The 56,302-nt window shown below is 69.3% G+C and carries 56 protein-coding genes and 1 tRNA gene (1 of these 57 cut by a window edge); 22 read left to right on the top strand and 35 right to left on the bottom strand.

Annotation, left to right across the window (positions count from 1 at the left end; translation table 11 throughout):
• The 9 genes from VF632_RS20190 to VF632_RS20150 all read right to left on the bottom strand — a co-directional run.
• Positions 1-267, bottom strand: partial view of a superoxide dismutase gene (locus VF632_RS20190; RefSeq protein WP_331024718.1) — the 5' portion only. The gene continues 348 nt to the left of window position 1, outside the view; only the first 267 of its 615 coding nucleotides appear in the window; it begins with the start codon at positions 265-267; its stop codon lies beyond the left edge, outside the window.
• Between the two features lie 151 nt (positions 268-418).
• Positions 419-652, bottom strand: coding sequence for a DUF433 domain-containing protein (locus VF632_RS20185; RefSeq protein ID WP_331024717.1), 234 nt, complete (start codon positions 650-652; stop codon positions 419-421).
• Between the two features lie 3 nt (positions 653-655).
• The gene (locus VF632_RS20180; RefSeq protein ID WP_331024716.1) at positions 656-865 is read right to left on the bottom strand and encodes a hypothetical protein; all 210 of its coding nucleotides are present in this window, start codon (positions 863-865) and stop codon (positions 656-658) included.
• The gene (locus tag VF632_RS20175) at positions 865-1,992 is read right to left on the bottom strand and encodes an AAA family ATPase (RefSeq protein ID WP_331024715.1); all 1,128 of its coding nucleotides are present in this window, start codon (positions 1,990-1,992) and stop codon (positions 865-867) included. Before VF632_RS20175 ends, VF632_RS20180 begins: the two co-directional genes overlap by 1 nt.
• A gap of 81 nt (positions 1,993-2,073) precedes the next feature.
• Positions 2,074-2,298 carry a hypothetical protein gene (locus VF632_RS20170; RefSeq protein WP_331024714.1) on the bottom strand — a complete coding sequence of 75 codons (225 nt, stop codon included), beginning with the start codon at positions 2,296-2,298 and terminating at the stop codon, positions 2,074-2,076.
• 607 nt (positions 2,299-2,905) lie between these two features.
• Entirely contained in the window at positions 2,906-3,232 is a 327-nt protein-coding gene (locus VF632_RS20165; protein ID WP_331024713.1) for an Ig-like domain-containing protein, read from the bottom strand.
• A gap of 9 nt (positions 3,233-3,241) precedes the next feature.
• Complete coding sequence (locus VF632_RS20160; RefSeq protein WP_331024712.1) at positions 3,242-3,982, bottom strand: hypothetical protein; 741 nt, start codon at positions 3,980-3,982, stop codon at positions 3,242-3,244.
• Positions 3,983-4,088: 106 nt separating this feature from the next.
• On the bottom strand, positions 4,089-5,045 hold the full coding sequence (locus VF632_RS20155) for a zinc-dependent alcohol dehydrogenase family protein (protein ID WP_331024711.1): 957 nt from the start codon (positions 5,043-5,045) through the stop codon (positions 4,089-4,091).
• 60 nt (positions 5,046-5,105) lie between these two features.
• Positions 5,106-5,480 carry a hypothetical protein gene (locus VF632_RS20150; RefSeq protein ID WP_331024710.1) on the bottom strand — a complete coding sequence of 125 codons (375 nt, stop codon included), beginning with the start codon at positions 5,478-5,480 and terminating at the stop codon, positions 5,106-5,108.
• Positions 5,481-5,663: 183 nt separating this feature from the next.
• Between VF632_RS20150 and VF632_RS28300 the strand changes: the two genes are divergently transcribed.
• Positions 5,664-5,903, top strand: a complete 240-nt coding sequence (locus tag VF632_RS28300) for a hypothetical protein (protein ID WP_331024709.1) — start codon at positions 5,664-5,666, stop codon at positions 5,901-5,903.
• An 8-nt stretch (positions 5,904-5,911) separates the two neighbouring features.
• Here the strand turns inward: VF632_RS28300 and VF632_RS20140 are convergent, their stop codons facing one another.
• Complete coding sequence (locus tag VF632_RS20140; RefSeq protein WP_331024708.1) at positions 5,912-6,157, bottom strand: DUF433 domain-containing protein; 246 nt, start codon at positions 6,155-6,157, stop codon at positions 5,912-5,914.
• Positions 6,158-6,271: 114 nt separating this feature from the next.
• Positions 6,272-7,171 (bottom strand): hypothetical protein, encoded by a 900-nt coding sequence (locus VF632_RS20135; RefSeq protein ID WP_331024707.1) that lies wholly within the window; start codon positions 7,169-7,171, stop codon positions 6,272-6,274.
• A gap of 77 nt (positions 7,172-7,248) precedes the next feature.
• On the opposite strand from VF632_RS20135, the gene VF632_RS20130 reads away from it, so the two are divergent.
• Both VF632_RS20130 and VF632_RS20125 read left to right on the top strand, forming a co-directional pair.
• A tRNA-OTHER gene (locus tag VF632_RS20130) sits at positions 7,249-7,353 on the top strand.
• Between the two features lie 100 nt (positions 7,354-7,453).
• A complete protein-coding gene (locus VF632_RS20125; RefSeq protein WP_331024741.1) occupies positions 7,454-7,843 on the top strand; it encodes a lysozyme inhibitor LprI family protein in 390 nt (129 codons plus the stop codon).
• Positions 7,844-7,872: 29 nt separating this feature from the next.
• Here VF632_RS20125 and VF632_RS20120 read toward each other — a convergent pair whose 3' ends face one another.
• The 13 genes from VF632_RS20120 to VF632_RS20060 all read right to left on the bottom strand — a co-directional run bounded on the left by VF632_RS20120 (position 7,873) and on the right by VF632_RS20060 (position 18,399).
• Complete coding sequence (locus VF632_RS20120) at positions 7,873-9,726, bottom strand: protein kinase domain-containing protein (RefSeq protein WP_331024706.1); 1,854 nt, start codon at positions 9,724-9,726, stop codon at positions 7,873-7,875.
• 209 nt (positions 9,727-9,935) lie between these two features.
• Positions 9,936-10,118 carry a hypothetical protein gene (locus VF632_RS20115; RefSeq protein ID WP_331024705.1) on the bottom strand — a complete coding sequence of 61 codons (183 nt, stop codon included), beginning with the start codon at positions 10,116-10,118 and terminating at the stop codon, positions 9,936-9,938.
• A 90-nt stretch (positions 10,119-10,208) separates the two neighbouring features.
• A complete protein-coding gene (locus tag VF632_RS20110) occupies positions 10,209-10,499 on the bottom strand; it encodes a CcmD family protein (protein ID WP_331024704.1) in 291 nt (96 codons plus the stop codon).
• Positions 10,500-10,522: 23 nt separating this feature from the next.
• The gene (ccsA, locus tag VF632_RS20105; protein WP_331024703.1) at positions 10,523-11,251 is read right to left on the bottom strand and encodes a cytochrome c biogenesis protein CcsA; all 729 of its coding nucleotides are present in this window, start codon (positions 11,249-11,251) and stop codon (positions 10,523-10,525) included.
• Positions 11,252-11,257: 6 nt separating this feature from the next.
• A complete protein-coding gene (locus VF632_RS20100) occupies positions 11,258-11,935 on the bottom strand; it encodes a heme exporter protein CcmB (RefSeq protein WP_331024702.1) in 678 nt (225 codons plus the stop codon).
• A gap of 2 nt (positions 11,936-11,937) precedes the next feature.
• On the bottom strand, positions 11,938-12,675 hold the full coding sequence (locus VF632_RS20095; protein ID WP_331024701.1) for an ABC transporter ATP-binding protein: 738 nt from the start codon (positions 12,673-12,675) through the stop codon (positions 11,938-11,940).
• Positions 12,672-13,073, bottom strand: a complete 402-nt coding sequence (locus tag VF632_RS20090; RefSeq protein WP_331024700.1) for a zinc ribbon domain-containing protein — start codon at positions 13,071-13,073, stop codon at positions 12,672-12,674. The genes VF632_RS20095 and VF632_RS20090 overlap by 4 nt, the downstream gene beginning before the upstream one ends.
• A complete protein-coding gene (locus tag VF632_RS20085) occupies positions 13,070-13,558 on the bottom strand; it encodes a cytochrome c-type biogenesis protein (RefSeq protein ID WP_331024699.1) in 489 nt (162 codons plus the stop codon). Before VF632_RS20085 ends, VF632_RS20090 begins: the two co-directional genes overlap by 4 nt.
• Complete coding sequence (locus tag VF632_RS20080) at positions 13,555-15,615, bottom strand: heme lyase CcmF/NrfE family subunit (RefSeq protein ID WP_331024698.1); 2,061 nt, start codon at positions 15,613-15,615, stop codon at positions 13,555-13,557. Before VF632_RS20080 ends, VF632_RS20085 begins: the two co-directional genes overlap by 4 nt.
• Positions 15,612-16,034 carry a cytochrome c maturation protein CcmE gene (locus VF632_RS20075; RefSeq protein WP_331024697.1) on the bottom strand — a complete coding sequence of 141 codons (423 nt, stop codon included), beginning with the start codon at positions 16,032-16,034 and terminating at the stop codon, positions 15,612-15,614. Before VF632_RS20075 ends, VF632_RS20080 begins: the two co-directional genes overlap by 4 nt.
• 612 nt (positions 16,035-16,646) lie before the next feature.
• Entirely contained in the window at positions 16,647-17,048 is a 402-nt protein-coding gene (locus tag VF632_RS20070) for a hypothetical protein (protein ID WP_331024696.1), read from the bottom strand.
• Between the two features lie 6 nt (positions 17,049-17,054).
• On the bottom strand, positions 17,055-17,384 hold the full coding sequence (locus tag VF632_RS20065) for a DUF2279 domain-containing protein (protein ID WP_331024695.1): 330 nt from the start codon (positions 17,382-17,384) through the stop codon (positions 17,055-17,057).
• Positions 17,385-17,406: 22 nt separating this feature from the next.
• Positions 17,407-18,399, bottom strand: coding sequence for a YpdA family putative bacillithiol disulfide reductase (locus VF632_RS20060; RefSeq protein WP_331024694.1), 993 nt, complete (start codon positions 18,397-18,399; stop codon positions 17,407-17,409).
• 339 nt (positions 18,400-18,738) lie between these two features.
• Here VF632_RS20060 and VF632_RS28295 point away from each other — a divergent pair, with 339 nt between their 5' ends.
• Positions 18,739-19,122 carry a DUF4288 domain-containing protein gene (locus VF632_RS28295; protein WP_414682907.1) on the top strand — a complete coding sequence of 128 codons (384 nt, stop codon included), beginning with the start codon at positions 18,739-18,741 and terminating at the stop codon, positions 19,120-19,122.
• Positions 19,123-19,380: 258 nt separating this feature from the next.
• On the top strand, positions 19,381-19,899 hold the full coding sequence (locus VF632_RS20055; protein WP_331024693.1) for a hypothetical protein: 519 nt from the start codon (positions 19,381-19,383) through the stop codon (positions 19,897-19,899).
• 31 nt (positions 19,900-19,930) lie between these two features.
• On the opposite strand, the gene VF632_RS20050 is transcribed toward VF632_RS20055, so the two are convergent.
• The 9 genes from VF632_RS20050 to argF all read right to left on the bottom strand — a co-directional run bounded on the left by VF632_RS20050 (position 19,931) and on the right by argF (position 28,332).
• Complete coding sequence (locus tag VF632_RS20050; RefSeq protein ID WP_331024692.1) at positions 19,931-21,460, bottom strand: FAD-dependent oxidoreductase; 1,530 nt, start codon at positions 21,458-21,460, stop codon at positions 19,931-19,933.
• Between the two features lie 18 nt (positions 21,461-21,478).
• Positions 21,479-21,664, bottom strand: coding sequence for a hypothetical protein (locus VF632_RS20045; protein ID WP_331024691.1), 186 nt, complete (start codon positions 21,662-21,664; stop codon positions 21,479-21,481).
• A 13-nt stretch (positions 21,665-21,677) separates the two neighbouring features.
• Positions 21,678-23,171, bottom strand: coding sequence for a polyamine aminopropyltransferase (locus tag VF632_RS20040; RefSeq protein ID WP_331024690.1), 1,494 nt, complete (start codon positions 23,169-23,171; stop codon positions 21,678-21,680).
• A gap of 31 nt (positions 23,172-23,202) precedes the next feature.
• Positions 23,203-23,412, bottom strand: coding sequence for a DUF350 domain-containing protein (locus tag VF632_RS20035; RefSeq protein WP_331024689.1), 210 nt, complete (start codon positions 23,410-23,412; stop codon positions 23,203-23,205).
• A 15-nt stretch (positions 23,413-23,427) separates the two neighbouring features.
• Positions 23,428-23,622, bottom strand: a complete 195-nt coding sequence (locus tag VF632_RS20030; RefSeq protein WP_331024688.1) for a hypothetical protein — start codon at positions 23,620-23,622, stop codon at positions 23,428-23,430.
• Complete coding sequence (locus tag VF632_RS20025; protein WP_331024687.1) at positions 23,619-25,532, bottom strand: DUF4178 domain-containing protein; 1,914 nt, start codon at positions 25,530-25,532, stop codon at positions 23,619-23,621. Before VF632_RS20025 ends, VF632_RS20030 begins: the two co-directional genes overlap by 4 nt.
• A complete protein-coding gene (speD, locus tag VF632_RS20020; RefSeq protein WP_331024686.1) occupies positions 25,529-25,894 on the bottom strand; it encodes an S-adenosylmethionine decarboxylase in 366 nt (121 codons plus the stop codon). The genes VF632_RS20025 and speD overlap by 4 nt, the downstream gene beginning before the upstream one ends.
• Before the next feature lie 1,011 nt (positions 25,895-26,905).
• Positions 26,906-27,424 carry a DinB family protein gene (locus VF632_RS20015; protein ID WP_331024685.1) on the bottom strand — a complete coding sequence of 173 codons (519 nt, stop codon included), beginning with the start codon at positions 27,422-27,424 and terminating at the stop codon, positions 26,906-26,908.
• Positions 27,421-28,332 (bottom strand): ornithine carbamoyltransferase, encoded by a 912-nt coding sequence (argF, locus tag VF632_RS20010; RefSeq protein ID WP_331024684.1) that lies wholly within the window; start codon positions 28,330-28,332, stop codon positions 27,421-27,423. Before argF ends, VF632_RS20015 begins: the two co-directional genes overlap by 4 nt.
• 407 nt (positions 28,333-28,739) lie before the next feature.
• On the opposite strand from argF, the gene VF632_RS20005 reads away from it, so the two are divergent.
• From VF632_RS20005 to VF632_RS19990, 4 genes are all read left to right on the top strand, one after another.
• Entirely contained in the window at positions 28,740-29,684 is a 945-nt protein-coding gene (locus VF632_RS20005) for a hypothetical protein (protein ID WP_331024683.1), read from the top strand.
• A 3-nt stretch (positions 29,685-29,687) separates the two neighbouring features.
• Complete coding sequence (locus VF632_RS20000; protein ID WP_331024682.1) at positions 29,688-30,683, top strand: hypothetical protein; 996 nt, start codon at positions 29,688-29,690, stop codon at positions 30,681-30,683.
• Positions 30,684-31,143: 460 nt separating this feature from the next.
• A complete protein-coding gene (locus VF632_RS19995) occupies positions 31,144-33,102 on the top strand; it encodes a hypothetical protein (RefSeq protein WP_331024681.1) in 1,959 nt (652 codons plus the stop codon).
• 126 nt (positions 33,103-33,228) lie between these two features.
• A complete protein-coding gene (locus VF632_RS19990; protein ID WP_331024680.1) occupies positions 33,229-35,169 on the top strand; it encodes an Ig-like domain-containing protein in 1,941 nt (646 codons plus the stop codon).
• Between the two features lie 80 nt (positions 35,170-35,249).
• Here VF632_RS19990 and VF632_RS19985 read toward each other — a convergent pair whose 3' ends face one another.
• Entirely contained in the window at positions 35,250-36,257 is a 1,008-nt protein-coding gene (locus VF632_RS19985) for an LLM class flavin-dependent oxidoreductase (protein WP_331024679.1), read from the bottom strand.
• 127 nt (positions 36,258-36,384) lie between these two features.
• Entirely contained in the window at positions 36,385-37,449 is a 1,065-nt protein-coding gene (locus VF632_RS19980) for a DUF4349 domain-containing protein (RefSeq protein WP_331024678.1), read from the bottom strand.
• Positions 37,450-37,758: 309 nt separating this feature from the next.
• Between VF632_RS19980 and VF632_RS19975 the strand changes: the two genes are divergently transcribed.
• From VF632_RS19975 to VF632_RS19915, 13 genes are all read left to right on the top strand, one after another.
• Positions 37,759-39,006 carry a serine hydrolase domain-containing protein gene (locus VF632_RS19975; RefSeq protein WP_331024677.1) on the top strand — a complete coding sequence of 416 codons (1,248 nt, stop codon included), beginning with the start codon at positions 37,759-37,761 and terminating at the stop codon, positions 39,004-39,006.
• A 212-nt stretch (positions 39,007-39,218) separates the two neighbouring features.
• Complete coding sequence (locus tag VF632_RS19970; protein ID WP_331024676.1) at positions 39,219-39,608, top strand: endonuclease domain-containing protein; 390 nt, start codon at positions 39,219-39,221, stop codon at positions 39,606-39,608.
• Positions 39,609-39,947: 339 nt separating this feature from the next.
• Positions 39,948-41,942, top strand: a complete 1,995-nt coding sequence (nagB, locus tag VF632_RS19965; RefSeq protein ID WP_331024675.1) for a glucosamine-6-phosphate deaminase — start codon at positions 39,948-39,950, stop codon at positions 41,940-41,942.
• A 3-nt stretch (positions 41,943-41,945) separates the two neighbouring features.
• Positions 41,946-42,863 (top strand): BadF/BadG/BcrA/BcrD ATPase family protein, encoded by a 918-nt coding sequence (locus VF632_RS19960; protein WP_331024674.1) that lies wholly within the window; start codon positions 41,946-41,948, stop codon positions 42,861-42,863.
• A 384-nt stretch (positions 42,864-43,247) separates the two neighbouring features.
• A complete protein-coding gene (locus VF632_RS19955; RefSeq protein ID WP_331024673.1) occupies positions 43,248-44,030 on the top strand; it encodes a L,D-transpeptidase in 783 nt (260 codons plus the stop codon).
• Between the two features lie 156 nt (positions 44,031-44,186).
• Positions 44,187-44,810, top strand: coding sequence for a hypothetical protein (locus VF632_RS19950; protein ID WP_331024672.1), 624 nt, complete (start codon positions 44,187-44,189; stop codon positions 44,808-44,810).
• Positions 44,811-44,954: 144 nt separating this feature from the next.
• Positions 44,955-45,749, top strand: coding sequence for a response regulator transcription factor (locus VF632_RS19945; protein WP_331024671.1), 795 nt, complete (start codon positions 44,955-44,957; stop codon positions 45,747-45,749).
• A gap of 794 nt (positions 45,750-46,543) precedes the next feature.
• Entirely contained in the window at positions 46,544-48,319 is a 1,776-nt protein-coding gene (locus VF632_RS19940; protein WP_331024670.1) for a sensor histidine kinase, read from the top strand.
• Between the two features lie 112 nt (positions 48,320-48,431).
• Positions 48,432-49,505 (top strand): porin, encoded by a 1,074-nt coding sequence (locus VF632_RS19935; RefSeq protein WP_331024669.1) that lies wholly within the window; start codon positions 48,432-48,434, stop codon positions 49,503-49,505.
• Positions 49,506-49,857: 352 nt separating this feature from the next.
• Entirely contained in the window at positions 49,858-50,058 is a 201-nt protein-coding gene (locus VF632_RS19930; RefSeq protein WP_331024668.1) for a hypothetical protein, read from the top strand.
• 361 nt (positions 50,059-50,419) lie between these two features.
• Positions 50,420-51,538, top strand: coding sequence for a 6-bladed beta-propeller (locus VF632_RS19925; protein ID WP_331024667.1), 1,119 nt, complete (start codon positions 50,420-50,422; stop codon positions 51,536-51,538).
• 210 nt (positions 51,539-51,748) lie between these two features.
• The gene (locus VF632_RS19920) at positions 51,749-54,556 is read left to right on the top strand and encodes a TonB-dependent receptor (RefSeq protein WP_331024666.1); all 2,808 of its coding nucleotides are present in this window, start codon (positions 51,749-51,751) and stop codon (positions 54,554-54,556) included.
• Positions 54,557-54,597: 41 nt separating this feature from the next.
• Positions 54,598-56,148 carry a hypothetical protein gene (locus VF632_RS19915; RefSeq protein WP_331024665.1) on the top strand — a complete coding sequence of 517 codons (1,551 nt, stop codon included), beginning with the start codon at positions 54,598-54,600 and terminating at the stop codon, positions 56,146-56,148.
• Positions 56,149-56,302 lie beyond the last annotated feature (154 nt).

The raw sequence follows: 56,302 nt of genomic DNA, 5'->3' as shown, positions 1-56,302 counted from the left end.
CACCTTCCAGAACAGGCTGTGGTTGGCGTGCCCGCCGCCGTTGTTGCGCACGGCGCCCTTGATGTCCGCGGGCACCTCGTCCAGCCGGCGCATCAGCGCGTCGATGTCGTCGCCGGCGTTGAAGTCGGGGTGCTTGGCGAGCGCCGCGTTCAGGTTGTCGACGTAGGTCTTGTGGTGCTTGCCATGATGGATCTGCATCGTTTCCGCATCGATGTGCGGCACCAGCGCCTCGTGCGCGTACGGCAGCTCGGGCAGTGTAAACGCCATTCCTCCACCTCCCTCAGGGTTGATCAACGGGTCTGGTCCAATCCGCCGCGGGGCTCCGCACTCCCGCCCCGCCGAAGCAGGGTCAATGTAGGTCGCAACGTTTGTTCCGCCACCCGGGACGGAGCATCATGCAGACGGAGAGCCTGCTCGATCAGCTCGGCGGCTGCGCGTGGAGGTGGATGATCTCGCCGGGACCAATCCGCTCGAGAGCCGCAGTCGCCTGCTCGCGACTGACCGTTGGGAACGAGCGGAGAAAGTCGTCGAGACTGTCGCCCGCCGACAGATAGTCGATCAGGTTCTGAAGAGGCACGCGCGTGCCGACGAAGACCGCTGTGCCCCCCAGGATGTCCGGATCACAGTGTATGACGGATGTGATTTCGGTCATGGGTTACACGTAGTCACGTTGAAGGTCGCGCAACGCCTTGCCGAAATCGCGAAAGCCGCCCCGGAACACCTGGTCAGGGCGGCGGCGGTCGCGCCTCGTCGTGACGCAACGCGCGGCAGCCACGACCCCGTAATCGGCCAGATGCGGCGCGAGCACCTGGTATACGAATGCCTCTTCCGTCTGACCCTCCGCCAGGACGTTCAGACGCACCATCAGTGCGGCCTTCCGCCCAGCACGTTCTTGTCCCACAGGTCGGAAAGCGTGAATTCCTCCAGCCAGGATTCCAGCTTGTAGCGGTCCAGGCGCCGGAACACGGATTCGGACCCCTCGCGCTCTCCCACGATCACTTGCTCGGGTTCGAAGTGGTCGAGGAGAACTGATGACTGCGTAGCGACGATCACCTGCCGGTGCAGCGAAGCCGCTTGCAGCAGGCCCGCCAGCACGGCGATGGCGCGTGGATGAAGCCCAAGCTCCGGCTCGTCGAGGATGATGATGGACGGCATCTCGGCCGTGGGCTGCATGAGCAATGCGATAAGAGCCATTGCCCGGAGCGTCCCGTCGGAAGCTTGGTGTGGCCCGAATACGATGTCGCTCCCGATTTCCCGCCACCGCAGAAGCACGCTATCGCCTTCTGGCTCGAGCACGAAGTCGGCGAAGTAGGACGCAATCTGCCGAAGCGTGCTCGTGATTCGCTGGTAGTGCGGCGGATGCTGTTGCAGGATTCGGAGCAGGAAGGGCGCTAGGTTGGCCCCATCCTCTTTCAGCGACCGGTTGTCTGTTACGCTCCAACGCTGGCGGATCCGCGCCGTTTCAGATGTATTGTGGAACTGGTAAACCAAGCAATCTGCGAAGAATCCCTGTAGGCCCTCCGTCATGTGCCGGATATCGATGTCATTGGCATAGATTAGGTGCGATTCGCGATGACCTGAGCCCATCGAGAGTCGGCTGTCGTCGCATCCTCGTTCGTGCTCGTGGCTACGAGTGATTTGCTCTTGAGCGAAGATCAGCGTGTCCTGAGCCGCGTACGAGAGGCGGAAGCCATACTCCCGCCATCCAAGAGGGGCAGCGAATACAAGATCGCTGCAGATGTCTTGAGTGAAAGCCGAACCGTTGTGAAGCAGCGTACTCGCTCCTCCAGCCTTAGCCACGAACAACTGGAGATTGCCGGGCGGCGTCGCCATGCGATTGAGCAGGCGGAAGAAGGAGATCAGGTTCGACTTGCCTGCTCCATTCGGCCCGATTAGCAGGTTCATCATTCCCAATTCCAATGCGTCCAATCGCCGGACCGTCTTGAAGCCGGAGAGGGACAGCCGCTGAAGCATCGGGGTGGGATCGCTCATCGCATCCAGTAGTTACAGTGATGCCTCGCCGAGATGCAGGCGAAAGCACATACGGAGTCTTGTCATTGTAGCTGACGCAGCCTACCGCATCACGCGCTCCAAGGTTTCGGCAAGTGCGTGCAACTCGGCGCCGCGCTCACGTGCCAAGCGGAGCACGACGGCCTGCCAATTCGCGGGTGGCGTTCGGTATCCACGCGCCTCAGGGGCCATCCGCATCTGACGAATGGTCTGCGGCTCAAGGCCAAACTCCTCCGCCAGCCTGGCGGCGGGGACGCCAAGGATGTCCGTCGCGGTCTTGAAGTCCAAGTGTAAACCTGAGGTTGACAAACCGCCTGCTTGTAAGTATCTTGTTTACAGCAGGGCAAAAAAAGCAAGGCTGACCGTACTCCCGCGAAGAAGACCGGCCAGCCTTGTTCCACGTAACGACCCGAGGCCGCCTCGCTCACCGAAGCTAGCCCTGCGGCGAGCCGAGGGTCAAGAGGATCGGAGGCAGAATGAGTCCGACGCTAAGCGCTGAGAGAAAGGTCCGCGTTCCGGAGACGAAGGGTGGATTTGTGATCGAGAAGCGGGACAGGTTTTGGGCGGTGATCGATCCGGCGGGCGAGCTGGTGTGCATCGCGGTGTATCGCCGCGGAGCCCGAGAGGTCGTCCGGCGCCTGATCGGGTGAACAGACCAAGAGCCGCCTCGAAATCGGGGCGGCTCTTCGCATTCCGGTCGAGGGGCATGGTTCAGCCAGCGGCTCGTGAACAGGGGCAGCAGAACCAGCAGCAGCGCATTAGCAGCTCTTCAGGGCGCGAGCGGATCACCCGTCCAAAGAGCTGGAGCGCCCACCGAATACCGCACCAGCTTGCCAGCCGGTAGATGCGGAACAACCACGCCGCGCGCAGGAATCGCAGGTCGATGCGGAAGAACTCAGGGGAGCGCGGCCGTGAAAGCCACCGGCTCGCGCGTCCCGTTCACCACGCGCGCCTGCGCCTCCTGCGCCCCGGCGGGGCCGAGCGTCCAAGCAGCGCGCGCGAGGCCATCGGCGTCCGTCACCATCGTCACGCGATCGGCGTTCGCGGTGAGAGTGCCGCCGCCTCGGGTGACGGAGAACTCCACGGCGACGCCGCTCATCGGGCGATCGTGTTCGTCGGCGACGTGGACGATGAGGGGATCGGTGAGGCGTGCGCCCGGTGCACCTTGCTGGCCGTCACCCGCGTGCTTGTGGATGGGCACGGGGAGGCGGACGGATCGCACGATGACCGTCTAGGTGCCGCATGGGTAGTCGCCGCCGCACTCCTGCTTTTCGATCCGCGCTCCCGACGCGACCGCCCACAGGTTGATCATCGGCACCATCGGCGTGGACGGGACTGCGCCCGGGGCCAGGTCGATGTCGGCCGCGGCCCAGGCCGAGAACCGGGCGATGGCGTCCGCGTGGAGGCTGGCGAAGCGGACGGATCTGGGCGCCCAGTCGAACGTGTGGATGGTCGGCGACGCGAGCGGATCGGGGAGGGTGAGGCCGGGGATGTGGTGCGAGGCGGGCGACCTGCGGCCGGTGCGCCTCCGGCCGGACTGGGCGGCGGGCCACACGGTGTAGACGGGCGGAGTGCCGATCACGTGGCCGTCGTCCGTCCGCAGCCACGATCGGTTGATCTCGATGTCGATCTCGTTGTAGCCCCACACGCCCCGCCGGTCGATTCCCGACGGTCCGCCGTACGAAAACATCGCGAACACTCCGCGCGGCGGGAGCGACGCGGAGGGAACGGGATCGATCCGGAACTCGTAGCGGCCGATGCCCAGGCGCGCCTCGTCGTCCCCAGCAGCGAGGGCGAGCTGCGCACCCAGGAACGGCTCCCCGGCGGCGCGGCTGAGCCGGAGCACGAGCGCGCCGTCGCGGACCTCCACCTGGCAGCGGCTCCAGCGAGCGTCGCCCTGCATGCGCCTGGTGGATATGCGCCACTGGAAACCGGAGAACTCTACGAGCTCCGGGCAGGGATCGGCCGTCATTGGGTTCACGGGATGGAGCGGGACGCATCCGCCCGCCGCCGCGGCCAAGACACAGGCCGCCAGCAGCGGGGCGGGGATGCGCATGGGACGGATCGGCAGAGGCGGATCAGCCCTCCGCGACGCGAAGGATCACCTTGCCGGTGCCGTGACCGGAATCCAGCCGCTCGTGCGCCTTGTGCACCTGTTCGAGCGACAGCGTCTCACCGATTAGCGTGCGCATCTTCCTCTGGTCGATCAGCGCCGCCATCTCGCGCAATCGCAGTGACTCGCGCATCAGGAAGATGCCGAACAGCGTCTGGTTTTTGCTCGAAAGCCCGCCGAGCGTGCCCTCGGGCGTCAGGATGGTCGACAGCCGGCCGAACGGACGCGTGGCGGGAATGCTCTTTTTGATCGCCTCGCCGCCGACGGTGTCGAACACCGCGTCCACGCCCTTGCCGCCCGTCTCCCGCAGCGCCACCTCGGCCGCGTCCTGCTGCGTGTAGTCGATGGGAACGTCCACGCCCAACTCGCGCAGCACCGCCTGGTTGCGCGTGCCCGCCGTGGCCAGCACCCGCGCCCCCACGGCCTTGGCGATCTGCACCGCGAACGAGCCCACGCCACCCGCGCCGCCGTGGATGAGCACCGTTTCGCCCGGCATCACCCGCATCCGCCGGATGATGGCCTCCCAGGCGGTGCCGCCGGCCAGCGGAACGCCCGCGGCTTCCTCGTGCGACATCGTGCGCGGGTTGTGGGCGACGATGCTGGCCGGCGCCGCGTTGTACTCGGCGTAGCTGCCCAGCGAGTTGCCGATGGTCTCGGGCGTGTAGAACACCTCGTCGCCGGGCTGGAAGCCGGTGACGTCGGCACCCACCTCCTCCACCACGCCCGACACGTCGTAGCCCAGCACCAGCGGCGGCGTGAGCCCGGCCCACCCCGCGTTCTGGCGCAGCTTGGCATCTACCGGGTTGGTGCCGGAGCACACCACGCGCACCAGCACCTCGCCAGCGCGCGGCCGGGGACGATCGATGTCTCTCAGCTCGAAGACTTCGGGCCCGCCGTGGCGGGGAATGACCATCGCGCGCATTTCGCCTCCTGTCAGGAATTCGGGAGGCGTCGCGGGGGCCAGAAGCGTGCCGATCCTCGTTCAGCCGGGGAGCTGCATGGTTACCGTCGCGTTGCGGCACGCGGCCCCGCAGCGGCGGCCGTTGGGGTACTGCGCCTCGTACTTGGGCGTGAACTCCTGGCTGCGCGTACCCGCCGCGGTGGTGACGCGAATGGTCACACGTTCCGGCATCAGGTCCGGAAATATCACGGGATCACAAACGCCCGACGGGCACTCGAAGACGTGCGGCGTGGCGTCGCCGGGCACGATGGCCTCTACACGGAAAGCACCGGCCGGCTGGCTAGCGAAGCGGACGGTGAGCCCGTCGAAGCAGCCGATCAGCGTGCAGGGGCCGATGGGATTGCAGCCGGCCAGCGTGGCGGCGGCGAATGCGTACAGGGCGGTGCGAAGGCGCATCGGAGTAGGGTTGATCGAGTGAGTAGGGCGATGGTCCCTCCACAACGATCAACCCGCGCGGTAACGGACACGATGCGCAGTACGTCGAGAGGCGCCTCAGCCGGGATCTGGCGCTTGAGGCACGATGAGCACTTCACCCGGTGTTACGGCGCTCAGGGCCTCAGAGATGTCTGAGACAAACGGTTGCAGGTCGCGGAGCTTGGTGCTCCCGATAGCGAGGACGACGACGCCCATCTCGAGTTTCGCGACGTTCTGCTGGAAGCGGAGGTTTCGATCTGCCGTCAGGAAGACATCGAAAGCGACCTCTGCACGACGGAGCAGTTCGCCGTTCTTGATCCCCGACCAACCTGCCTCCACTACCGTGTGGATTTCGAACCCCGCAAGATCTCGCCGAAGGGGACGCGGAACATCCTCATCGAATAGAACTCGTCTCACGCTACTCTCGCGAGAGCCGCTTGGGCAGCCATCTCCAGGAATCCGATGGCCTGCTCGCGCCGTACGCTTGGGAAGTGGTCCAAGAACTCGTCGACGTCGTACCCCCCCTCCAGGTATTCGACAAACGTCTGCACGGGTACACGCGTCCCCACGAACACCGGCGTTCCACTATGGATTTCGGGATCGCGATGGAACACGGTGCCGTCCGGGAGCGCGATGGGGCGGGATTCGGGGCCAGGCATTGGAACCTCTGCACGGGTTGATCGCGGCGCACCAACAAACTGCAGGCTCGTCCGATTCTTCGTCAACGCGGCAGAACGCGTACCGTCTAGCGAGACGAGGGCATTCTGGGGAAATCAGGATCTCGGCCGCATGCCCAGCACGGAGGCCGGGGCCTGGTAGATGTCCGCCGAGCCGCCGCGGTCGCTGTTGAAGAACAGCGTCCTGCCGTCGGGCGACAGGGCGGGCCCGTACTCGTAGCCCGGCGAGTTGATGGGCGCCGGAAGGTGCTCGGGCGCGCTCCACGCCCCGTCTCGGAACCGGCTGATGAACAGGTCGTCGCCGCCCAGCCCCAGCGGATGGTCGGTGACCACCAGGATCATCCACGACCCATCCGGCGAAACCCAGAGGTCGGACTGGCTCTGCGCGTCGTTGAGCGGCGGAGGCAGGTGCTCGGCCGCACCCCAGCCCTGGCCGCGCCGGGGGATGCGGAAGATGTCGGAGCGGCCCAGCGTTCCCGGCCGGCGCGAGGCGAGGTACAGGTCTCCCCCGGGGCCAACGGCGGCGTGGATGTCGGGCTCGTCGGCGTTCACCGGCGCGGGAAGGACGACGGGAGCCGACCATCCACCGGCCGTGCGCTCCGCCATCCAGATGTTCATGTCGGTGCGCGTGTCGCCGGCCGCGCGCGGGCGGTTGGAGGTGAAGTACAGCGTGCGCCCGTCGGCCGAGAACCGCGGCGCGCGCGCACCCCATCGGTCGTCCGCGGGAAAGATGACCGGCGTTGGCGCGCCCCATCCGCTCCCCTGGCGCGGCGCCCGCACCAGCGTCTGCCGGTTGAAGGCCTCGCCCTCGTACACGGAGAACCAGAGCGAGCCGTCCACCGGATCGATCGAAGGAAAGTTCTCGTGCCGGGCGGTGGAGACCACGCCGGGCCCGACCAGCAGGGGCTCGGAGCCGACGTTCGGGCTCGGCCGGCCGGCGGGGGCGCATCCGCACGACAGGAGCAGGCACGCCGCAAGAGCCAGGCGATCGTTCATGCAAAGGATCTCCGCAAAGGGGTGTCAGTTCACGACGCTGCTTGCTAAACGCGCCTGTGCACGCTACTTTGCTCCCACGGTCAGTCAGCTTCAGCAGATGAGAGCAGCCTCTGCCTCGTGCCCGGCTTCACGCCGGGCGCTACCGTGGTACGCGAACGCGGGTTCGAATCCCGCCTGGCCTATGAAGGGTCCTGCCTCCGGGTGGGGCCCTTCGCCTTTCCGGGGGCACGCGGCGTGCGCGTGGAGCACGGCGTCACCTGCCCGGAGAAAATCGTGATTCGCATGCTCCCTGTCGTTGCTCTGCTGGCCGTATCGCTCCTTGGCGTGCCCGTTCGCGGGCTCCACGCACAGGAGTTTCACGAGGACGTGAAGCACTGGTGCCAGGACTTCTGGATGCTCCCGCGCGCGGAGATCCTGGACTGCCTGATGCGGGACTACGCCGCCGCCGACGCGGAGCTCAACCGGACGTACCAGCAGGTGATCAGCTCGCTCCCCGACGCCCGGCGCGAGCCGCTGCGCGCGGAGCAGCGGGCGTGGCTAGCCCGCTACGACGCCACCCTGACCGCGTACTACTCGCGCCCGTGGGCCAACCACTCGCGCGTAAAGGTGCTCCCCTCGCAAATCCGCGCCGTGCGCGACCGCACGGCGTACCTGCGGGGCCTGCTCAGGTAACCCACGGGCTTCGATCTGCCGGTGCCGCGTCAGCCCTGGCGCATGCGGCGCAGCTTTTCGCGTGCGATCCGCTCGCGCCGGGGATCGGAGTTCAGCTCCAGGAACCGTTCGTAGGCGGCGATGGCACCCGCGCGGTCGCCCTGCTTCCACTTCACCTCACCCAAGTTGGCGTAGGCGATGTCGCGGCGCGGATTCATACGGATCACCTGCTCCAGCTCGCGACGGGCCTCGTCCAGCTGCCCCGCCTCGAAGAGTGCCCAACCCAGGTTGTTGCGGAACAGCACGTTGCCAGGGTCGCGCTGCACCGCCGCCCGCAGCCGCCGCACTGCATCGCTCACTTCGCCCCGCTCGAACGCTCCCTCGCCCTCGCGATTCAGGCGACGCGCCGCGGCGTCCTTCGCGGGGGCCTCGGGCCGTTCCGCCACGGTCGGCGGGGGTGGCTCCGGGCGATCGGAGACGCTCGCCGCCACCTGCGTGGGATCGGAGGCGCTGGCGGGCGGTGGCGCCTCCGCTTCGCCTGGGATGCCGCCCAGCATGGTGTCGCGCGCGCCGGGGTCGTCCGCGGAAGGCAGCTGTCCATCGCTCGGCGTCGCGGCCGGTGTGACGGGCGAGTCCGGGCGAGACGCGGTAGGCGGCGCCGGTGCCGGCTCGTCGCCCGACCGCCGCCCGAATGCCCACACCGCCCCGCCGATTAGCAGAACCAGCAGCAGCGCGGCCAGCGGAGCGAACCGGCGCGCGCCGGGCTTTGCCGGTGCTCGGGCAACGCTGGGCGCGGCGGGCCGCGGCTTCGGCTCTAGCTTGCGCGTGGGCTGCGGGACCGGGATCGCGAGGGGCGCAGTGGGTTGCGGCGGAGGCGCTTCCGCGGCCGGCGCGGCGACGGTCGGCTCCGGGGCGGGAGGAACGTCGCTGACCCACGCGACGGCGGGCGCTTCCTCCGGCGGAGGCGAAGCGAGCGTGGAAGACGTATCCGGCTCGACGACCGGGGCGGGAGGGACCACGACGCCGCGGGTCTCCGGCTCACTGAGCGCCTGCGCCAGCGCCTCGGCCATGGCGCCAGCGTCGGGATAGCGGTCCTCCGGCTCGGCGGCCAGCGCCCGGTGGATGACCTCTGCGACGGGACGGGGAAGGGCGGGATCGCGCTCCCACAGCGGGATAGGCTCGTCCGGACCCACCGGCTGCAGCAGGCGGTTGCCCGCGAACGGCCGCTCGCGCGCCAGCAGCTCGTACCCGATGGCGCCCAGGCTGAACACGTCGGAGGCAGGCGTGACGTCGCGCTCGCCGCGGATCTGCTCGGGCGAGGCGTAGGCGGGCGACATGGCGATGCCGCCGGAATGCGTCAGCTGCGTAGCCTCGTCGCCCACCAGCCGCGCAATGCCGAAATCCAGCACGCACACCCGCACGAAGTCCGGCTGGTCGCCCGGCACCAGGAACACGTTGCCGGGCTTCACGTCGCGGTGGATCAGCCCCGCCTTGTGCCCCTCGTTCACGCCGAGGGTGGCGTCGCGAAGGATGCGCAGCGCGAAGTCGAGCGGGATGGGATCGGGGCGGGCCAGGCGGGTGGAAAGGTCCTCGCCCCGCAGCAGCTCCATCACCAGGAAGTCCAGCCCCAGCACCGGGTCGGTGCCAAAGTCGAACACCGTCACCACATTGGGGTGGTGAAGGCGCGCGATGGCCTTGGCCTCACGGTGAAAGCGCTTCCTCACCTCTTCCTGCAGCGCGGGCTTGGACGGGGTGAGCGTCATCACCTTCACGGCGACGGTCCGGCCCAGGCGCTCGTCGGTGGCGCTGTAGACGGCCGCGAACCCCCCGCGTCCGATCACCTTCTCGATCTGGTAGCGGCCGGCCAGCTGGTGTCCGGCCAGCAGCCCCTCGAATCCTTGCATCGCCGTTGGGGTCGGGTGTCGCGTCTATAGCGCACGAAAGCCGAACGCACACCAGCAAAATGCAGTCCGGCCCACGATATCCAACAGCAATCACGCAGAGGACGCGGAGAGAAAAGAGAGGACGCAGAGGCGCTTGCACAGCCCTCTGCGTCCTCTCTGTTCCCTCTGCGACCTCTGGTGCGTGGGTCCAAGTCACACTGTGGGCGATGCTAGCAGACCCTGCACGTGTCGTAGCCGCTACCACCATCGCCGCAATCCGCCTGGCAGATAAGCGGGCCGCCTGTCGTTTCCCACGAGTCGTGGGCCTGAACGGTCCCGTACGAACCGGCGTCGTCGTCCGCTTGGAACGTCTGCACTTGCAGCGCGTCCACGTCCAGCTTCAGCTTGCGCATGGCTCTTCTCCGTTGAACAGGGGTGGGGGCGGGGTCAACGGAAGATGGCGGAAAAGAAGAGCGGGCGCAAGCGAAAAACCGCTGCTGCGGTTACGACCTTGGCAGCCCGTCCAACTGCTCCTCGAGCCGGCGCGAGCGGCGGGCGATCAGCACCACGTAGCCGAACAGCAGCCCCCACGCGATCGCGAACGCGATGAAGACGTGCCAGTACGCACGAAGGCTGCGCGGCGGGGCCTCGCGCGTGGGAACCGCGGACGCGGTACCCGGCGGGGCCGGCTGGTACGTCGTGGTGGCGGCGCCCGTATCCGGCTGCGCTCGCGCGGCGGAGGGCGCGGCGAGCAGGGCCAGCAGGGCGATGAGAACGATGCGGATGCGGCGCATGGAGGTTCGGCGGTCTGTGCGGGTCAGGCGGCGGGCCGCAGCTGGGCGGCCACCCGGGCGGCGTCGATGCGGCGGCTCAGCCGCTCCACCACGTAGCGCGCCAGGAGCAGCGAAAAGAAGAGCAGGGTAAAGGCGAGCATGTTCACCAGCAGCGTCTGCACCATCTCGGGTGCCGCGGTGGGGCCCTCGGGCTTCAGCACCACGGGCTTGGGGTGCTGGCTGCGGAACCACTGCACGCTCATGTGGATCAGCGGAATGTCCACCGCGCCCACGATGCCGAGCACCGCCGCGAAGCGCTTGCCCCGCTCGGGATCTTCCGTGGCCCCGCGCAGGACGAAGTATCCCACGTAGATGAACCACAGCAGCAGCGTGAACGAAAGGCGCGCGTCCCACACCCACCAGGCGCCCCAGGCGATCTTGCCCCACAGCGGCCCCGTGGTCAGCACGATGCTGGTGAAGATCACCCCCAGCTCCGCCGCGCAGACGGCGATGGCATCCAGCCGTTCGTCGCGCAGCCACAGGTAGCCCAGCGAGCACAGCGCCACGATTCCGAAGGCTAGGTACGCCATCAGCGCCGAAGGCAGGTGCACGTAGAAGATGCGCTGCACGATCCCCATCTCGCGCTCGGTGGGCGCGTAGAAGAAGATCATCCAGAACCCCAGCACCAGCGCCGCCGCGGCCAGGAACCCCAGCCCCACCGACCAGCGGCGGGTTCCCGCGAGCGACGCGGCCTCGTCCACCGGCACGTTCATCGTCGTCTATTCCTCCATCACGGCCCCGAACGCGGCCGTGCACACGAACAGAAAGATGAGGTCGAAGGCCAGCAGCATCCGCACGCTGCTCTCGATCTCGGAAAACGGCCGCCCGATCAGCAGGCGCTGCGTGGCGCTGGCGGCAAAGATCACCACGGGAATCAGCAGCGGCAGCAGCAGGATGGGGATCAGCGTCTCGCCCAAGCGCGAGTGCGCCGCCATCGCCGCGAACAGCGTCCCCAGTGCCATGAACCCGATCGTCGCCAGCAGCACCACGACCGCCAATCCCCCCAGCGCCCCCGCGTACCGCAGCCCGAAGAAGAGCGCGTACACGGGAAAGATCACCAACTCCACGCAGGTGACGATGGCCAGGTTCGCCGCGAGCTTCCCCAGGTAGAACGCACCCCGGGGGATGGGCGAAACCAGCACGCCCGTCAGCGCGTCGGCCTCGCGCTCCAGCGCGAAGGCGCGCCCCAGCCCCAGCGTTCCCGCGAAGAGCACCGTCACCCACAGCATGGCGCCCGCGATGGTCGACGCCCGTACGCCCGGGTCCAGCGCGAAGCTGAACACCACCGCCACCAGGACGGCGAACGTAGCCATGGCCACGAACCGTTCGCGCGAGCGGGCCTCCAGCAGCAGGTCCTTGCGGGCCACCGCCCAAACCTGGGCGAGATATGCGGCCATCGTTAGCCGGCCGCCGCCACCCGCCCGGTGTACACCCGCTCCCAGGTGGCGGGATCGATGTCACCGGCCGGTTCGTCCGACACCCAGCGGCCGCCCACCTGCACGGCCACGCGGTCCGCCTGCTCCAGCCCCTGCGACAGGTTGTGCGTCACCAGCACCACCGTGCGCCGCCCGTCCTTCAAGCGGTCCAGCACCTCGCGCAGCATGGCCGAGGCGTGCGGGTCCAGCCCCGTGTAGGGCTCGTCCAGAAAGACGACATCCGGATCGTGCAGCAGCGTACGGGCGAGGGCCAGGCGCTGCTGCATCCCGCGCGAGAACGTCCGCACGCGGTCGTCCCGGCGCTCCCACAGCCCCACGTCGCGCAGCCCGGCTTCGATGCGAGACGGCCGGTCCGCCAGGCCGTACAGCCGCGCGAAGAAGTCCAGGTTCTCGGCCGCGCTCAGCCCGGGGTACAGGAAGGCCTGATGCGAAAGCAGGCCGATGCGCCGCCGCCACCCCTCGTCCTCGGCGTTGCGGATCTCTTCGCCGCCGATGAACACGGAGCCGCGCGTTGGACGAACGGCGCCGCAGAGCATGCGCAGGAGCGTGCTCTTGCCGGCGCCGTTGGGGCCGAAGATGGTCAGAAAGGTGCCGGGGGCGATGGACAGGTCCACCCCGCGCACGGCGGGCAGGGCCCCGTACCACTTTTCCAGTCCGCGCGCTTCGACGGCCGCGCCCGCGCCCTCCGCCGGGTGGCTCAAGCCAGCCGGACCCCGCACCCCGCGCAGAAGCGGCTTCCCGCCGGGTTCACGAAGCCGCAGGCGTGCCGGTCGATCGCCGTCCCGGCGACGGGCGACTCGCCTTCGCCGTCCAGCCCCGCGTCGCTGCGCGCGGCCTCGGCGGCGCGTAGTGTAGCCAGCGCCTCCAGCGACATGCGCTGCTTCTGCGCTTGGTAGTCGGCCGTGTCGAGCTTGCCGCCCAGGTAGTCGTACTCCAGCTCTTTCAGCGAAGCCAGCGCCACGCGGCGGCGGGCCTCGGCGTCCATCACCGAGCCGGGCGCCAGGTCCACCAGCAGGGCGTCGTGCCGGGCCACCACGGGGCGCACGACGTAGCCCGCCGCCAGCACGGCCAGGAGAAGCGAGACGATCAGCAGCGTCACGGCTCGTCGTCCTCGCGCTCGAACTCGCGCAGGGCGGCGTTCAGCTGCGCCCGCTCGTCATCCGACATCGGCGGGGCGCCGGCGACGGAAAGCGCCGATCCCTGGCCACGCATCCGGCGGATGCGCCCCTGCACGAAGACGGCGCCGATCAGCAGCATCGCCGGGGGCAGCAGCCACGCCCACAGCCCGATCCCCTCGGCACGCGGCACGACGAGGTATTCCTTGCCGTAGCGCGCCAGCACCTGGTCCACCAGCTCGTCCGGCGTAGACCCGCCCGACGCGGCGGCGCGGATCTGGTTCCGCAGCTCCTCCGCCTGCTCGTTCGGGCAGATGTCGAGCATGTGCGGCCCGAACGGCGACTTCAGCTGCGAGATGGCCTCGGCCGCGTTGCGCGCCGCCACGTCCGGCGGATGCTGCGCATCGGCGCGCCCGGGCAGGAGCGCCAGCGCGAGCAGGGCCAGGGCGAGGCGAAGTGTCCGCATCATGCCTCCACCAGCTCGGGCTCGGCCGCTTCGGACGGCTTCGCCACGCGCACGCGCTGCTTGACAACTGTGGGGTTCTTGGGCTCGGCGCCGGGCCACAGGGCGATCAGCGTGCCGATGGCCATGATCAGCCCGCCCGTCCAGATCCAGGGCACCAGCGGGTTGATCAGCACGCGGAAGGTGGCGATGGGGCGCGGATTGCGGCCCTGCACCACGGCGTTGATGTCGTCCACCCCGGCCAGGATCAGGTACAGGTCCTCGTTCCAGGCGCGGCGGATTCCCACCTCGCTGACCACTTCTTCGCGCTGCTTGTACGAGCGCTTCTCCGGCGCCAGCACGCCCACGCGCTCCCCGTTCTTGGCCACGTTCACCGTCGCCACCACCTTGGTCATGTTGGTGGCGGGATACGACGACATGGCCTGGTAGGTGAGCGTGTACGTGTGGCCGAAGGGCGACTTCATCTCCAGGCTCTCGCCCGGGCTCATCGCCACCTGCTTCTCCACGTCCCAGGCGCTTCCCGCGAAGCCCATGAACGTCACCACCAGGCCGGCGTGCACCAGGTATCCGCCGTAGCGGCGCCGGTTGCGGCCGACCAGGTGGATGAACGCCGGCGCGACGCCCTCGCCCTCGATGCGGGCGCGGGCGCGGGTGCCCTTCCAGAACTCAATGACGATGGTCGCCATCACGAAGGCGCCCAGCGCGAAGGTCAACAGCGCGTAGGTGTTGCGCGCGCCCACGATCCACAGGACCACGCCCGTCACCACGCCGATGGACACCGGCAGGGCGAAGTTGCGCCGGATGTTGCGCGCGGTCGCCTTGCGCCAGGCGATGACCGGGCCCACGCCCAGCAGGGCCAGGAGGAGAAGGCCCAGCGGCAGGTTCACCCGGTTGAAGAAGGGCGGGCCCAGCGTGATCGTCTGCCCCGTGAAGCCTTCGGAGACCAGGGGGAAGATGGTGCCCCACAGCACGCTGAGCATGGCCGCGATGAACACCAGGTTGTTCAGCAGGAACGCGGCTTCGCGCGAGACGGCGCTTTCCAGCCGGTTCTCCGGCGCGAACGACTCACGCCGCCACCACACGAGCGCGGCCGAGACGATCACCAGGACCGTCAAAAAGCCCAGGAAGATGTAGGAGATCGTAAGGTTCTGCGCGAACGAGTGAACCGATTCGATCAGCCCCGAGCGCGTCAGGAAGGTGGCGAAGATGCTCAGCAGGAAGGTGCCCATGATCAGCAGCACGTTCCACATCTTGAGCATGCCGCGCTTTTCCTGGATCATCACGGAGTGCAGGTACGCCGTGCCGGTGAGCCAGGGGAGCAGCGACGCGTTCTCCACCGGGTCCCAGAACCAGTATCCGCCCCAGCCCAGCTCCACGTACGCCCACATCATCCCGAAGATGATGCCGTTGGTCAGGAAGAACCACGCGGTCAGCGTCCAGCGCCGCGTCGTGGTGATCCACCGCGTGTCGAGCCGGCCGCTGAGCAGGGCCGAGACGGCGAAGGCGAACGGGATGGTGAAGGCGGTGAAGCCCAGGTACAGCGTGGGCGGGTGGATGGTCATCCAGTAGTTCTGCAGCTGCGGATTGAGCCCGCGGCCGTCGGCCGGAACGAACTCCATCAGCTGGAACGGGTTGGACGCGGTGATGATGACCACCAGGAAAAAGGCGATCACCGTCGACAGCGTGCCCACCACGTACGGCATGAACTCACGGTTGCGCCGCCGGTTCTGCAGCACGGCCACGGCCGAGAACAGCGCCAGCAGCGCGGCCCAGAAGACGAGCGAGCCGGTTTGCCCGGCCCACAGCCCCGTGATCTTGTAGAAGAGCGAGAGGTCGCGGTTGGAGTATCCCGCCACGTAGCGGTACTGGTATTCCTCGCGCAGGAACGACGAGATGATGGCGCCGCAGGAGACCACGAGCAGGCCGAAGACGGCGTACAGCGAGCGCTCGGCGCTCAGCACCCAGTCTCCGCGGCCCTTCCGCCCGCCCGCGAAGCCCAGCCCGGCGCCCCAAAAGCTCAGCAGCAGCGCAATCCAGAGGGCGACTTCCCCGATCTGCGTCACGCGCGGAAGTCCCCTTCGGCGGCTTCGTACCGCGAGCCGCACTTGGTGAGCAGGTGCGTGGCCTCGAAGGTTCCCTCGGCGGTGTAGCGGCCGGTGACCACGACGTCGCGGCCTTCCTCGAACGTGTCGGGGACGGGGCCGTTGTACTGCACGGGAAAGCGCGTCTTGCCGCTGGCGATGTCGACGACGGTGAAGCGCAGGTCCAGCGTGCGCGCGTCGCTGGTGACGGTGCCGGGCACCACGCGGCCGCCGATCTTCACCGTCATCTCGCGCGCGGACGGGTCGGCGGCGAGCTTGGCGGCAAGCTCGTCGGGGGTGTGGTAGTAGATCATGGAGTCCTTCATCCCGGTCACCGCCAGGTACCCCACGGTGGCCACCAGCGCCGCGGCGCCGATCAGGAACTTCCTCTGCTTTTTCACCGCTGCCCTCCGCGCGCGAACGTGTGGTTCCAAGCGCGGCAATATACCACTGAAATGCGTGCGGTGAAAGGGATTCCGTAGGTTGCAGGACAGGGGTGTGGGGAGTTTCCTGACCTGGGACGGCGCGGCGGGGCGGGCTCCAGTGAGGTTCGACTGGGTGCGGCGTGCGGGCCGGCGCCCCCATCCCCAGCCCTTCCCCCGCAAACTGCGCGGGGGAAGGGAGCCAGCCCGGCGCGCTTCGGCAGGTATGGTGTGCCGGCCGGTTTCGCCCTGATGTCAGCCGTGCGGCCCCGGTGTCATCCCGAAGGAGCGCCCCCGCCGAACCTGCCGCTACACCGCAGTACGCAGCGACTGAGGGATCCTCCACACACTCGTCGAGACGCTCCGTGGCCGACGCATCTCCGCTCGGCTTCATTTGTGAGCGATGGCCCGCCGATCGTCAGCAGAGAACAGCCGGTTCGGTGAATCCGCTGCTGCTGGGCATCACGCATGGTGTGTGGCGGATCCCTCAGTCGCTGCCATCCGCGGTGTTCGGGCAGGTGCACCGTCGCCGCTTCTTCGGGATGACACGGTGCTTCGGCAGGTGCGCGTGCGGGCAGGCGTGCCGACCCGCTAGGATGCGGCGCCGGAGAGTGGCACGTCCGCGCGCAGCTCCCAGCGGCAGTTGGCGCAGTGCACCAGGTGCGGGCGCTTCATCCGCCCCGTCTCGCGGAAGTCCTGGACGGTGCCGCACTTGGGGCAGGCGCCGTGGAGTGAGACGAGCGTGCGGTGCTCGCGAATGCGGTTCATCGCCCGCATGGCTCCCACCACGAGCACCACCAGCACCCACGGTAAATGGGGCGGGATGAAGAACACGATGGGCGCCAGCAGCCACAGACCGAGCTGCATCAGCGCCGAGCTGTGGCGCCACCGCGCGCTTCGCTCGATGACACGGGCGCGCGCCTCCCTCCATTCGCCGCTCGCGAATACCAGCCGCGCCGTTACCTCCGGCACCGCCCGGCTATCGTGGGCCATTCGCCATCACTGCGTCTGCGCCTGCACCACCGCGGCGGCGCCGATGCCGGCCAGGTCCCACACGATGTCGCGCACCGACGCCGTGTGCCTCTCGGCGTTTCGATCGCTCCACTCTTTCCACAGCCCCACGCCGGCGCCGGTCCCCGCGCCCACCAGCAAGCTGGCGTCGTTGTCCAGCCCCGCCGCGCGCGCGCCGCTGGAGGCCAGGCTGGTGACGATGAACGAGGTGACGAAGTGCTTCAGCTTGTCTTCGCCGAACCAGCGGTCCTCCGGCTGGGCCGGCGCCGTCGGCCCGCCGCCGAGCGACAGGCAGAGCATCAAGAGACAGGTTTCCATGCGTTTCTCCTCGTCGTTTTTGTCAGCGCCTGGACGCCACGTGCGCGGCGATCAGCGGGCCGTGCAGCTTTCCGTTCTCGATGAAGATCTTGTTGGCGTCGTGGCCGGAGACGACCACGCCCGCCACGTACATCCCGGGCACGTTGGTTTCCATCGTCGCGGGGTCGTGCCGCGGGATGCCGGTCACCTCGTGCACCTCGATGCCGAACGCGCGCAGCACGCCGGGATCGGGCTCGAACCCCGTCATCGCCAGCACCCAGTCGTTCTTCATCGTCCGCAGCTCGCCCGTTTCCAGGTTCTCGACCACCACCTCGTGCGGGCGGATCTCGGCCAGGCGGTGGCGCCAGAGCGTGGGAATGGCGCCCTCGGCGATCCGGTTCTCGATGTCGGGCCGCACCCACGGCTTCACGCCCCGGTCCAGCCCCTCGAACAGGTGCACCAGCGTGGTCCGCGACCCTTCGCGCCACGTCAGCAGCGCCGCGTCGGCCGACGAGTTGCCCCCGCCGATGACGATCACGTCCTGGTTCCAGAACGAGTACGGGTCCTTGAAGTAGTACAGCACCTTCGGCAGGTCCGCGCCGGGCATGTCCAGGCGCCGCGGGCTGTCGTAGTAACCCGTGGCCACGACCACGTTGCGCGCCCGGTGCGTCCGCGGCTCGCCCCGCGCCAGCGTGCGCAGCACGAATGCGTCGCCCCCGCGCTCCACCGTCGCCACCTCCTCGAACTGGCGCACGTCCAGCCGGTAGTATTCCGCCACCTTGCGGTAATATCGCAGCGCCTCGCGCCGCGTGGGCTTGTCGCCCGAGGTGGTGAAGGGCAGGTCGGCGATCTCCAGCTTTTCGGGGCCGCTGAAGTAGGTGACGTACGTGGGGTGGTCCATCATGGCCTGCGTGATGGCGCCCCGGTCGAACAGCACGCACGAAAGCCCCGCCTGCGCCGCCGCCACGCCCACCGCGATCCCGCACGGCCCCGCGCCGATGACGGCGATGTCGGCCGTCTCCGGAATATCCGTCATCTCTGCTCTGGCCTGCTTCGGCTGTGATCGATACTTCCCGGTCGGCGCGCTCCGCAGGGACCGCGCCGGGGCGAATCTCGCGGATTCACCGTGTCCCCGCCATTACGGTACACGGGAGTTCCAGGGATTGAACGTCGCTCTGCCGTTCCGGCGGCGCTCGCTTCCCGACTCGCCCTCTGCACAGATCAGCATCCGTAACAAACGGACTTCAAAGTTCGTAGTGGTGCTCGAACTGTGGGGAAGCGAATATGCTCTTGGAAGAGGAAGGTGGCGAGCCTGGGCCAATCTGGAACTTGGGGTTGAAGATTCGCACCTGGTCCTTTACGCCCGCCCCTCCTGGTGGATCGACGCTTTCCTCATCGAGGTGACACCGTGCCGAGTGATCCGCAATCGTGGTTCAGCACACGGCTAAGGCTACTCGCCGTGACCGGGGACTGCACCGTGTCGTTCCAAATGGAATGCGTACACGTGTTCCGGTCGGCGGATTGGGGTGCTGCCTTCGAACGCGCCCTCGAGCTTGGCCGGGGGCACGAACACGAGTATCCCAACGAGACCGGAAGCCCCGTTCAGTGGAGGATGGACGCCGTGCTTACGCTTGATTTGATCACCTCTGACGTTTTGGACGGAGCTGAGGTGTATTCCGAGATCAACGAGGTGGATCCGCCTATGTACCCGCCGCCCCAGTTTGCTCCAGAGCGATCAACGCCAACCCAAACCATCTGATGCGGCTCACCGCAATCCCCCAGTACTCCGTTCCAATCGCCGGCTGGAGCCTGTTCGCTCCGGGGCTGGTCGCACTCGCGTACAACGTGTGGCTACTTAAGAAATCCCAGCAGTACCACGGCCTGCGCCCTGGAGAGAGCGTGCGGAGTGGCTCAGCACCTTTTTGGCAGCTGAACGTGCTGAACCCGCGCACATCCGCGCGTAGGCGGCGTGCATGACGGCGGAGCGCAGACACGAGGTCCAGTGCGAGGTGTGGACATGGTGAAACAACTCGTCGCGAAGATCCAGAGCGCGCTATTCCGAGTGGCAATGAGCGTTGCGAGTTCAACAGCTGAGGACGGCCTTGAGATCTTTCACGAGCCCGGCATGCCAGCTTCAGCCGGTGCATGCGCAAAGATCAGCGGCGCTCTCGGTTTGGTTCGTGAGTACGACCCGCGCCGGTATCTTCGTCTGAGGCGCGACCTGAACAGGCTGGTGGTTGTCGCCGAGGTTGGATTCAGGGTTCTTCCAGACCTGCGCGCCGGGACTCTGAACGAGTCATACGTTCAGAGATGTTCCACGCTGGAACTTGCTTTTGCACTGGTAGAAATGGCGAGCCGCGCCCGGATCGGCCGGCGGCATCATGCCCGCTTGTTGGAGCCCCGTTATCAACAACGGGTCTGGCGGCGCTCAACACTGGAGCAACTGGCGTTCGCCGCCAGCCTGCCCAGCAGCATGGGAACGGCGCTCGAGCACGTGAAGACGGCGTTGGAACAGAAGCTCGCGGCATCTTCGTAGGCGCCCGTGAATCCAGAGTGGCGGCCGGCGTTCACACGCGGCCCAGCCGCGCCAGCGCGCGGTCCGCAGCCGTGATGCCACGGTACTGGGCTTCTTCGAACAGGGCCAGGCCGCTCACGTCGGAGTGCGCGTAGTAGACGGGACCCGGCGAATCCGCCAGCGCGCGCCGGACGGGGTCGGCGAGGAAGCCGGGGACGGGGCGGGGCATGGCGTGTCCCATTCGCATGATGTCGATGCGCGACACGCAGGCCCGAATGTCGGGGTGCGCGCGCTCCAGGTCCGCCAGGATCAGCTCCTTCCACTCGTGCCACGGGCGACGGAGCAGGAGCGCCCGCGCCGTAGCCGGGGGAAGGTGCGCCAGGGCCCAGTAGTACGTCCACACGGTCTGCGCGGGGCGAATGGCGTGCGTCTGGTGCGTGGCGATCACGTAGCCCAGCGAGGGCGAGCCGTGGATCACGTTGTCCCACGCCGGCTCGAATCCGCTCTCCGCCGGCCAGCGGTCCAGCACCAGGTTGGCCGTCAGCCAGGGTGAGTAGGTGAACCGCACCGGCGGCGCGCCTTGCACCACGTGCGGCGCCAGGAACGAGGGCGCGGCCCAGACCACCGCGTCCGCCACGTACTCCACCTCACCCGCCAGCACGCGCACCCCCGAGCCGCGCGCCTCAACGCGGTGCACCGGCGCGCCCGTCCGCACGTGGCCGCCCACGCGCTCCAGCAGCCGCCGCACGATCCACCCGTTCCCCTCGGGCCAGGTGAGGGTCCCCGACTCGTCGTCGTGCGGGCGAGAGGCGAAGTAGTGAACGCCCGCCCACGCCGAGGTGTCTTCCACCCGCGCGCCGTAGTCGTCGCGGCAGGCGTAATCCACGTACCAGCGCAGCGCGGCGGACCGGTAGCCCCGCCCCGCCAGCCACGCCGCCATCGACACGCCGTCCAGCTCCGACGGCCGCGCGCCCAGCGCCGAGGGGATGGTGAAGGCGCCGGTCGCGCGCATCTGCGCCATCTCCTCACCGAAGCGGCGCATCTCGTTTCGATCCGCCGCCGTCTGGGCCAGCGCCCCCTCCATCCCCTCGTGCCACCGCCCCCAGCGGTGGATGCGCTCGCGCGGCGTCGACACCAGCATCCGCTCGTTCCACACGCCGCCGCGCAGCACGCCCAGGTCCTCGAACAATTCGCGGACGTAGACGGCGTTCGCGTCCGGCACGGGAACGTAGTGCGCCGCCCAGGGATAGGCCGATGCCTCGGACTGGCCCCAGCGCGAGTTGCCCCCGGCGTGGTCCTCCAGTTCCAGCAGCACGAAATCCGAAAAGCCGCGCTTCTTCAGCCGCCACGCCGCGGACAGCCCCGCCATCCCCCCGCCCACGATCACCAGGGGAACGCGCTCGGTGCGGCGGATGGCTGGAACGGCGGCCCGGTCGCGCAGGCGGTGGCCCCGCGCGCCGCCATCGTCCACGAAGCCGCCGGCCACGGCGCGGTCCGTCTTGCGCGCGCAGGCAACGAAGGGCGCCGCGGCCAGCGCGGCCACGAACGCCCTTCGCGATATCCCCTCGTGTCCCTCGCTCACGGCCCGCCGTCCACCGCGTCAGCCCGGCGCAACTCCGCCTTCCTTCTGGCGCAGCGCCTCGATGTTCTGCTGCAGCCGCGCAAGCAGCTCGTCGTACAGCGGGTCGGGGTTGTTGTCGACCAGGTCGCCCAGGGCGGCCACGGCCTGCTCGTGCGCGTTGATGGCCTTGGTGATCCCCAACTGCTCGTTGTCCTGCGGCTTCATCGCATCGCCTTCGTCACTGTGTGATCTGCTCCCACTCGCTGCTGTAATAACGCACCAGCACCTGGTCGTCCAGCCGGTTGGCGCGCACGGGAATCCGGCGCATGTCCGTGGGAAACTGGAAGAGCCCGGCGACCGCCTCGGCCGTCAGGTAGCGCAGGCCGGCCGGCAGCCGCGCCGGCGTCTGGTAGTCGCCCGTGCCGGCCAGGATGAACCCCCACTCGCCGAACGAGGGCACGTACACGTGGTACGGCCAGGTGCGCAGCCCCGCCTCGCCCAGCGTGCGCTCGATGCTCCAGAACGCGGTGCGCGCGAACATGGGCGACGTGCTCTGCACCACCATCATCCCGCCGGGGTTCAGGTGCTGGCGCAGCAGGCGGTAGAAGGTGGTGGTGTACAGCTTTCCGACGGCGTAGTTGGACGGGTCCGGAAGGTCCACCACGGCGAAGTCGAACGTTTCGCTGCTTTCCGCCAGCCAGCGGAACGCGTCGGCGTTGATGACGCGCACGCGCGGCGAGAGCAGCGCGCCGCCGTTCAGCTTCAGCATCTCGCGGTGCTTGCTGAACAGGCGCGTCATCTCGGCGTCCAGGTCCACCAGCGTCACCTCGGCGCCGGGGTAGCGCAGCACCTCGCGCACCGCCAGCCCGTCGCCCCCGCCCAGCACCAGCACGCGCTTCGGGGAGGGATGCGCGGCCAGGCCGGGGTGCACCAGCGCCTCGTGGTAGCGGTACTCGTCGCGCGAGCTGAACTGCAGGTGCCCGTTCAGGAACAGGCGCAGGTCGCCGCGCCAGGCGGTGAGCACGATGCGCTGGTAGGGCGAGTTGCGCGTGAGCACCACCGGGTCGGCGTACATGCTGCTTTCCGCCGTCCGCGTGATGCGCTCGGCACCCGCGAAGCCGGCGACCAGCAGCGCCAGCACGAGGACGGAGCCCGCCTGCAGCCTGCGCCGGTTGGGAAGTGCGTCGCGGAACAGGTAGGTGCTCCACAGCGCCACCGCCGCGTTGATGATGCCGAACAGCAGCGCCGACCGCGCCATCCCCAGGTAGGGCACCAGCACCAGGGGAAAGAGGAGCGAGGCGCCCAGCGCGCCCAGGTAGTCGAAGGTCAGCACGTTGGCGACCACGTCCTTGAACTCCAGCCGGTCGCGCAGCAGCCGCATCAGCAGGGGAATCTCCAGCCCCACGAAGATGCCGATCAGGGAAACCAGCAGGTACAGCAGCGGGCGGAACGCGTCGGTATAGGCGAACGCCAGGAAGAGAAGGGTGGACGAAAACCCGCCCACCACCGCCACCATCAGCTCGATGCTCACGAAGCGCGACGCCAGCCCGCGATGGATGAAGCGCGAAAGCCAGCTGCCCACCCCCATGGCGAACAGGTAGGTGCCGATGATGGTGGAGAACTGCAGCACGCTGTCGCCCAGCAGGTAGCTGGCGAGCGCGCCAGCCACCAGCTCGTAGATCAGCCCGCACGCCGCGATCAGCAGAACGGTGACGAACAGCGCGGCGTTCACGGGCGGCCCTTCGCTTCCAGCGGACTTCGCGTCACCAGATAGCGGCGGCGATGATGATGGAAAGGCCGATGGACATGGCGCCGACGATCACCGCCAGGGCCGTGTTGTGCTCCTCGATGATCTCCTTCCACAGCGTTCCCGGCGTCATCCGGTCTACCAGGAAGAACGCCAGCACGAACAGGAGGATCCCCAGCGCCGCGTAGACGGCCGCGGCCACCAGGTGGTTCAGCAGGTCATCCATAAGTCTCCAAAGGGTTCATTTTCCACCGACGTAGCGCCCGGTTCCCACGTAGTGCGCCCGGTACGCCCCCGGGTTGTCGCGCACCGAGTGCGGCACGGCCTGGCGGCGCCCGACGCTGTTGGTGGGGCTCCAGCCGCGGTACTCCGCAAGCGCCAGCCCGCCCAGCACGAGCAGGCCGTAGATCAAGTACCTGGAGTGCAGGGACTTCATTCGTCGTCGTCTCCGGTTGTCGGAGGGTAGTCGCTTTCCAGCCAGCGCTGGTGCTCGAAGCTGGCCGACATCAGGCTCACGTACACCGGCGGCAGCACCAGCAGGAAAAAGGCGGCCAGGTACATGAACATGCTGGGCGGGTCGCGGATCACCCGCACGTCGTAGGCGAACGCGAAGTCGCCCTGCGGGGCCACCACCAGGCGGTAGGTGCCCGCCGGCACCCCCCCCAGGCGCGCCGAGGTGTTGCGCGATCCCTCGCTCCAGCGTTCGCCGTCCTCCACGCCGTAGTAGTACCCCACGTCTTCCGACAGCTCGCGGGAGGTGCCCGAGCGCTCGTCCACCAGCGCCAGGTCGAAGGCGCCCCACGAGTTGCTCACGCGCGTCCGCAGTTCCACCTTCATGGCCGACGGCCGGCCCGACACCGTGAACGGCTCGGTGACGAAGACGTTGTTCTCCTCCACCGCCGGGTCGAACGCCTGGCTGCTGGCCAGCACGTGGTCCGAGCCGGTGGACGCGCGCCAGATGAAGACGGCGGCGAGGACGGCGAACAGCACGAGGAAGGTGGACCACAGCCGGCCCGCGCCGGCGTGCGGCGAGGGCTGGTTGGCGAAGGTGCCGCGCGGGAACGGGGGCCGGCCCTCGAGCTTGAACGCTTCCCACAGCCGCTGGCCCGAGGTGTACTCGCCCAGCGACCAGGTTTCTTCGTCGTTCGTGTTTTCGCGCGACAGCAGGAGCGGGGGCGCCACGAAGTCGTTCACCTGCGCCTTGTCACCCACGCGCACCTGCCAGGGAAACTCGCCCAGGACGAAGGTGGTCTCGGCGGCGGCGCGCTGAAAGTGGCGGAACGTCTGGCCGTGCACCGTGGCCACGGGGCGGCCCGCTTCCGTTTTCACCTTGGGCGGCGTGGACAGGACGGTGATGTCGTTCCAGTGTCCGTTGTACTCCGACAGGTAGCGGAAGCCGCGCTCGGGATTGTGAAGCAGGTACTCGCGCCACGAGTAGCTGACCCCCTCCACGCGAATGGTGCGCTGCTGAAAGCCCAGCACGTCCCAATCGGCCCCGTGCAGCCGTCCCCGCGAGCCGATGGGGATGTAGGGCTTCACCTTCACCCGCTCGGCGAAGCGCTGCAGCACCTTCAAGCCGGCCGAGGCGCCCACCTCCAGCACCGACTGGCAGTACTGGCAGACGGCGTTCACCGACTCGCCGGGGCGCTGCACGGTGACGGTGCCGCCGCAGTTGGGGCAGTTGAGGGTGCGCGTGCCCTCCACGGTCTTTTGCCGCGGGTCGCGCAGGTTCTTGAACTCCAGCGCGCCGAAGGGCACCACCTCGCCCGCGAACAGCAGGGGCGGCGTTTCGCTGTAGTCGATCGTCGCCAGCCGCCCCGCCTCGGAGCGCAGGTCCACGAACGGCGTTTCGTCCTTGCCCCAGTACTCGAAGGGCAGCTCGCCCTCCACGCCGGCGTAGCGGGCGCGGGTGATGGTGGTCACCCGGTACGGCGGGGCCTCGTCCACCAGCGCGATCTCCTGGCCCGGCGCCAGCGCCCCGGCTGCGGGGAGGGGCGCGGGCTCAGTGACGGCGAAGGTCACCGCGTACTCGTCCTGCGCGTCCGAAAGCCACCCGCTGCTGCCGTCGCCGAAGGCCAGGTGCCACTCGCTCCACGCGCCGCGCTCCCACCCGTAGGCGATCCGCCCGATCACCGAAAACGCGCGGCCCCGGTAGCGCCCCTCGGTGCCGAGCTGGATGCGCGAGGTGACGGGCGGGGGCTCGGAGACGACGCCCACCTTCTCCAGGTCCACGCCGTGGCGCACCACGATGGACTTGCAGGTGCCGCAGACCGTCTGCACGGCGCCCGACCATTGGAACTGGATGGGCGAGCCGCAGCTAGGGCAGTTGGCGATGGGCCCGGTCATACGGCCGCGGCGGGAACGGCGGCGTAGGCGCGCTCGAAGCTCCTCACCACCACTTCGTCAGCGCCCAGCGCGTCGCGCAGGTTGGCGTTCCAGTCCCACTCCGGGCGGGGCCGACAGCAGAACAGGTTCAGGCAGATGCTGCCGTGCTCGGGAAAGGTGTGGCAGGCCAGGTGGCTTTCGGCCAGCATGCACAGGCCGGTGACGCCGCCCGGGCCAGGAAACTTGTGCCACTGGGCGGGCTGCACGGGGTGCAGCGCCAGGTCGGCGACGATGCGGTCGAACAGCCGGCGCAGCACGCCGGGGTCGGCGAGCGCGTCCGGGCTGCACCCGTGCGCCTCGACCAGCCATTCGCGACCGTTCATCAAGATGGAGGTTCCGGGTTCCGGTGGATTCGGCGCGCCGCACGGGCTTGTTCGGCCGCGGGTGAATCTACGGACGTTGGAGGATGGAGTTTCGGATTTCTGGCCCGCGAGGGGCTTGGGTGAGAATACGATTCGGATGGGCGGGGCACAAGCGAGGCCCCTGCCGATCAGCCGAGATTGTCATCGAGAGGCCCAGGCGCACCACACCGGCCCGCGCACACTCCACGCGCGCCGAAGGATCTTGCCGCGGGCACGGCCCTGCTGGGGCGAATGAATTCGCGGCAACAACCACACGATGTTCGCCTTCGCGGACTGCATGCGCTGGTGCGAGTCAGGCCAGGTGGCGCGCCCCGGTGGCCGTGCAGGTCTCCTCCTCGCCTGGGCAGCGGGGGACGGGGGAGGGGGAGGGAGCTGCCGTAGCGTGAGCGGCAGCCGTCGAAACGCAATCGAATTCTCCCCTCTCCGCATGCGCAGCGTGCGGGGAGGGGCCGGGGGAGGGGCCACCCGCGGCATACGCCGGAGCCCTTCGAATCGCGCTGAGGCCCGGCCGGGTACCGGCCCGAGCCTCGGCACCTCCGGAAGTGCACGGCACTGGCTCCCTTCCCCCACGCAGTTTGTGGGGGAAGGGTTGGGGATGGGGGGCGCCGAGGCATGCGCCGGGTCTGGCTGTGACGCGCGCGAAGTTCTCGCGGGCCCCAGGTTGCCGCGGAGCCGGGGTCACCGGCGGAAAACATCGCGGTTCGGGTTTGGGTGACCGCTGCCGCGCCCGGATTTGTACGTGTCCGCGGTTAGATCCTTCGGCCCGCGAGGGATGTGCTGCGGGCAGATTCGGCGCGCCTGGGCCTCAGGATGACAGGCTCTGGCGCTGGCAGTCATCGATGTGTGTCGTAGGCCTTGGGCGCCGCACGGATGACAGGCTTTGGGCGCTGACGGTCATCGTTGCGTGCCGTACGCCATGGGGATGACAGGCTCGGGGCGCCGGCAGTCATCGATGCGTGCCGCTTGCCGCTCTCAGCCCTCGCTGTACACCCCGCGGAGCATGCCCAGGTGGTGCCGCTCGTGGCCCGCGATGATCCAGGCCAGCGCGCGGACCGTGACGTCCGCGCCATTCGCCGTTCCCGAGCGCGCCAGCGCTTCGTCGTCCAGGTGGCGGAACAGGTGCAGGGTGGCGCGACGGACGGCTTCGTACTCCTCGGCCAGGTCGGCGAGGGTGCGCGCGTCGAACCGGCCCGCCTGCACGTAGGCGTTCTCCTCGAAGCCGGCCAGCGGCGTGGCGTCGCCCCGGGCGATGCGCAGCGCCCGGTAGGCGAAGATGCGCTCCACATCCACCATGTGCCCCAGCACCTCGCGGATGCTCCACTTTCCCGGGGCGTAGCGATGCCCGCTCCGCTCCTCGGAAAGCCCGCGCGCGAACGCAAGCACCTGGTTCAGCTGCGCCTGCAGGATGCTCGGCAGGTCGCCGTCGGGGACGCCGTCGACGTAGCGGGCGTAGAACGGGGCGTACTCGGACGCGGCTGGGCGGGGGATCATCGCACGCCGCCCATCACCCGGGCCATGATGGCCTTCTGCACGTGCAGGCGGTTCTCCGCCTCGTCCCACACGCGCGAGCGGGGCCCTTCGATCACTCCCTCGGTCACCTCTTCGCCGCGGTGGGCGGGAAGGCAGTGCAGGAAGATGGCGCGCTCGCTCCCCGTCTCCATCATCTCCTCGCTGATGCAGTAGCCCTGGAAGTCGCGGGCGCGCTTGGCCGATTCTTCTTCCTGGCCCATCGACGCCCACACGTCGGTGTTCACCACGTCGGCCCCGGCCACCGCCTCGCGCGGGTCGTGGGTGGTGACGATGTTGCCCCCGGCGCGGGCGCGCTCCAGGATTTCGGCGTTGGGCTCGTAGCCGGCGGGGTAGGCCAGGCGCAGCTCGAAGCCCAGCATGTACGCCGCGTTGATCCACGAGTTGGCCATGTTGTTGCCGTCGCCCACCCAGGCCACCTTCACGCCGCTCAGGTCGGGGCCGAAGTTCTCGATGATGGTCTGCAGGTCGGCCATGATCTGGCAGGGATGCAGCAGGTCCGTAAGCCCGTTGATGACGGGAACGGAGCCGTAGGTGGCCAGCTCCACCAGGTCCTGCTGGTCGAAGGTGCGGATCATGATGCCGTCCACGTAGCGCGACAGCACCCGGGCCGTGTCGCGGATGGGCTCGCCGCGGCCCAGCTGGATGTCGCGCGATGACAGGAACAGCGCGTGCCCGCCCAGCTGCCGCGTGCCCACCTCGAACGACACGCGGGTGCGAGTGCTGCTCTTGGTGAAGATCATCGCCAGCGTCTTCCCCGCCAGCGGCTGGTCGGTGTACTCGCCGCGCTTCATGCTGGCGGCCAGGTCCAGCGTGTCGAGCAGCTCCTGGCGGCTGAAGTCGGGGATCTGCAGGAAGTGGCGAACGGTCATGGGCGTTTGGGGAAGGGCGGAAGTTCGGTCGGTTGCCGCTGTTCCGCGACAACATAGCACGGCTCACCGCGGCCCACCACGCCCGGGGAACACGACGGGCGGCGCAGAGGACAAGTGTATGCAGCGCCAAAGGTTGGAGCGCCCCGCGGGGCGCAAGGATCATGCACGCTGAAGGCATCCCCAAGTTGGCCGGGAGAAGATTATCGGTACGGTGTAATCGTACATAATGAGTCGTTGCTTGACATCCGGCAGTAGAAACTGACATGTTCCATTAGGATCGTCCGAGTAGATTTCCCTCCCCGTTCGGTCTGCCGGGTCCTTTTACCGGAGGTGCAGCTATGTCACAGCCTCACACGGTTCCTTGCTGGCGGACACTACAACCGCCACGCCATGCGGTGAGCGCTCTAGTGGCCGTGGCACTGCTCACGGCGTGCAATTGGGACGACACATCGCCCACCGCAGCTCCCCCAACGCCCCCAAACATCCTGCCTTACGTTACGGAGAGCGCGGCCCAAAACCTGAACGCCAATGGTGAGTTCAACCTCGAGCCCGCACGGGCTCCCGCCGACCTTCCGATCCTCACCCCCGGGCGGGCGCGGGAGCTTGCTATCGCGGAAATGAAAACCTTCGGCCATCACTTTCGGCCCGGGTACGAGCGGGCCCATGGGGCGCCCGTCGACCTGAGCAGCCTGGTGGCGGACCCGGAGGTGCTGTTCGTGCAAACGTCGTACGAACGGTTCCCCGATGGATACATCCGGACGATGCGGAACTACTTCGGCCCCTTTTACCTGGTCACGTTCCGGTCTCGCGGGATCCCGGTGGTCACCTCGGCGGTTTCGGCGTACGCGGTCGAACTCGACGTCGACGAAACCGGCCGGCTACTCGGCATAAACGGCGCGGGCGGCAATTCGTTCGAGACGAACGGTATTCCCCTCGACAGCACCCGGCGAAACCCGCCGCCGCGCATCAGCGCCGAGCAGGCCGTGGAACTGGTGGGGCGGAGGACGGGCGCCCGCACGGCGCGCACTCCGAGGCTGGCGGCGGTGCGCTATCGCGGGGGCTTCACGCTCGAGAGCCCAACCGAGGCGCTCTGGCAACTGGAGTTGGATCGCGAAGTGCCGGTGCGAGCGACCAAAGGAACGCGGAGCGTCCGTACCCGTACCCTATTCGTACGGGGCGACCGCACGCTGCTCGTCCCGGCTGAGGTGCAACCAACGGTGTTCCGCGCCCCCGCGTTCCGCGCCGATGCGAACGGGTTGCCGATCAAGCCGGGCGAACAGGTGGACCTGCGCATTCTGGCGGGGCAGCCGACCATTTTCGAGGAAGTCACCCTCGGCGAAGCCGGGAGGTAGCCCATGTCGCGCATCATTCCCCGTCTGCTCTGGGCCGGTGCAACGTCGCTGATGCTGGCGGCGTGCATTGACACCAAAATCATGAACTGCAAAGTTTCCGAGATGCCCACGTCCAACCCCTACCAGCTCGATTGGGCAGGCTACATTCCCGCCAGCTGCCCGGTCCCCCTCGGCCAGCCAGGCGAGCTCAAGACGGTAGGGGCAGACGTGTTTGACAAGGGAACGCAGGAGTTCTTCTTCATCGAAGTGGTCGTCCGCAACGGTGACGGGCAGATCCCCCCGGGGACCGGCCACAACGGACTCGCGAGCACCATCCAGCAATTTTTCGGAAATAAGGCCTCGCCTCGCCTGAACTACGCGGCCGCCACTGCCGGCTCCATTGATTACGGTCACTTCGCCGTGCTCCGGGGGAACTTCGCGCAGTTCGCGGATGACCCCCGGGCCAGGCTGGAGATCGCGTACACGAGCTCCCACATGGTGACCATTATTCAGGGAACGACCGTCCCCCGGAGCAATACGACCCAGATGTGGACCGCGGGTGTGTCTGGTGGAGCATCTCCGTACACCTACGCCTGGTATCGGGACGGAACACTGGTCAGCATGGGTTCTTCCTACACCGGCGCTGTCGGTACCACGAGCTTCGGGTTGAAGCTCCATGTCACGGACCACACCCAGAGTACCCGAGTGGTGGAGATGCGGACGCAGGTTGACGGAGTGCTCTCGTCGATGAGTGGGCCCACGCTTGTGTATTCCAGCCAGGGCGGCGGAACATGGACCGCATCTGGAGAGGGTGGCTACCCGCCGTACACCTTCGACTGGTACGTCGATGGGGTCCACAGGGGCAACGGATCGTCGTGGACCGGCTATCCCGGCGAGGGAGAAAAAGAACTCTGGGTTGAATTGCGGGACACGCGGGGCGCAACCACCCGAGCGAACACCTACGTGCAGGGCATCGGCAACGAGACCTGCGAACCTGTCCCACCGGCGGTGGCCTGCTGAATCGCCAGAAGGCGGACTATCCCGTTTGATCCCACTGCTGCACCTTGAAGGGCCTGCGGAGACGATCCGCAGGCCCTGTTTTTCGTCTGCCTGCGGTGACTACGATCACTGCCGGGCTCGGGAAGGATCCGGGGAGCCGCCCAAGCGCGTATTCCCGTTGTGACCGTACCGACCGTCGTTGCCGTAGTTACCCTCGGTTGCCGCTGTTCCGCGACAACATAGCACGGCTCGCCGCGGCCCACCACGCCCGGGGAACACGCGGGGTGGGACAGAGTACAAGCGTATGCAGCGCCGAAGGTTAGGCATGTTCCCGGCCCTCGGCCGCTTTTCTTTTCGAACGCTCGTTCGTAGATTTGGGCTCACGCGCACGAGTGCTGGCGGGATCTGCTATCCCCCGGCCCGGCGCTCCGGCCCGTCCGCGGCGCGCGGGCATCCCACGACCTGCAACGCCCACACGCCGATGATGCGCTTTCCCTCCGCCGCCCTCGTGCTGCTGCTGGTTTCCGCGGCCGCCTGCGAAAATCCGGCGGTTTCCGGACCCGACGTGGAGATCGTGACCGTGTCGCCGCTGGCGCGCACCATCGCCGTGGGCGAGCAGACCACGCTCATCGCGTCGGCGCGCGACGACGAGGGCGGGCTGATCGAGGACGAGGAGTTCCAGTGGAGCAGCCTGGAGCCGGGCGTCGCCTCGGTCAACCTGGGCGTGGTCACCGGCGTCGCCCCCGGCACCGCGCGCATCGTCGCCGAGCTGGGGGGCAAGGCCGACACGGCCCAGGTGACCGTCGTTGCCCTGGCGGGCAACTGCGCCGACGCGGGCGCCACCCCCGAGCTCGCCGTGGGCGGCTCGTACACGCGCAACGGCGCCGCGGCTGCGGTCCTGTGCCTGAGCGGCGCCGCGAGCGGCGCCGAGTACACGCTGATCTCCCACTTCGGGGTCGAGAGCACCACCGCCACCATGGCGCTGCGCTTCGACCCCGTGGGTGTTTCGCCGCCCATTGGGCCGCCCAGCCCCTCCATTGCGTTCTCCACCGCCGCGGCGCGGGACGCCGCCGGCGACGGCGGGTTCCACCTGCGCCTGAACGAGCGCGCCGTGCCCGCACTGACCGCGCTGCTTCCCGCTGCCCGGCAGGCGTACGCCCGCACGCACTCCGGCCCGCGGATGTCCACGGCCCAGCAGTCCGCCCCCGCCGTGGGCACGCTGCTGCAGCTGAACGTGGGGCTGGAGTTCTGCACCAAGCCCGACTATCGTACGGGGCGGGTGGTGGCGGTGAGCAACCGGGCGCTGGTGGTGGCCGACACCGCCAACCCCGTCAACGGCTTTACCGACGCCGACTACCAGCACGTGGCGGCTACCTTCGACACGCTGGTGTATCCCGTGAACGCCGCGGCCTTCGGCGCCCCGGCCGACGTGGACGGCAACGGACGCTCGCTCATCTTCTACACCCGCGCGGTGAACGAGATGACGCCGAAGAACGCCGGCTACGTGGTGGGCGGGTTCTTCTACGGCCGCGACCTGTTCCCGCAGAAGAACGACCCGAACTTCGGGGGCGCCTGCGCCGGCAGCAACCTGGCCGAGATGTTCTACATGCTGGTGCCGGACCCCACCGGCACGGTGAACGGCAACACGCGGTCCGCCAACTACGTGCGCGGCAGCACGGTGGGCGTGCTGGCGCACGAGTTCCAGCACCTGATCAGCGCCTCGCGGCGCCTGTACCTGGTGCCCGGCATCGACGGAACCGACTGGAACGAGGAGGCGTGGCTGAACGAGGGGCTCAGCCACATCTCGGAAGAGCTGCTGTTCTACCACCGCACCCAGCGGCAGCCGCGCGGCAACATCGGCGGCGAGGCGCTGTCGGGCGCGCTGCGCGCCCCGTACCTGGAGTTCCAGGAGTCCAACACCGACCGCTTCGGCGAATGGCTGAAGCAGCCGGAGCAGAACTCCACGCACGACGCGGCCGAGGGGGACGAGGCCGACCTGGCCACCCGCGGCGCCAGCTGGGCCTTCCTGCGCTACGCCGCCGACCGGCGAAACGGCAGCGACAACGCGCTGTGGTACTCGCTGGTCAACAACACCTCCGTCGGGTTCCAGAACCTGCGCGAGCGGCTGGACGCCGAGCCGGTGGAGTGGATGCGCGACTGGGTGGTCTCGGTGTACACCGACGACGCCGTACCGAACGTGCCCGCCATCTTCACGCAGCCCAGCTGGAACTTCCGCTCGCTGTACACGGCCGACGTCGGCAAGTATCCCCTGTTCACCCGGCCCCTGAACAGCGGACAGGCGGTGGACGTGACGCTGGTGGCCGGCGGGGCGTCGTACCTGCGCGCCGCGGTGGCGGGCGGGCTCAAGGCCTCGGTCGCCGTGGCCTCCAGCGCGGCGCTTCCGGGCACGCTGAGCGTCACCGTCGTGCGTACGAAGTAGCTGGCGCGCGCGCCGCCCCCGGGCGGTGCGCCTCTGTCATGGCCGCGGCTGCCGCGGCGTTGTTCGGTGTGCGTCCGGGTTCCGCCGGCGCGCCGCCTCCCTTTCTCCCGTCCCGAAAGCGTGTTCATGAAGCGCTTCATCGTGTTCTTCCTGGCCGCGGCGGCGCTGGCCGCGTGCGACCCCCCCACCGGGGGCAACGCGGGGATCGCCTCGGTGCAGCTGTCGCCGGGCGACCGCACCCTGGCGGTGAACGAGACGCTGACCCTCACGGTGGTGGTGCGCGACGTGAACGGCGACGAGCCCGACGCCGACCGCCGCGCCGAGGTGGAGTTCGCGTCCGACAACCCCGCCGTGGCCACGGTGAGCGAGGACGGCATGGTGACGGGCAAGTCGCCGGGCACGGCCACCATCACCGCCACGCTGGACGACAAGAGCGGCACGGTGGTGGTGAACGTGTCGGCGGCCCCCGCGGCGTGCAGCCAGGGCGGCGCCGTCCGCTCGCTGGGCGTGGGCGAGGCGGTGGTGCTGGGCGGCGTCACCGCGTCGGTGATCTGCCTGGACGGCGGGACGGCGGGCAAGGAATACGTTGCGGTGCCCTTTCACAGCGGCAACCCGGGCGAGTCGCCGTTCAGCGTGAACTTCGACACCGACGGCACCGTGGGCCTCAACGCGCCGTCGCTGGCGCCCTCGCCGGCGCTGGTCGGCGGGCTGAGGGAGGATGACGGCTTCCACGCCCGGCTGCGCGAGCAGTCGGCCGGGGCGCTGGGCCGCTACCGCGACGCGGCGCTTTCGATGTCGCCCCGGCGCGGGCCGCGCGACGGGGCCACCGGGCCCAGCCTCACCCTGAGCCTTCGTTCGCCCTCGCTGGGCGACCAGGTGACGGTGAACACGGCGCTCGAGTCCTGCAAGAACCCCAAGAACGTGACGGCCCGCGTGGTGGCGATCGGCGAGCGCAGCATCGTGCTGGCCGACGTGGCCAACCCGGCCAATGGGCTGACCGACGCCGAATACCAGTCGTTCGCCGCCGGGTTCGATACGCTGGTGTATCCGGCCGTGACCAACGCGTTCGGCACGCCCGAGGACGTGGACGACAACGGCAAGGCCATCATCCTGTACACCAAGGCGGTGAACCAGCTCACGACGCCCGGCACCAACTCGTACGTGGGCGGGTACTTTCACCCGCGCGACCTGTTCCCCACGCGCGACCGCGACGGGCTGGCTGCCTGCGCCACGACGAACTACGCCGAGATCTTCTACATGCTGGTGCCCGACCCCAACGGCAGCATCGGGGGCACCGCCTTTTCGCGCGAGCTGATCCTGCAGTCGTCGCTGGGAACCATTGCGCACGAGTTCCAGCACCTGATCAACGCGTCGCGCCGGCTGTACATCACCGAGACCACCAGCTGGAACGAGGAGACGTGGCTGAACGAGGGGCTCAGCCACATCGCCGAGGAGGTGCTGTTCTACCGGGCGTCGGGCACGACCCCGCGCGCCAACCTGAGCCGTGCCCAGGTGCAGGCCACCTCGCGGGCGATGAACGCGTACCTGGCGTACATGGACCAGAACATGCGCCGGTACCAGCGCTACCTGCAGGAGCCGAGCAACGAGTCGCCCTACGACAGCACCGAGGCCGGGGCCAACGATCTGCCCACGCGCGGCGCCTCGTGGGCGTTCCTGCGGTACGCGGCCGACCGCCGGGTGGGTGACGACGTGGCGCTGTGGCGCGACCTGGTGGACACCGACGTGATCGGGCTGGCCAACCTGCAGCAGGCGCTGGGGAGCGACCCGCGCGAGTGGATCCGCGATTGGGTGACGTCGGTGTACACCGACGACTTCGTGGCCACGGAGGCGCGGTTCCAGCAGCCCAGCTGGCGGTATCGATCCTTCACCCCGTTCCCGCTGGTGACGAAGCCGCTGACCGACGGCTTCAGCACGCAGCTGGCGAGCGGGGGCGCGGCCTTCCTCCGCTTCACCATTCCGCCGGCCACGGTGGGCACCGTCCGTGGCCTGAGCGGCACCAATCCGCTGCCGTCCAAGATCTACGTCACCGTCGTCCGCACGCGCTGACGTCCTCGGACCGCCGTTGGAAGAAAGCCCCGCCCCGGTCAGCCGACCGGGGCGGGGCTTCTTCTACTTTCTCCACTTCGTCACTCCTTCATCGCTTCCGCCACGAGTTCGTACGACCTTGCCCGGGCCCGCCACTCGTGCGTGACCGTGACGATCATCAGCTCGTCGGCGGCGTAGCGGGCGGCCACGCGGTGGAGTTCGTCGCGCACCTGGGCGGGCGTTCCGGCAATCATGCGGGCGCCGTCCTGTCCCAGCGGCGGCGGCCTCCAGCCCGGGCCCAGCTCCGCCATCGCCTCGTCCGGCGAAGGGATCCCGCGGTCCATTCCCCGCATGATGCGGCGGTTCCACAGCTCCAGGCTGCTCGCCAGCCGGTGGGCCTCTCCCTCCGTTTCCGCGCAGATCACGCCCAGTGCCACGCTGGCCTCCGGGGCCGCGCGCCAGGGCGAGGGGCGGAAGGCGTCCTGGTACTGGCGGACGAGCGACGCGCCGTCCTGCCCGCTGATGAACTGCGCGAACGAGTAGCCGCAGCCGTTCTCGGCCGCGTACAGGGCGCTGCTGCCGCCGGAGCCCAGCAGCCAGAATTCCGGGACGGTGGTAGCCCGCGGCATGGCGCGTACGCGGCGCCAGGGGTGCTGATCGTCGAAGCCGTCCGCTGCCCAGCCGATGAGGTCCTGCACCTGCCCGGGAAAGTGCTCGGCGCCCAGCCGGCCGCGGCCGTACGCGAGCGCCAGGGTGGCGCGCGCGTCGCCGCCGGGCGCGCGGCCCACCCCCAGGTCGATGCGGCCGGGGTACAGCGCTTCGAGCATGCGGAAGTTTTCCGCCACCTGCAGCGGTGAGTAGTGCGAAAGCATCACCCCGCCCGATCCCACGCGCATGGTGCGGGTTTCGGCAGCCACCCGCGCGATCAGCACCGCGGGCGACGAGCCCGCGAACGAGTTGGTGCTGTGGTGCTCGGCCAGCCAGTACCGCCCGTACCCCAGCCGCTCGGTGATCCGCGCCAGCTCCAGCGTCTCGCGCACGGCGTCCGCCGCCGTTCCGCCCGTCCGCACCGGCGACTGGTCCACCACGCCCAGCTTCAGCTTCGCCATCCGTCCCCCTTGCGCCTGACACCCTCCTTCGACCGCGGACGATACTAATCGCCTGCCGGACGCGGCGCGATGGCGGATACCAATGTGCCGAGCCCCCGGCGGAAGCTGCGCCGGGGGCTCGCGACGTTCAGGGAAGGGGCGCGGGTTCGTCGGGCGCGCTCGCCCGTGCGCGGCGGATGTTCTCGCGGTAGATGGCGTCGCGCTCGGCCTCGCGGCGGCGGAACGAGCGCCATGCCCGCCAGGCGCCGTAGAGTACAATGGCGAGGGGAATCAGCAGCCCCGTCGCGGCGATGAGCCCGGCGATCAGCCCCACGAAGTTGCGCCAGGCGATCCCGAACGCGTCGCGGATGGGCCGCTCGCCGCGTGGCGTTCCGATCACAGCGTTGGGCTCGTGAAGGGTGATGGTGAGGGTGCTGATGGAGGCGCGGGTGCGCAGGTAGCGAAGGCGTCCCTCGTAGCGCTCGATCTCTTCCCGGACGCGGGCGACCTCGCGCTCCAGGTTCAGGATCTCCTCCAGCCGCCCCGTGCGCCGGTCCAGCAGGTCCAGCAGCCGCGACTCGAGCCGGCGCGCGTTCGCCACGCGCGCGGTGACGTCGGCGTACTCCTCGCCCACGTCCTGCGCCGTGACGTTCACGTTCTGCACCTTGCCGATCGGGTTCAGCCCGGTGAGCGCCGCGTCGAAGTTCTGGCTGGGCACGCGCAGCTCGATGCTGGCGTGCCGCTCCTGGTCCGTGCCCCCGCGGATGCTGGTGTTGCCGATGATGCCCCCCACCCGTGCCGCCAGCGCGCGCACCTGCGCAATGCCGCGGTCCAGCGAGTCTACCTGCACGTTGGCCGTGCCCGTGCGGATGATCATGGGGTCCAGCGACACGGAGCCCGGCGCCACGGGGAGGCTGGCGTCGGTGACCCGTGTGCCGGTGGTCGTGGTGGTGACGGCGGGGTCGGTCAGCACCTGGACCTCGGCCACCTGCTCGCCGTTCCCGCGGACGCGGGCGACCTGCGGCGCTCCGCTCTCCACGCCGCGGCTGAGCGCGACATCGGCGGACGACGCGGCGTCCTGCGCGGGCGGAGCCTCCTCGAGGCTGACGAGGTCGACGCTCTCGGTCCGGGCGGCGGACTCACTCTCGCCGGCGCCGCACGCGGCCAGGGCCAGGAGCAGGGGCAGCACCAGGTGTTTTCGATCAATCGTCATCGGCGGGCGGGGTTGGGGTGAGTCGCACCGGCTTCCAGGGAGCGTGGGGGCACGTGCCGTTCCCCGCGCCTCATTCATCTACACGTTTTCGCAAGTCCGCGTCTGACAACGTCTTGGACGCCAGCGTCGCCGGTTGGAAGGAGCACGGGGCCCGTTCTGCCACGTTCACTAAACATCCCGCCGTTCTCCGCCCTCGTTCATTGAACGCGCAAGCGCCGCGATCTTGAACGAACGCAGGCGCCGCGCGGGTTTGACGCCGCCGATCTTCCATTCAAGATTGCGCGCTCCACCCACACCCCGAACTCGCCCATGATCGTTCGCTTGCTGACCTTGGCCGCGCTGGCGGGCGCCGCCGCGTGCACGCCCAGCCCCACGGTCGCCCCGTCCCCCGCGCCGCGGATGCCGGCGGTGACGGTGCTGACCCCCGCCGCGCCGGACGCCGCGGGGCTGGACCGGACCCTTCCCGCCACGCTCGACTGGCTCGCCCGCAAATCGATCGTGGACACCGTCGCGCCGGCCGTGGCGATCGCCGTGGGCCGGCACGGGCGGCTGGTGCACCAGGCGGGATACGGGGCGGTGGACTGGGCCCCCGGGTCGGCGGCGGTGACGGACAGCACGCTCTTCGACCTGGCGTCCATCACCAAGGTGGTGGCGAGCACGACGGCGGCGATGATCCTGGAAGAGCAGGGGCTGCTGGACCTGGACCGCACGGTCGCCAGCTACCTGCCGGAATTGTCCGACACGGCCAAGGCGGGCATCACCATCCGACACCTGCTGACCCACCGCGGCGGGCTGGAGGCGTTCGCGCCGCTGTACCGGCAGTTTCGCGGGCGCGAGCAGTACCTGGAGCAGATCAACCTTCGCCCGCTGAAGTCCGCGCCCGGCGCGCAGACCGTGTACAGCGACTGGGACCTGATCCTCCTTCAATTGGTGATGGAGCGCATCACCGGCCAGCCGCTGGATGCCTTCGTCCGAGAGCGCGTCTTCGCGCCGCTGGGGATGCGCGAGACGGGCTTTTTGCCGCGGGTGCCGCGCGACCGCATTGCCGCCACGGAGCGCGACAGCGCGCGCGGCGGGCTGATCTGGGGCGAGGTGCACGATCCCAACGCGTGGGCCATGGGGGGCGTGGCGGGGCACGCGGGATTGTTCGGGAGCGTGCGGGACCTGGCGGTGTTCGCGCAGATGCTGCTGAACGGCGGAGAGTACGGGGGCGTGCGCCTGTTGAAGCCGCAGACGATCGCGAGGTGGACGGCGCCGCAGGGCCCCGGCGCCAGCCGTGCGATCGGGTGGGACACGCCGGCGGGGCAGTCCAGCGCGGGGCGGTTCTTTTCGGCCCGCAGCTTTGGGCACACGGGGTACACGGGAACGTCGATGTGGGTGGATCCCGAGCGCGGGCTGTTCGTGATCCTGCTGACCACGCGGGTGAACCCCACGAGCCAGAACCAAAAGCAGACGCCGCTGCGCCGCACGGTGGCGGATGCGGTGCAGTCGGCCATCACCGATGCCCCGCTGGTGGACTGGGAGGCGCGCCGGGCCACGCCTGCGCCTGCCCCGTGACGGCGGTGGGGATGGTGTCAGCCCAGCCGTGACGTGAAAAGACAAAGCTGGACAGACGGGGCGGGGCGACACATACTCTGGCGCTTCGGAGGGTAAGCAAGAGGGTTGGGGCGGTTCGAAAGAGATCGGCGCATGCGGCGGGAGCCCCCTCCCCCCAGCCCCCGTCCCCCGCTGCGCAGGGGAGGGGGAGCCGTGTCGCTTGGTCGACGGGTATGTCGCGTTTCCTTTTCCCCGGTGCAGAGATGCGGAGTCCGAGACGGTGGCGTGCTCCGGTGCAGGTTCAGGCTGCGGCTAGGGAGCTCCGGAGCGCGTTGACCCCGGCCGAGGACCGGCTCTGGAGCGCGATCCGGAAGGATCAGCTCGCCGGATTGCGCTTCCGCCGGCAGCACCCGGTCGGGCCGTTCATCCTGGATTTCTACTGTCCCCGCGTACGGCTCTGCGTTGAACTGGACGGCGGGATACATGAGCAGCAGCGGGAGCGAGACCAAGCGCGCACCGAAGCGTTAGCCACGGTCGGCGTTCGCGTGATCCGGTTCCGCAACGAAGAAGTCATGAACGACCTCGCGGGCGTGCTGGCGCGCATCCAGGCTGCCGCCACGTAACAAGCAGTTCTCCCCCCTCCCCTGCGAAGCGGGGGACGGGGGGTCGGGGGGGAGGGGGCTCCCAAGGCGCGACCGGCACTCCGTCGAAAAGCCCTGAGTCACGATCTTATCTCCCCCTTTCTCCCCCTCTCCCGCGCAGTTTGCGGGGGAGGGGGCCGGGGGGAGCGGGAACCTACGTGCCATTCTCCCCGCCACGTGCTACTTTCCCCAACTCCAGGCCGGAGCACGCTCCAGTGCCCATCCATGCGGGGTTGAGCGTGCCCCGGGGGGCACGCTCCGTGCAGCCCCGGGCAGGCTCCGGCCATACACAACCCGAGAACCGCTGAACCACGAGGCCGCATGGCGCAGTCCCGCGAGCGCGTCCCCGTTCGCATTCTGGAACACGACCAGATCGCATCCACCCTCGCCACCCGCATCGCCCAGGTCATCCGCGCGAAGAACGCCGAAGGCAGGCCCGCCGTCCTGGGGCTCGCCACGGGCAGCACGCCCATCGGCATCTACCGCGAGCTGATCCGCATGCACCGCGACGAGGGGCTGGACTTTTCGAACGTCGTCAGCTTCAACCTCGACGAGTACTACCCGATGGAGCCGGACAGCATCCACAGCTATCACCGGTACATGTGGGAAAACCTGTTCGAGCACATCAACATCCCGCGCGAGAACGTCAACATCCCGCGCGGCTCGCTCCCCCGCGACCAGGTCGAGGAGCACTGCCGCGCCTACGAGCGGGCCATCGCCGAGCTGGGCGGCATCGACTTCCAGCTGCTGGGCATCGGCAAGACGGGGCACATCGGCTTCAACGAGCCCGGGTCCGGCGTGGAGTCGCGCACCCGGCTGATCGCGCTGGACACCGTCACCCGCCGCGACGCCGCCGCCGACTTCTTCGGCGAGGACAACGTGCCCACCGAGGCCATCACCATGGGCGTGGCCTCCATCCTCGAGGCGCGCGAGGTCGCCCTGATCGCCACGGGCGAGCACAAGGCCACCATCATCCAGCGCGCGGTAGAGGGCGAGCCCGACCCCGACATCGCCGCCACCTACCTGCAGAACCACCGCAACGCCACCTTCTACCTGGACCCGGCCGCCGCGGCCGAGCTCACGCGCGTCAAGACGCCGTGGGTGGTGGGCGAGGTGCGGTGGGACCGGGAGCTCGAGATCCGCGCCGTCATCTGGCTGAGCCAGGCCACCGGCAAGAGCATCCTGAAGCTCGACAACGACGACTACCGCGAGCACCACCTGTCGTCGCTGCTGGCGCGCTACCGCACCGCTGGGCCGCTGAACGGCGAGGTGTTCAACGCGCTGATCTCCAAGGTGCGCGGCAAGAGCAAGCTGCCGCAGGGCAAGCGCATCATCGTCTTCAGCCCGCACCCCGACGACGACGTCATCTCCATGGGCGGCATCCTCAACAAGCTGCACCACAACGAAAACGAGATCATCGTCGCCTACCAGACCTCGGGGAACATCGCCGTCTTCGACCACGAGGTGCGGCGCTACATGGACTTCCTGCGGCGCTTCGGCGGCGACTTCGCCCTGGGCGACGGCGGCATCGAGGCGCTGACGGAGCGCATCGAGAACTTCCTGGACAGCAAGCACCCCGGGCAGGTGGACATCGACGAGGTGCTGAAGATCAAGCAGCGCATCCGCGAGGCCGAGGCGGTGTCGGGGATCGAGACCTTCGGCATGCGCCGCGACCAGGCCTGCTTCCTGAACCTGCCCTTCTACCAGACGGGCAAGGTGCGCAAGGATGCCATCGGCCCGCGGGACGTGGCGATCACGCTGCAGCTGCTGGAAGAGAACCAGCCGGAGCTGATCTTCGTGGCGGGCGACCTGTCGGACCCGCACGGCACCCACCGCATGTGCCTGGAGGCGGTGGAGCGCGCGCTGGAGCAGTACTCCGGAGAGGCGCCCGAGGTGTGGTACTACCGCGGGGCCTGGCAGGAGTGGCCCGTCAGCGAGGCCGACGTGCTGGTGCCGCTTTCCGAAGACGAGCTCCGCCACAAGATCCTGGCCATCTTCAAGCACCAGAGCCAGAAGGACCGCGCCCCGTTCCCGGGCCAGGACGACCGCGAGTTCTGGCAGCGCGTGGAGGAGCGCAACACCTCTACCGCGCGCATGGTCGACAGCCTGGGCCTCCCCGAGTACTACGCCATGGAGGCGTACGTCATCCGCAGGAACGGAAAGCCCGTGGAGATCGAGACCATCTCCACCAGCGCGCTGGGCGCCCCGCCCTCCATGCGGCGGACGGCGGACCGGGCGCCGCGCCACGGGGTTCCGGGCACCGGCGGCCACCCGGCCCCGGCGGCGCAGCTGGATCTTGGCCAGGCCACCGGCTGACGGATGGACGAAACCTTCTTCGCCGGCGTGGACGGCGGCGGCACCCGCACTACCCTGGTCCTGGCCGATGCCGACGGCCGCGAGCTGGCCCGCGCCGAGGGGCCGGCGGGGCTGGTGGATCCCCGCCACCCCGAGCGCAGCGCCGAGGTCATCGCCGGCCTGGTGCGCGAGGCGGTCGGCGGCCTGGGCCCGGGCCGCGTCCCCGACGCCCTGTGCGCCGGGCTGGCGGGCGTGGGGAACGAGGCCGAGCGGGTCGCCGTCGAGGAGGCGCTGGCCGAGCTGGGCGTCGCCGGGCGGGTGCGCGTGGCGTCCGACGGCGAGATCGCGCTGGAGGGCGCCTTCGGCGGCGGCGCGGGAATCCTGCTGATCGCCGGGACGGGTTCGGTGGCGTACGGCCGCGCCGGGGACGGGCGGATGGAGCGCTGCGGCGGGTGGGGGATGATCGTGGGCGACGAGGGGAGCGGATACGCCCTGGGGCGCGAGGGGCTGAAGGCGGCGCTGCGGTCGGTGGATGGGCGCGAGCCGCCTACCCCGCTGCTGGCCCGCTTTCTCGACACGCTGGGGTTGGAGCACGCGCGCGAGATTCCGCCCTGGGCGGGGCGCGTGGAAAAGGCTGACGTGGCGGCGCTCGCCCGCGAGGTGCTGGAGGCCGCGGCCCTGGGCGATGCCGTGTCGATGCGGGTGGTGCGGGCGCAGGCGGCGGAGCTGGCCGGCCACGTGGGCGCGCTCGCCTCGCGCCTGGCGCCCTGGCCGGGCGAAGTGCCGGTCGTCTTTCACGGCGGCGTGCTGCAGAATGAGCTGTTCGCCTCGCTGGTGTCGGGCCACCTGGGCGACACCGGCCACACCTGCCGGGTGCGCCCCCCCCAGGCCGACGCGGTGCACGGGGCCCTCGCCTACGCCCGCGCCCTCGTTCACTCCTGAGGCCTGGGAGGTTCCGGTCGACGAAGGCCCCGCCGCGGAGCATCGCAGCGGGGCCTTTCGTTCCACAGCCGATTGGACGCCGAGTCATCCCGGACCGAGCGGCCAAGCCGAACCTGCCCGCGCACCCCGGCCCGCAGCGAGGGAGGGATCCGCCACACACTGATCCAGTTGCCCCACCCCCCGCACGTGGCAGCCAGCTCGGACGCGGTCGGCCCCCCCCTGCACGGGGACCGCTGCCGCGCCGGTGTCCGGCCGACCGCGTCCCCGATCGCGCTCCGGTGGATGGGGCTGAATCCCGCGGCCCGCCGCGCCCGTAGACCCGTGGGCGCGATCTTCGTTATCTTTCTCGTGGCAGACCGACGTTCCCCTCAGCTCCATTCGCACGTGAAACCTGGAACCCTGGCGGCGGTGCTGGCCCTGGTGCTCGCGGCCGTGCACCCGGCGGCGGCGCAGCTGCGCATCGACATCAACATCCCCGAAAACCGCCCGCGCGTGGTGGAGGGCGACAGCGTGCTGCGCACCTACCGCGTGTCGGTGGGCCTGCCCGGCCACGACACGCCCGACGGCGAGTTCACCATCGGCCGGGCGGAGTGGAACCCGTCGTGGCGCCCGCCGGACCGCGAGTGGGCGCGCGACGACCGCTTCACGCCCCCGGGCCCCAACAACCCCATGGGCCGCGTGAAGCTGTTCTTTGCGCCGTACTACTACATCCACGGCACTCCCGACACCGCCAACATCGGCCAGGCCGCCTCGCACGGGTGCGTGCGGATGCGCAACCGCGACGTGATCGAACTCGCGCGCTTCCTCCACACCCGTGCGCAGCCCACGGTGGCGCCCGCGGAGATCGACGCCATCCTGCGCCGCTCCGGCACCACGCGCTGGTCCACCTTCCGCGCGCCGGTTCCGCTGACCATCCGCTACGAGCCCATCGTTGTGCAGGGCGGGGAATTGCGCGTGTTTCCGGACGTGTACGACCGCAGCCGCATTCACACCGAAGCCGTCATCCAGGCGCTGCTCGCGGCGGGGTACGACGGCGCTTCGATAAACCGGGGGCAGATCCGCGCCGTGCTGCAGCGCGCCCGCGCCGCCGAGAGCGCGTTCTCCATCCGCCTGGCCGAAGCTTTTTCCGGGCTTCGCCGGCGCGAAGACGCCGCCGCGCGCGAGTAGCGGCCGCGGCAACGTTTACGGCTGGGACCTCGTCAGACCCGTCCGCCCGCGGCACTCCGCCGCGGGCGGACCGTGTTTTGCGCCGGAAACTCGACACCGCGCAGACGTCCCGTAAGTTCGGCGCGGTTTGCCTGCTCAACCTCGTCCATTTCGCCGATGCCCTCACCCGCGCTGGACTCCGACGCGCGCGAGCGCCTGCGCGCTGACCTGGAGGCGCTCGACTGCGTGCGCCGCGCCGTGGTGGACGCCGATCCGCTGCGCGTGTACGTGGTCTGCGACCGGACCGAGTCGCCCACCGACATGCTGGTGTCGTCAGTCCTCGTCAGGGCCGGGGTCAGCGCGGGCGAAGCCGAGGTGCACCTGGCCTACCTGACGCCGCCGGAGCAGCGGCAGCGCGTGCGCTTCGTGGCGGCTCGCATGACGACGCCGCGGTCCGGCCGGGCGGCCGCGGAGGTGGAGCTGGAATGGGGAGCGCAGTCCCATGCCGAGCGGGCGGAGGGCGAGGCCAGCCCCCCGCTGGAGCTGCGCCTGGCTGCCACGGCCACGCTCAAGGCGCTGGAGGGCATCCTTCGCGAACGCGTGCGGTTTTCGCTCCTGGGTATCAAGAGCTTCCGCGTGTTCGACACCGATGTCGTGGTCGTGCTGATGCGCACCGACCAGGGCGCTCCGCTGGTGGGCGCCGCGCTGGCCAGCGGCGACCCGCACCGCGCCGCGGCGCTAGCGGTGCTGAACGCCACCAACCGCGTGCTGGGCAACTACCTGTCGCACAGTCACGAGTAGGATTCGGCAAGGTCCTCGGGCGGTTCTCATCGACGTCCACCGCTGTTTCTCCGCGGAGCGAGGATCGTTACCCTGCCGTTACACCCGTGCCGTACACTCCCCGGAACCGTGACGCGATCCCTGCTTCCGATGAGGAGTGGCATCTTGCCGAGCACTTCCGGCCATCCGCATTCTTCCAGCGTGTTCACCGGCGTGATCGGCGCCGGCCGCAGCCAGCCAGCCGAGCGCGTGATGCGAATGCCCGCACACATCCTGGTGGTAGACGACGAGCCCGACATCTCGGCGCTCGTGGCATATCACCTTGCGCGCGAGTCGTACCGCGTCCGCACGGCGGCCAGCGGCCCCGAGGCCCTTCACGCGGCAGAGGTGGAGCGGCCGGACCTGGTGGTGCTGGACCTGATGCTTCCGGGGATGTCGGGGCTCGCGGTGCTGGAGGAGCTGCGCCGCCGCCCCGAGACGCAGGACATTCCCGTGATCCTGCTGACCGCGCGCAAGGAGGAGCAGGACCGTATCGCTGGGCTGCGGCTGGGCGCCGACGACTACGTGTCGAAGCCCTTTTCGCCGCAGGAGCTGATCCTGCGCGTGGCCGCGGTGCTGCGGCGGGTGCAGCAGGCGCCCCCGGCCACCACGGGCGGCAAGGTGGTGCGCGTGGGCCCGTTCGCCATCGACGAGGGCGCGGCGCAGGCGCAGGTGGACGGCCGCGACCTGGACCTCACGCCGACCGAGTACCGCCTGCTGCTGATCCTGATGGAGCGGCGCGGGCGGGTGCAGAGCCGCCGCCAGCTGCTGGAGGCGGTGTGGGAGGTCACGGCGAACATTGCCACGCGCACCGTGGACATGCACGTGCAGCGGCTGCGCAGCAAGCTGGGTGACCAGGCAGACTGGATCGAGACGGTGCGCGGCTTCGGCTACCGGTTCCGCACCGATCCGCCGCAGTAATCGCCGGGCCGCTGACGCCGATCGAGCCGATCGATAGATTCATCGCTGCGCCGGACGATCCGGGGCAGCGATTCTGTTGAGGGCAGGGGCCGCGTCAGAGCCTGTCATCCTGAGGCCCAGTCGCACCGAACCGGCCCATAGTACCTCCGTCGCGGGCCGAAGGATCTAGCCGCGGCTACCTTTCAGCCAGGGCGCGGCAGCGGTCACGGACGCAGAGGCCTCGGCTGCCGTGGGGCCCTCACCCGGCCGCGCTGACACGCGTGCCACCCTCTCCCACAAACAGCGTGGGAGAGGGGGTACACTTCGAGTTGTAGTGCGGCGGCGAGCACAGAGCAGCGGCCCGGCCCCGCTGGGGCGACGGAAGTCGCGGCAACGACGGCCCGAAGTCCGCCTTCGCGGACTGCATGCACAGTCGAGTGCGTGGGGCGAGCCGAAGCGCGGTTCAGGTCTCCCCCTCCCCTGCGAAGCGGGGGACGGGGGCCGGGGGGAGGGGGCTCCATCAGCATGCGAGGCACCCAGTCGAACCCCGATCGAAGTCTCCCCTCTCCCGGCGCAGTTTGCTGGGGGAGGGGAGGGGGAGGGGCCATCTTGGGACTGCGCCGGAGCCATGGCATCGCATCGAGCCTCGCCAGGGTGCCAGCCCGCGCACGGTCCGCCGCCTGACGCACCGAACTGGCTCCCTTCCCCCGCGCAGTTTGCGGGGGAAGGGCTGGGGATGGGGGGCGGCCGAGGCATGCGCGGAGATCGGCCTCATCCCGCACGAAGTCTCCCCATCCTCACACCGGCTCGCCGTCATGCGGCTTCGCGTAGACCAGAAGCTGTTCCTTACCTACCTCGTGGTGATCGCCATGGTGGTGGTGGCGCTCACGCTCGGCGTGGGCGCCCTGCTGCGGCGCCACCTGACCGGGCTGATGGCCACCGACGTTCAGCGCGAGCTGGCGCTGGCCACCTCGCTGTACGACATGCGCCGCGCCGCGCCCCCCGACTCCGTCGCCGACTGGCTGGGCGCGCTCTCCGGCCGCCGCGTGACGCTGATCGGCCCGGACGGCGGCGTGCTCGGTGACTCGGAGCTGCCGGCGGAGAGCGCGCAGCAGCTGGAGAACCACGCCTCCCGCCCCGAGGTGCGCACCGCGCTGGCCGGCGGGGTGGGGCTCGCCGTGCGGATGAGCACGTCCGTGCGCATCGACCACCTGTACCTGGCGCGCCGCACCCCCGATGGCCGGGTACTGCGCCTGGCGGTGCCGCTGCACGAGGTGCGGCGCATGGTGGTGCGGGTGCAGCGCGGCATCTTCAGCGTGGGAATGCTGGCGCTGGCGCTCACCGGCGTGCTCTCGTTCGGGTTCAGCCGCGCGGTGACGCACCGGCTGCGGCGGATGGCCGGCGTGGCGCGGGCGATGGCGGGGGGCGACCTGGCGCTCCGCGCGCGGAGCGGCGAGCAGGACGAGCTGGGCGCCATGGCCGACGCGCTCGACACCCTGGCCTCCGAGCTTCAGCGTCGCCTGCGCCAGCTGGAAGGCGAGCGCGCCGAGATGCAGGTGCTGATCGACGCCATGGCCGAGGCGGTGATCGCGGTGGATGCGGACGGCCGGGTGCAGCGCGCCAACCCCGCCGCGCAGCGCATCTTTTCCCTCCCGCCGGACCCGCGCGGGCTGCTTCCCCGCGAGGTGGCGCGCAAGCAGGAGTTCGCCGACCTGGTGAAGCACGCCCTGCGTGGCCAGTCCATGCCGCCGCGGGAGCTGACGCACGACGGCCGGAACCTGCTGGCGACTGCGCAGCCGCTTCCCAGCGGCGGGTCGGTGATGGTGTTCCTGGACGTGTCTGAGCTGCGGCGGCTGGAGGACGTGCGCCGCGACTTCGTGGCCAACGCCTCGCACGAGCTCAAGACGCCGCTCACCGCCATCCGCGGCTACGCCGAAACGCTGCTGGACCCCGACCTTCCGGCAGACCTGCGCGGCCAGTTCACGCAGACCGTCAAGGCCAACGCCGACCGCCTGCAGCGCATCGTCGAAGACCTGCTGGACCTGTCGCGCATCGAGTCCGGCGGGTGGCGGGTGGAGCCCGAGATCGTCTCCATCACCGAGCTCGCCGCCGAAGCATGGGCGGGTGTGCAGGAGGGGGTCCGGATCAAGAGCGCCCGGTTCTCGGCCCAGGTGCCGCACGAGTGCGAGTTCGTGTGGGCCGATCCGTCGGCCCTGCGGCAGATCTTCAGCAACCTGTTCGGCAACTCGCTGCGTTACATTTCCGAGGGCGGGTCTGTGGAGCTGCATGCGCGCTGCGGCGCGGGGACGGCGATCGAGATTTCCGTGCGCGACGACGGCAGCGGAATTCCCTCCGCGCACCTGCCCCGCATCTTCGAGCGGTTCTACCGCGCCGACACGGCCCGGTCGCGGGCGGAGGGAGGCACGGGGCTGGGCCTTTCCATCGTCCGCCACCTGGTGGAGGCGCACGGCGGGCGGGTGGAGGCCGAGAGCGAGTTGGGCCGCGGCACGACCATCCGCTTCACCTTCCCCGCCCCCGACGACGCGGACACGGGAGAGCAGGAGATGGAGGACACGGACGACGAATCGTGACGAAGCCGTTGCCGTTACGCGGACGTGACACGGCGGACGTGCATTCGTGTCGTGGTTGCGGTATTCTGGCGATTGTGTCACGCCTTCGTCACGATCCAGCGACCTCTCGCCCATGCCCGCACCGCGAATCCGCGTTCCCGCCCTCGCTCTCGCCCTCTGCTTGGCCGCGGCGCCCGCCACCGCCCAGGGATTCACCATCGCGGGCCCCGACTCGTCGCGCCTGACGTTCAACGGCCGCGTCCAAACGCAGTTCAACACCTCGTCGGAAGACGACGTGCCGCGGGCCGAAACCGCCCTGCGCCGGGTGCGCCTGGAAGCGACGCTGCAGTTCAACCGGGTGGTCAGCGGCAAGATCAGCCCGGAGTTCGCGGGGAGCCGCGTGAGCATCCGCGACGCGTACGTGCGGTTCGCGCTGGACCCCGCGCTGATGGTGTGGGCGGGCCAGGCGTACCGGCCGTTCAGCATCATGACGATGTACAGCAGCTCGCGCATACTGCCCATCGAGCGCGGGGTGCGCATCCGCGGCCTTTCGGACGAGTACGACGAGTGGAACCTGGTTTCGGGCCTCGGATACGGCGACCGTGACGTGGGGCTGCAGCTGCGCGGTGAGCCGGCGGGCGCGCCGCTGGGCCTGTCGTACGCGGTGGGGTGGTTCAACGGCCCCGCCCGCGCGGACTTCCCCAACGAGAACACCGGACAGGTCGTCGCCCGCGTGGGCGTGGCGCCCGCGCCCAACCTCAAGCTGAACGCCTCGTACTCGGCGCGCGATTTCGCGACGGGCGAAGACGAGGTCGAGGTGCGGCGTGGGGATGCATGGGAAGCCGACGTGGAGATCGGCAGCGAACGGGGCGGGCTTCACCTGCTGGGCGAGGTGGTGGCGGGCGACTTCGATCCGTTCCTGGGTGCTCGGTTCGTGGGCGCGCAGGGGTGGCTGGGCTACCGGATGGGCCGCGTTTCGCGCGCCATCTCTGGGGTCGAGCCCATGTTCCGGGTGAGCTACGCCGAGATCGATGCCGACGACGCACCCGCCGAGGGGCTGGGCGCCAGCGGAGGCACGCTGATCACCCCCGGCGTGAACCTGTGGCTGGGCGGCCTCAACCGGTTCTCGCTCAACTACGACCTCTGGAATTCGCAAACCGGGGAGTCTGCGCAGAGCTTCAAGGCCCAGTTCCAGCTCGCCTTCTGAGACGGGGAGCGGCGCGCGTTCATTAAGCAGACCTGCCGGGCTGGCGTGGCAGGTTCGCGTGAACTCCGGTTCGGGGCTCCCCTTCAGCAGGGTCCCGCCTCTTGGTGCGCGGCATTGCCGTAGCCCGCGCACGGAGTGTTGGATCGCCAAAACGGGTACAATGCTTCATGGTATCGCGGCCGGCGTGAAACGAACGAGGACAGCGCCAGTCGATGCCCCTGGGTTTCCCGTCCCTTTTGAGACGTAACGCTTGACAAGTGCGAAAATCCACCGTACTCTGCAGAGTCCGGGTGCACGCGGATCCCACATAGTTCCTATCTCATCATCTCACCCTTCCATAGCGAGATATCACATGTCCATGAAGCTCTCACGAATGGCCCCAGGGTTGGCGGTAGTGGCGGGCCTCTTCTCCGGCATGGCCGCGCTCACCTACAATCCGCCTCCCGCGTACGCACAGATCACCTGCTGGGTGTGTGTTTGCAGCGGCAGCAACTGCAAGTGCGAGCAGGTCACCTGCCCCAAGGCCCCGGCCGAAGATCCGCCACAGGGGTAGCGATTCACGTCGGCCCCTCCGCCGACGAACGTGTTTGATTGGCTCAGCGTGCACCCGCTGTGAGCTGATCGGGAACTCTCGCGCGCTAACCGCCACGGCCACGGCGGTCCTGCAGGGGAAAGCTGCTGCCGCTACTCCTCGAGGAGCTGGAGCGCATGCCCGCTGGGCTGCTTTCCGGCGCCGCGAGCGACGTAGAGGCGTCCCCACGTTTTGAACTTAAACCGCGGCGGGTCCACCCCCGTGCAGTTTCGCCCCCATGGAGATGCCCATGCCGTCCCGATTCGCCGTCCGAGTGGTCCTCGGGGCCGCACTCCTGCTGTGCGGCTGTGGCGACCGCCCACCGCCCCACGGCAACACAGGCGTGCCCGAGGCTCCGGTCGTGGAGAATACGGCGCCGTACGAGGGGGAGGGGGCCACCTGGACGGTGTCGCGGTCGCCCCTGCTGAGCATCGGCGGAGATGATGGGGAGGGCTCGTATACGCTGACGGGGGTGGCGGGGGCGGTGCGCCTCAGTGATGGCCGCGTCGTCGTCGCCGACAAAGGTTCGCAGGTGCTTCATGTGTTCGACGCGCGTGGTACCCATCTTCGCAGCATCGGCCGCGAGGGTGGAGGGCCCGGGGAGTTCCGCGCCGTCGAGAACGTTGCGCTGCTTCGCGGCGACTCCATTGCCGTGTGGGATCCGCGGCTGCGGCGCGTGTCGGTCTTCGATCACACGGGGCAGCTGGCTCATGAAGTGTCACCAGCAGGCCTGGGGCTGTTTCCCCGGTTCATCGGAGTCCTGGGCGACGGCTCGTTCGTGCTCACGGCCGGGTTGCCGGCAGGGGGCGCCAGGTCCGCGTCCACCGCTGCCAGGCGAGATTCGGTCGTCTACCTTCGCTTCGGGCCCTCGGGCGGCGAGGCTCGGGACACCATCGGGCGGTTTCCTGGCCCCGAGACGGTGACGCTGGCGTCGAGCGGCGCCATGACCATGGAAGAGGTGATCTTCGGGCGGGACGTTCACCTCGTGGTCGGGGGAAACCGGTACTTCGTCGCCGACGACGACCGCTACGAAGTGACGGAATATCGGCTGCCCGGAGCCCCGGTACGGCGCATCCGCAGGGCCCACGTCCCCAGCCAGGTCACGAACGCGGACCTTGCCAGCTACCGCGAGCAGCCACGCGATCTTTCGGGTGTGCCGCCGCAGCTTCGGGCGCAGTTCGCCAAGCGAAACCCCGATGTTCCGCATCGAGCTACCCTCCCCGCCTTCGAGTCGCTGCTGTTGGACGAGGAAGGCTACTTGTGGGTCGAGCATCCGCGCGTGACGCGGGCGACGGAGGGGCGGTGGGACGTGTTCGACCGGGAGGGCCGATGGCTTACGACCGTCGCGACCCCTGCCGGATTCCAGGTGCGGCAGATCGGTGGGGACTTCATGCTCGGCACCGCTCTCGACTCGCTGGATGTTGAGCACGTCCATCTCTACACTCTGAACCGGCCGCGCTAGCGGAATCCCGGTTCCTGGACGTCACCACCACGTAGACCGATCGTGACGGCATCGCGACCGGTGGAAGGTTCCGCCGTGATGGTGGTCAGGCAGGTTTCGGTGTCCGCTCCAGCGGGCTGATGCCAAGCTTGTCCACCAGCACCTAGGCGAGGGCTTTCCGTGAGACCATCTCACCGGTTGATCCGTCCCGACCACTCCCGCGGGAGCAGCGTGCGCGCTGCTCTCGCGCTTCTTTTCGCGGCGCTGCTCGTTTCCGCCGCTCCGCTGGCCGCGCAGGCCGGCCGCATCGCCGGGCGCGTCGTGAACGCGCAGGGCGAGGGGGTCGCCTCCGCGCAGGTGAACGTCGCCGGCACGCAGGCCCGCGTGTCGACCGACGTGGAGGGCCGTTACACGCTGGCCGGCGTTCCCCAGGGAACGCACTCGGTCACGGTGACGGCCCTCAGCTATTCTCCCAAGACGGTAACGGGCGTCGCCGTCGCGGAGGGCCGCACGGCGGAGCTGAACGTCTCGCTCGCCCCGGCCGCGCTGATGCTCACCGGCGTCACCGTTACCGCCCAGGCGGAACGCGGAAGCACCGGCGCGCTCCTTTCCGAGCGGCGCAACTCCGCCAGCGTGGTCGACGCCATCGGCGCCGAGCAGATGTCGCAGACGCCGGACGGCGACGCCGCGGCGGTGGTGCGGCGCGTGCCCGGCGTGTCGGTGGTGGACGGCCGCTTCGTCTACGTTCGCGGCCTGGGCGAGCGCTACGGCAACACCACGCTCAACGGCGCCGCCCTCCCCTCGCCCATCCCCGACCGCAAGGCCGTTCCCCTCGACATCATCCCCACCGCGCTGCTGGAAAGCGTGATCACCGCCAAGACCTATTCGCCCGACCAGCCGGGCGACTACGCTGGCGGCCTGGTGCAGATCGAGACGAAAGCCGCGCCCACCGAGCGCGTCTTCCGCCTGTCGTCCGGCATGGGATGGACGCAGGGCGAGACGGGAAGCGCGGCGCTGGGCTATCCCGCCGGTAACCTGTTGGGGTTCGGCGGGGCGATGGACCTGCCCGCCGGCCTGCCGCGCGACGCCGAGGTGAACGGGCTTCCCGCCGATGCCGGTACGCGCGAGCGCGTGGTGAGCGGGATCGCCGGGCCGCACTGGGGGCCTGTCGGCGGCACCCTTCCCGCCAACGGCAGCCTGGGCGTGTCGTTCGGGGACGAGGTGGACGCCTTAGGCAAGCCGCTGGGGCTGATGGGCACCTTCTCGTGGGCCAGCGGCGCCTCGCAGCCGGCGGACCGCGCCGAGCGCTTCTTCGGCGTCACCGGCGGCGCGCCGGAGCGGCAGACGGACCTTTCCAGCACGGCCACGGCGCGCGAGACCACCGTCGGAGCGCTGCTGAACGGCGGCATCCGCCTCAGCGACACCGGCCGGGTGACCGCCACGCTGGTCTACAACCACCTGGCTGAGGCCGAGGCGCGCTCCCTCAGCGGCTTCTACGCCAACCGCGGCCCCTTCCTGGACCAGACGCGGCTTCGCTACGTGGAAAACACGATGGCGAACGCGCAGCTCCGGGGGCAGCACCTCCTTCCGTTCGGCGACGCCACCCTGCGCTGGCGCCTCCCCTTCTCCTTCTCCCGCCGTTACGAGCCCGGCACCCGCACCACCGTCTACGCGTCGCCCGAAGAAGGCGGGGCGCGGCTGTTCCAGGACGTCTCGGAGAGCGGGCAGATCCTTCACCAGGACCTGGAAGACCGCGGGTGGAACCCCGGGGTGGACCTGAAGCTCCCCGCTAATTTCCTGGGATCCGGCGCCACGCTGTCCCTCGGCGGGGCGGCGGACGTGCGCGACCGCACCGTGTACGCGCGGCGGATCCGCGTGCGCCCCATCGTGGCGCTCGGCAACGACGACGCGGCGCTGGCGCCCAACGACCTGTTCGCCGCCGGCAACTTCGGCGACCAGCCGGGGCAGCTGACGCTGGACGAGGCCACCTTCGCCGGCGACAACTACGACTCCGATTTCAGCGTCTTCGCCGGCTACCTGATGGCGGACTTCCAGCTGCTCCCGCGCCTCCGCGTCGCCGGCGGCGCGCGGGTGGAGCAGGCCAGCATCGCCACGCAGGCCGTCAACCGCCTGAACCGGGTGGAAGGCGCGCTTCCCCGCGCGGAGCTGGAGAACGTCGACCTGCTGCCGGGAATCAACCTCACCTACGAGCTCACGCCGGACATGAACCTGCGCGCCGCGGCGTCGCGCACGGTGGCCCGCCCGCAGTTCCGCGAGCTCGCGCCCTACCTGTACGTGGACTACTTCGGCGGCGCGGTCGTCGTCGGCAACCCGTACCTGCGCCGCACCTCCATCATCAACACCGACCTGCGCTGGGAGTGGTTCCTGGGCACCGGCTCGGTGCTCGCCGCCAGCGCCTTCCACAAGCGCTTCGACGATCCCATCGAGCCGCTGGCGCTGGTGCTGGGCACCAACCCGGCGCAGACCTACGCCAACGGCGACCGCGCAGAGCTGTACGGCACCGAGCTGGAGGCGCGCACCAACCTGGGCCGCCTGCTCCCGGCGCTGCAGGAGTTCTCGGTGAACGCCAACCTCACCCTGGTCCACTCGCAGACCAGCGTGGGGCAGACGGTGATCTACCGCTTCGACGACCCGCTCACCCCCGACACCGTTTCGGCCAGCAGCCGGGCGCGCCCGCTCTTCGGGCAGTCGCCGTACGTGGTGAACGCGGGATTGACGTGGGACGGGCAGCGCAGCGGCACGACGGCCACGGTGCTCTTCAACCGCTTCGGCCGGCGGCTGGACGCGTTCGGCGGGCTGGCGCTTCCCGACGTGTACGAGGAAGGCCGCACGCAGCTGGACCTGACGGTGGAGCAGCGGCTTCCGCGCGGGTTCGAGATGAAGCTTTCCGCGACCCGCCTGCTGGGGCAGGAGGTTCGTTACACACAGTCGTTCCCCAACGGTGACACGGTCACCACACGGCAGTATGACCTTGGACGTGCGATCTCGCTCTCCCTTTCGTGGGAGCCGGGACGCTGATGTCCACGAAGATCTCGACCACCCAACAGGAGACGATGCGGATGCGGATGAGCAGACTGGCGAACGTGGTGCTCGCGGCGGTGCTGGCGGGCGGCGTGGCGGCCTGCGACGGCGATCCCGCCGATGCGCCGCTCGGCGCACCGGCCAACCTTGCGGTGGCGTACGATGGCGCTAAGGCGATGGTGACCTTCCAGCCGGCGAGCGGCGCCGAGAGCTACACCATCCAGCGGCAGAACGTCACGCGGAGCGCCAGTGTCACCTACACCGGCGTGACGGCGACCACGTACGCCGACACCGTGACGCCGGGAAACACCTACAGCTACAGCGTCGTCGCCGTGCGCGGCGGCGACGTTTCCGGCGCCAGCACCCCATTCGTGCTGGCCGTGGGAGAGAAGCGTACGAACCTGGTGAACCTCGCGAAGGACGGCACTCGTACCCTCTCCAAGGACACGCTGTACGTCATCAGCGGGCCGGTGACGGTGGATTCCGGTGCGGTGCTCACCATCCCCGCTGGGACGAAGCTGGTGGGTGACACGCTGGCCGGCGTCAGCTACCTGGTGATCCGGCGCGGCGGGCGCATCGTGGCGAACGGCACCGCCGCGGAGCCCATCGTGTTCACCAGCATGCGGGAACCCGGCAATCGGCGCCGCGGCGACTGGGGCGGCCTGGTGATTAACGGCCGCTCCAACTGCAACTTCCCGCAGCCCTGCTCGGGCGAGGGAAGCTCGGGCACGTACGGCGGCACGGTGCAGAACGACAACAGCGGCGTTCTCCGCTACGTGCGCATCGAGTACGCGGGCTACGAGGTCAGCCCCAACAACGAGCTGAACGGGCTGACGCTGAACGGTGTGGGCAGCGGCACCACCATTGAGTACGTGCAGGTGCACTTTGGCCTGGACGACGGCATCGAGTGGTTCGGCGGCACCGTCAACGTCCGCTACGCGATGGTCACCGGCCAGGACGACGACGCCTTCGACTATTCCACGGGGTGGGCAGGGAAGGGGCAGTTCTGGATCGCGCAGGCCGACACGCTGCTGGGCGACAAGGGCTTCGAGGTCGACAACAACGAGACCACCTTCGACGCGCAGCCTTGGACGGACCCCTCCATCTACAACGTGACGTTGGTGGGGCGGAACGGGCGCGGCGCCGCGGGCAAGAGCCCCGTGGGCATGCACCTGCGCCGGGGCACGCGCGGCGACGTGATGAACGCCATCATCACCGGCTACGCGTACGCCTTCGACATCGACGACGCGCTGACCGCCGCGCACTGCGGCACCGGCGACCTGCGCGTGGCCAACACGCTCGCGAGCAACCTGACCTCGCTCGACGATCCCGACGCGGACGCGAACGAAGCCACCTGCCGCGCGTCGGCGGGATGGAGCGTCACGCAGGTGGCGGACGCGCAGCTGACGAACCCCTTCAACCTGGATGCCCCCAGCTTCGTGCCCGCCGCGGGCTCCCCCGCGCTGGCGGCAGGCGCCGCGGCCACCCCGCCGAACGACGGCTTCTTCACCACGGTCAACTACGTGGGCGCCGTCGCGGGCACCGGCACGCCGTGGTACGCCGGCTGGACGACGTACGCGCGGAACTGACGGCCTCGGCCCTGCTGGGGCGACTGAAGTCGCGGCGTAACCGTTCAGTGGGTTGTACAAAACTGTAGACTTTGTTCACATGAGCCACTACATATTGTGGCCCATGAGCATCATAGAGCAGCTGGAGGCGGCTGGTGAAGTCCTCTCGCCCGCA

Origin of the sequence: Longimicrobium sp. (assembly GCF_036388275.1) — a bacterium.
In the GTDB taxonomy this organism is placed as follows: domain Bacteria; phylum Gemmatimonadota; class Gemmatimonadetes; order Longimicrobiales; family Longimicrobiaceae; genus Longimicrobium.
Note: the sequence above shows the minus strand (reverse complement) of the source record. Positions and strands in the feature narration are given on the sequence as shown.

Excerpts from the sequence above, each read along its gene's own strand:
- VF632_RS20185 (WP_331024717.1), bottom strand. The coding sequence starts at position 652 with ATGACCGAAATCACATCCGTCATACACTGTGATCCGGACATCCTGGGG.
- VF632_RS20180 (WP_331024716.1), bottom strand. The coding sequence starts at position 865 with ATGGTGCGTCTGAACGTCCTGGCGGAGGGTCAGACGGAAGAGGCATTC.
- VF632_RS20175 (WP_331024715.1), bottom strand. The coding sequence starts at position 1,992 with ATGAGCGATCCCACCCCGATGCTTCAGCGGCTGTCCCTCTCCGGCTTC.
- VF632_RS20160 (WP_331024712.1), bottom strand. The coding sequence starts at position 3,982 with ATGACGGCCGATCCCTGCCCGGAGCTCGTAGAGTTCTCCGGTTTCCAG.
- VF632_RS20155 (WP_331024711.1), bottom strand. The coding sequence starts at position 5,045 with ATGCGCGCGATGGTCATTCCCCGCCACGGCGGGCCCGAAGTCTTCGAG.
- VF632_RS20150 (WP_331024710.1), bottom strand. The coding sequence starts at position 5,480 with ATGCGCCTTCGCACCGCCCTGTACGCATTCGCCGCCGCCACGCTGGCC.
- VF632_RS20140 (WP_331024708.1), bottom strand. The coding sequence starts at position 6,157 with ATGCCTGGCCCCGAATCCCGCCCCATCGCGCTCCCGGACGGCACCGTG.
- VF632_RS20135 (WP_331024707.1), bottom strand. The coding sequence starts at position 7,171 with ATGAACGATCGCCTGGCTCTTGCGGCGTGCCTGCTCCTGTCGTGCGGA.
- VF632_RS20125 (WP_331024741.1), top strand. The coding sequence starts at position 7,454 with ATGCTCCCTGTCGTTGCTCTGCTGGCCGTATCGCTCCTTGGCGTGCCC.
- VF632_RS20120 (WP_331024706.1), bottom strand. The coding sequence starts at position 9,726 with ATGCAAGGATTCGAGGGGCTGCTGGCCGGACACCAGCTGGCCGGCCGC.
- VF632_RS20115 (WP_331024705.1), bottom strand. The coding sequence starts at position 10,118 with ATGCGCAAGCTGAAGCTGGACGTGGACGCGCTGCAAGTGCAGACGTTC.
- VF632_RS20110 (WP_331024704.1), bottom strand. The coding sequence starts at position 10,499 with ATGCGCCGCATCCGCATCGTTCTCATCGCCCTGCTGGCCCTGCTCGCC.
- ccsA (WP_331024703.1), bottom strand. The coding sequence starts at position 11,251 with ATGAACGTGCCGGTGGACGAGGCCGCGTCGCTCGCGGGAACCCGCCGC.
- VF632_RS20100 (WP_331024702.1), bottom strand. The coding sequence starts at position 11,935 with ATGGCCGCATATCTCGCCCAGGTTTGGGCGGTGGCCCGCAAGGACCTG.
- VF632_RS20085 (WP_331024699.1), bottom strand. The coding sequence starts at position 13,558 with ATGATGCGGACACTTCGCCTCGCCCTGGCCCTGCTCGCGCTGGCGCTC.
- VF632_RS20070 (WP_331024696.1), bottom strand. The coding sequence starts at position 17,048 with ATGGCCCACGATAGCCGGGCGGTGCCGGAGGTAACGGCGCGGCTGGTA.
- VF632_RS20065 (WP_331024695.1), bottom strand. The coding sequence starts at position 17,384 with ATGGAAACCTGTCTCTTGATGCTCTGCCTGTCGCTCGGCGGCGGGCCG.
- VF632_RS20060 (WP_331024694.1), bottom strand. The coding sequence starts at position 18,399 with ATGACGGATATTCCGGAGACGGCCGACATCGCCGTCATCGGCGCGGGG.
- VF632_RS20055 (WP_331024693.1), top strand. The coding sequence starts at position 19,381 with ATGGTGAAACAACTCGTCGCGAAGATCCAGAGCGCGCTATTCCGAGTG.
- VF632_RS20045 (WP_331024691.1), bottom strand. The coding sequence starts at position 21,664 with ATGAAGCCGCAGGACAACGAGCAGTTGGGGATCACCAAGGCCATCAAC.
- VF632_RS20035 (WP_331024689.1), bottom strand. The coding sequence starts at position 23,412 with ATGGATGACCTGCTGAACCACCTGGTGGCCGCGGCCGTCTACGCGGCG.
- VF632_RS20030 (WP_331024688.1), bottom strand. The coding sequence starts at position 23,622 with ATGAAGTCCCTGCACTCCAGGTACTTGATCTACGGCCTGCTCGTGCTG.
- VF632_RS20025 (WP_331024687.1), bottom strand. The coding sequence starts at position 25,532 with ATGACCGGGCCCATCGCCAACTGCCCTAGCTGCGGCTCGCCCATCCAG.
- speD (WP_331024686.1), bottom strand. The coding sequence starts at position 25,894 with ATGAACGGTCGCGAATGGCTGGTCGAGGCGCACGGGTGCAGCCCGGAC.
- VF632_RS20015 (WP_331024685.1), bottom strand. The coding sequence starts at position 27,424 with ATGATCCCCCGCCCAGCCGCGTCCGAGTACGCCCCGTTCTACGCCCGC.
- argF (WP_331024684.1), bottom strand. The coding sequence starts at position 28,332 with ATGACCGTTCGCCACTTCCTGCAGATCCCCGACTTCAGCCGCCAGGAG.
- VF632_RS20000 (WP_331024682.1), top strand. The coding sequence starts at position 29,688 with ATGTCGCGCATCATTCCCCGTCTGCTCTGGGCCGGTGCAACGTCGCTG.
- VF632_RS19995 (WP_331024681.1), top strand. The coding sequence starts at position 31,144 with ATGATGCGCTTTCCCTCCGCCGCCCTCGTGCTGCTGCTGGTTTCCGCG.
- VF632_RS19990 (WP_331024680.1), top strand. The coding sequence starts at position 33,229 with ATGAAGCGCTTCATCGTGTTCTTCCTGGCCGCGGCGGCGCTGGCCGCG.
- VF632_RS19985 (WP_331024679.1), bottom strand. The coding sequence starts at position 36,257 with ATGGCGAAGCTGAAGCTGGGCGTGGTGGACCAGTCGCCGGTGCGGACG.
- VF632_RS19980 (WP_331024678.1), bottom strand. The coding sequence starts at position 37,449 with ATGACGATTGATCGAAAACACCTGGTGCTGCCCCTGCTCCTGGCCCTG.
- VF632_RS19975 (WP_331024677.1), top strand. The coding sequence starts at position 37,759 with ATGATCGTTCGCTTGCTGACCTTGGCCGCGCTGGCGGGCGCCGCCGCG.
- VF632_RS19970 (WP_331024676.1), top strand. The coding sequence starts at position 39,219 with ATGTCGCGTTTCCTTTTCCCCGGTGCAGAGATGCGGAGTCCGAGACGG.
- nagB (WP_331024675.1), top strand. The coding sequence starts at position 39,948 with ATGGCGCAGTCCCGCGAGCGCGTCCCCGTTCGCATTCTGGAACACGAC.
- VF632_RS19960 (WP_331024674.1), top strand. The coding sequence starts at position 41,946 with ATGGACGAAACCTTCTTCGCCGGCGTGGACGGCGGCGGCACCCGCACT.
- VF632_RS19950 (WP_331024672.1), top strand. The coding sequence starts at position 44,187 with ATGCCCTCACCCGCGCTGGACTCCGACGCGCGCGAGCGCCTGCGCGCT.
- VF632_RS19940 (WP_331024670.1), top strand. The coding sequence starts at position 46,544 with ATGCGGCTTCGCGTAGACCAGAAGCTGTTCCTTACCTACCTCGTGGTG.
- VF632_RS19935 (WP_331024669.1), top strand. The coding sequence starts at position 48,432 with ATGCCCGCACCGCGAATCCGCGTTCCCGCCCTCGCTCTCGCCCTCTGC.
- VF632_RS19930 (WP_331024668.1), top strand. The coding sequence starts at position 49,858 with ATGTCCATGAAGCTCTCACGAATGGCCCCAGGGTTGGCGGTAGTGGCG.
- VF632_RS19915 (WP_331024665.1), top strand. The coding sequence starts at position 54,598 with ATGCGGATGAGCAGACTGGCGAACGTGGTGCTCGCGGCGGTGCTGGCG.